The sequence below is a fragment of the Amycolatopsis sp. NPDC089917 genome, assembly GCF_040684635.1.
Classification (GTDB): Bacteria; Actinomycetota; Actinomycetes; order Mycobacteriales; family Pseudonocardiaceae; genus Amycolatopsis.
In genome coordinates this window covers 56,007-110,805 of sequence record NZ_JBFBGL010000011.1, presented here as the reverse complement: position 1 = coordinate 110,805, position 54,799 = coordinate 56,007, and the positions used below count along the sequence as shown (strand labels likewise).

58 protein-coding genes and 1 pseudogene (2 of these 59 only partly in view) are annotated in these 54,799 nt (G+C 69.4%); 34 read left to right on the top strand and 25 right to left on the bottom strand.

What is annotated here, in order from left to right:
• Positions 1-816, top strand: partial view of a DUF6542 domain-containing protein gene (locus AB0N89_RS11165; RefSeq protein ID WP_364203124.1) — the 3' portion only. It extends 63 nt beyond the left edge of the window; only the last 816 of its 879 coding nucleotides appear in the window; its start codon lies beyond the left edge, outside the window; its stop codon occupies positions 814-816.
• Positions 817-904: 88 nt separating this feature from the next.
• Here the strand turns inward: AB0N89_RS11165 and AB0N89_RS11160 are convergent, their stop codons facing one another.
• Positions 905-1,918, bottom strand: coding sequence for a 4-hydroxy-3-methylbut-2-enyl diphosphate reductase (locus tag AB0N89_RS11160; protein ID WP_364203122.1), 1,014 nt, complete (start codon positions 1,916-1,918; stop codon positions 905-907).
• Positions 1,919-2,069: 151 nt separating this feature from the next.
• On the opposite strand from AB0N89_RS11160, the gene AB0N89_RS11155 reads away from it, so the two are divergent.
• From AB0N89_RS11155 to AB0N89_RS11130, 6 genes are all read left to right on the top strand, one after another.
• Positions 2,070-2,735, top strand: coding sequence for a lipid droplet-associated protein (locus AB0N89_RS11155; protein ID WP_364203119.1), 666 nt, complete (start codon positions 2,070-2,072; stop codon positions 2,733-2,735).
• Positions 2,732-3,994: an exodeoxyribonuclease VII large subunit gene (xseA, locus tag AB0N89_RS11150; protein WP_364203117.1), complete on the top strand. Its 1,263-nt coding sequence runs from the start codon at positions 2,732-2,734 to the stop codon at positions 3,992-3,994. The genes AB0N89_RS11155 and xseA overlap by 4 nt, the downstream gene beginning before the upstream one ends.
• Complete coding sequence (locus AB0N89_RS11145) at positions 3,991-4,392, top strand: hypothetical protein (RefSeq protein WP_364203114.1); 402 nt, start codon at positions 3,991-3,993, stop codon at positions 4,390-4,392. The genes xseA and AB0N89_RS11145 overlap by 4 nt, the downstream gene beginning before the upstream one ends.
• Positions 4,389-4,622 carry an exodeoxyribonuclease VII small subunit gene (locus AB0N89_RS11140; protein WP_184895456.1) on the top strand — a complete coding sequence of 78 codons (234 nt, stop codon included), beginning with the start codon at positions 4,389-4,391 and terminating at the stop codon, positions 4,620-4,622. Before AB0N89_RS11145 ends, AB0N89_RS11140 begins: the two co-directional genes overlap by 4 nt.
• Before the next feature lie 85 nt (positions 4,623-4,707).
• Complete coding sequence (gene glpX, locus AB0N89_RS11135; RefSeq protein WP_364203110.1) at positions 4,708-5,778, top strand: class II fructose-bisphosphatase; 1,071 nt, start codon at positions 4,708-4,710, stop codon at positions 5,776-5,778.
• A gap of 9 nt (positions 5,779-5,787) precedes the next feature.
• Positions 5,788-6,552 (top strand): serine protease, encoded by a 765-nt coding sequence (locus tag AB0N89_RS11130; protein WP_364203107.1) that lies wholly within the window; start codon positions 5,788-5,790, stop codon positions 6,550-6,552.
• Positions 6,553-6,556: 4 nt separating this feature from the next.
• Here AB0N89_RS11130 and AB0N89_RS11125 read toward each other — a convergent pair whose 3' ends face one another.
• Positions 6,557-7,546, bottom strand: coding sequence for an NAD(P)/FAD-dependent oxidoreductase (locus tag AB0N89_RS11125; RefSeq protein WP_364203104.1), 990 nt, complete (start codon positions 7,544-7,546; stop codon positions 6,557-6,559).
• 113 nt (positions 7,547-7,659) lie between these two features.
• On the opposite strand from AB0N89_RS11125, the gene AB0N89_RS11120 reads away from it, so the two are divergent.
• The gene (locus AB0N89_RS11120; protein WP_364203102.1) at positions 7,660-9,057 is read left to right on the top strand and encodes a class II fumarate hydratase; all 1,398 of its coding nucleotides are present in this window, start codon (positions 7,660-7,662) and stop codon (positions 9,055-9,057) included.
• Here the strand turns inward: AB0N89_RS11120 and AB0N89_RS11115 are convergent.
• Positions 9,054-9,635, bottom strand: coding sequence for a TetR/AcrR family transcriptional regulator (locus AB0N89_RS11115; protein WP_364203100.1), 582 nt, complete (start codon positions 9,633-9,635; stop codon positions 9,054-9,056). The two genes, AB0N89_RS11120 and AB0N89_RS11115, sit on opposite strands and share 4 nt — an antisense overlap.
• Here AB0N89_RS11115 and AB0N89_RS11110 point away from each other — a divergent pair.
• The gene (locus AB0N89_RS11110) at positions 9,634-10,137 is read left to right on the top strand and encodes an SRPBCC family protein (RefSeq protein WP_364203098.1); all 504 of its coding nucleotides are present in this window, start codon (positions 9,634-9,636) and stop codon (positions 10,135-10,137) included. The two genes, AB0N89_RS11115 and AB0N89_RS11110, sit on opposite strands and share 2 nt — an antisense overlap.
• Here AB0N89_RS11110 and AB0N89_RS11105 read toward each other — a convergent pair.
• Positions 10,135-10,965 (bottom strand): annotated as a pseudogene (locus AB0N89_RS11105) (DMT family transporter); the annotation flags it as partial. The gene AB0N89_RS11110 and the pseudogene AB0N89_RS11105 overlap by 3 nt on opposite strands.
• Before the next feature lie 216 nt (positions 10,966-11,181).
• Between AB0N89_RS11105 and AB0N89_RS11100 the strand changes: the two are divergent.
• A complete protein-coding gene (locus tag AB0N89_RS11100; protein ID WP_364203095.1) occupies positions 11,182-12,024 on the top strand; it encodes a helix-turn-helix transcriptional regulator in 843 nt (280 codons plus the stop codon).
• A gap of 47 nt (positions 12,025-12,071) precedes the next feature.
• Positions 12,072-13,583 (top strand): ATP-dependent DNA ligase, encoded by a 1,512-nt coding sequence (locus tag AB0N89_RS11095; RefSeq protein ID WP_364203093.1) that lies wholly within the window; start codon positions 12,072-12,074, stop codon positions 13,581-13,583.
• A gap of 64 nt (positions 13,584-13,647) precedes the next feature.
• Here AB0N89_RS11095 and AB0N89_RS11090 read toward each other — a convergent pair whose 3' ends face one another.
• The 3 genes from AB0N89_RS11090 to AB0N89_RS11080 all read right to left on the bottom strand — a co-directional run bounded on the left by AB0N89_RS11090 (position 13,648) and on the right by AB0N89_RS11080 (position 15,359).
• Positions 13,648-14,025 (bottom strand): hypothetical protein, encoded by a 378-nt coding sequence (locus AB0N89_RS11090; protein WP_364203090.1) that lies wholly within the window; start codon positions 14,023-14,025, stop codon positions 13,648-13,650.
• Positions 14,022-14,456 (bottom strand): hypothetical protein, encoded by a 435-nt coding sequence (locus AB0N89_RS11085; protein WP_364203087.1) that lies wholly within the window; start codon positions 14,454-14,456, stop codon positions 14,022-14,024. Before AB0N89_RS11085 ends, AB0N89_RS11090 begins: the two co-directional genes overlap by 4 nt.
• An 87-nt stretch (positions 14,457-14,543) precedes the next feature.
• On the bottom strand, positions 14,544-15,359 hold the full coding sequence (locus AB0N89_RS11080; RefSeq protein ID WP_364203085.1) for an NBR1-Ig-like domain-containing protein: 816 nt from the start codon (positions 15,357-15,359) through the stop codon (positions 14,544-14,546).
• A 118-nt stretch (positions 15,360-15,477) separates the two neighbouring features.
• Between AB0N89_RS11080 and AB0N89_RS11075 the strand changes: the two genes are divergently transcribed.
• Positions 15,478-16,179, top strand: coding sequence for a Pr6Pr family membrane protein (locus AB0N89_RS11075; RefSeq protein ID WP_364203082.1), 702 nt, complete (start codon positions 15,478-15,480; stop codon positions 16,177-16,179).
• On the opposite strand, the gene AB0N89_RS11070 is transcribed toward AB0N89_RS11075, so the two are convergent.
• Positions 16,123-17,352 (bottom strand): NADH:flavin oxidoreductase/NADH oxidase family protein, encoded by a 1,230-nt coding sequence (locus tag AB0N89_RS11070; RefSeq protein ID WP_364203079.1) that lies wholly within the window; start codon positions 17,350-17,352, stop codon positions 16,123-16,125. The two genes, AB0N89_RS11075 and AB0N89_RS11070, sit on opposite strands and share 57 nt — an antisense overlap.
• A gap of 74 nt (positions 17,353-17,426) precedes the next feature.
• The gene (locus AB0N89_RS11065; protein ID WP_364203076.1) at positions 17,427-17,801 is read right to left on the bottom strand and encodes a DUF4440 domain-containing protein; all 375 of its coding nucleotides are present in this window, start codon (positions 17,799-17,801) and stop codon (positions 17,427-17,429) included.
• Here AB0N89_RS11065 and AB0N89_RS11060 point away from each other — a divergent pair.
• Positions 17,793-18,197, top strand: coding sequence for a helix-turn-helix domain-containing protein (locus AB0N89_RS11060; RefSeq protein ID WP_364203073.1), 405 nt, complete (start codon positions 17,793-17,795; stop codon positions 18,195-18,197). The two genes, AB0N89_RS11065 and AB0N89_RS11060, sit on opposite strands and share 9 nt — an antisense overlap.
• Here the strand turns inward: AB0N89_RS11060 and AB0N89_RS11055 are convergent.
• Positions 18,183-18,653 carry a DUF309 domain-containing protein gene (locus AB0N89_RS11055; RefSeq protein WP_364203071.1) on the bottom strand — a complete coding sequence of 157 codons (471 nt, stop codon included), beginning with the start codon at positions 18,651-18,653 and terminating at the stop codon, positions 18,183-18,185. The genes AB0N89_RS11060 and AB0N89_RS11055 overlap by 15 nt on opposite strands.
• A gap of 35 nt (positions 18,654-18,688) precedes the next feature.
• Here AB0N89_RS11055 and AB0N89_RS11050 point away from each other — a divergent pair, with 35 nt between their 5' ends.
• Both AB0N89_RS11050 and AB0N89_RS11045 read left to right on the top strand, forming a co-directional pair.
• Complete coding sequence (locus AB0N89_RS11050) at positions 18,689-20,128, top strand: GuaB1 family IMP dehydrogenase-related protein (RefSeq protein ID WP_364203068.1); 1,440 nt, start codon at positions 18,689-18,691, stop codon at positions 20,126-20,128.
• Between the two features lie 32 nt (positions 20,129-20,160).
• Positions 20,161-21,192 carry a glycosyltransferase family A protein gene (locus AB0N89_RS11045; RefSeq protein ID WP_364203065.1) on the top strand — a complete coding sequence of 344 codons (1,032 nt, stop codon included), beginning with the start codon at positions 20,161-20,163 and terminating at the stop codon, positions 21,190-21,192.
• A gap of 28 nt (positions 21,193-21,220) precedes the next feature.
• Here AB0N89_RS11045 and AB0N89_RS11040 read toward each other — a convergent pair whose 3' ends face one another.
• Complete coding sequence (locus AB0N89_RS11040) at positions 21,221-22,507, bottom strand: PhoH family protein (RefSeq protein ID WP_364203259.1); 1,287 nt, start codon at positions 22,505-22,507, stop codon at positions 21,221-21,223.
• Between the two features lie 727 nt (positions 22,508-23,234).
• On the opposite strand from AB0N89_RS11040, the gene AB0N89_RS11035 reads away from it, so the two are divergent.
• Positions 23,235-23,483 carry a hypothetical protein gene (locus AB0N89_RS11035; RefSeq protein ID WP_364203062.1) on the top strand — a complete coding sequence of 83 codons (249 nt, stop codon included), beginning with the start codon at positions 23,235-23,237 and terminating at the stop codon, positions 23,481-23,483.
• A 60-nt stretch (positions 23,484-23,543) separates the two neighbouring features.
• Here the strand turns inward: AB0N89_RS11035 and AB0N89_RS11030 are convergent, their stop codons facing one another.
• The gene (locus AB0N89_RS11030; RefSeq protein ID WP_037306485.1) at positions 23,544-24,320 is read right to left on the bottom strand and encodes an isoprenyl transferase; all 777 of its coding nucleotides are present in this window, start codon (positions 24,318-24,320) and stop codon (positions 23,544-23,546) included.
• A 131-nt stretch (positions 24,321-24,451) separates the two neighbouring features.
• Here AB0N89_RS11030 and AB0N89_RS11025 point away from each other — a divergent pair, with 131 nt between their 5' ends.
• On the top strand, positions 24,452-25,093 hold the full coding sequence (locus tag AB0N89_RS11025) for a hemolysin III family protein (RefSeq protein ID WP_364203256.1): 642 nt from the start codon (positions 24,452-24,454) through the stop codon (positions 25,091-25,093).
• Between the two features lie 298 nt (positions 25,094-25,391).
• On the opposite strand, the gene AB0N89_RS11020 is transcribed toward AB0N89_RS11025, so the two are convergent.
• Complete coding sequence (locus tag AB0N89_RS11020; protein WP_364203059.1) at positions 25,392-26,183, bottom strand: HNH endonuclease signature motif containing protein; 792 nt, start codon at positions 26,181-26,183, stop codon at positions 25,392-25,394.
• A gap of 12 nt (positions 26,184-26,195) precedes the next feature.
• Between AB0N89_RS11020 and AB0N89_RS11015 the strand changes: the two genes are divergently transcribed.
• On the top strand, positions 26,196-26,504 hold the full coding sequence (locus AB0N89_RS11015; protein ID WP_364203056.1) for a hypothetical protein: 309 nt from the start codon (positions 26,196-26,198) through the stop codon (positions 26,502-26,504).
• A 78-nt stretch (positions 26,505-26,582) separates the two neighbouring features.
• Here AB0N89_RS11015 and AB0N89_RS11010 read toward each other — a convergent pair whose 3' ends face one another.
• Positions 26,583-27,008, bottom strand: a complete 426-nt coding sequence (locus tag AB0N89_RS11010; RefSeq protein ID WP_364203053.1) for a cytotoxic translational repressor of toxin-antitoxin stability system — start codon at positions 27,006-27,008, stop codon at positions 26,583-26,585.
• On the bottom strand, positions 27,005-27,421 hold the full coding sequence (locus AB0N89_RS11005) for a prevent-host-death protein (RefSeq protein WP_364203050.1): 417 nt from the start codon (positions 27,419-27,421) through the stop codon (positions 27,005-27,007). The genes AB0N89_RS11010 and AB0N89_RS11005 overlap by 4 nt, the downstream gene beginning before the upstream one ends.
• Positions 27,422-27,511: 90 nt before the next feature.
• Here AB0N89_RS11005 and AB0N89_RS11000 point away from each other — a divergent pair, with 90 nt between their 5' ends.
• Both AB0N89_RS11000 and AB0N89_RS10995 read left to right on the top strand, forming a co-directional pair.
• Entirely contained in the window at positions 27,512-27,970 is a 459-nt protein-coding gene (locus AB0N89_RS11000; protein WP_364203048.1) for a TIGR03618 family F420-dependent PPOX class oxidoreductase, read from the top strand.
• Positions 27,971-28,008: 38 nt separating this feature from the next.
• Positions 28,009-28,755, top strand: coding sequence for a potassium channel family protein (locus AB0N89_RS10995; RefSeq protein ID WP_364203045.1), 747 nt, complete (start codon positions 28,009-28,011; stop codon positions 28,753-28,755).
• Here AB0N89_RS10995 and AB0N89_RS10990 read toward each other — a convergent pair.
• Both AB0N89_RS10990 and AB0N89_RS10985 read right to left on the bottom strand, forming a co-directional pair.
• Positions 28,712-30,598 (bottom strand): acyl-CoA dehydrogenase, encoded by a 1,887-nt coding sequence (locus AB0N89_RS10990; protein ID WP_364203043.1) that lies wholly within the window; start codon positions 30,596-30,598, stop codon positions 28,712-28,714. The genes AB0N89_RS10995 and AB0N89_RS10990 overlap by 44 nt on opposite strands.
• Before the next feature lie 88 nt (positions 30,599-30,686).
• Entirely contained in the window at positions 30,687-31,247 is a 561-nt protein-coding gene (locus AB0N89_RS10985; RefSeq protein ID WP_364203253.1) for a hypothetical protein, read from the bottom strand.
• A 182-nt stretch (positions 31,248-31,429) separates the two neighbouring features.
• On the opposite strand from AB0N89_RS10985, the gene AB0N89_RS10980 reads away from it, so the two are divergent.
• Positions 31,430-31,915, top strand: a complete 486-nt coding sequence (locus AB0N89_RS10980; RefSeq protein WP_364203040.1) for a hypothetical protein — start codon at positions 31,430-31,432, stop codon at positions 31,913-31,915.
• On the opposite strand, the gene AB0N89_RS10975 is transcribed toward AB0N89_RS10980, so the two are convergent.
• Complete coding sequence (locus tag AB0N89_RS10975; protein ID WP_364203037.1) at positions 31,896-33,914, bottom strand: thioredoxin domain-containing protein; 2,019 nt, start codon at positions 33,912-33,914, stop codon at positions 31,896-31,898. The two genes, AB0N89_RS10980 and AB0N89_RS10975, sit on opposite strands and share 20 nt — an antisense overlap.
• Positions 33,915-33,978: 64 nt before the next feature.
• On the opposite strand from AB0N89_RS10975, the gene AB0N89_RS10970 reads away from it, so the two are divergent.
• Positions 33,979-35,346, top strand: a complete 1,368-nt coding sequence (locus tag AB0N89_RS10970; protein WP_364203034.1) for a 3' terminal RNA ribose 2'-O-methyltransferase Hen1 — start codon at positions 33,979-33,981, stop codon at positions 35,344-35,346.
• The gene (locus AB0N89_RS10965; protein WP_364203031.1) at positions 35,343-37,835 is read left to right on the top strand and encodes a polynucleotide kinase-phosphatase; all 2,493 of its coding nucleotides are present in this window, start codon (positions 35,343-35,345) and stop codon (positions 37,833-37,835) included. Before AB0N89_RS10970 ends, AB0N89_RS10965 begins: the two co-directional genes overlap by 4 nt.
• 108 nt (positions 37,836-37,943) lie before the next feature.
• On the opposite strand, the gene AB0N89_RS10960 is transcribed toward AB0N89_RS10965, so the two are convergent.
• Together AB0N89_RS10960 and mca are read right to left on the bottom strand one after the other, a co-directional pair.
• On the bottom strand, positions 37,944-38,270 hold the full coding sequence (locus AB0N89_RS10960; RefSeq protein WP_364203028.1) for a hypothetical protein: 327 nt from the start codon (positions 38,268-38,270) through the stop codon (positions 37,944-37,946).
• Positions 38,271-39,170 (bottom strand): mycothiol conjugate amidase Mca, encoded by a 900-nt coding sequence (gene mca, locus AB0N89_RS10955; RefSeq protein WP_364203025.1) that lies wholly within the window; start codon positions 39,168-39,170, stop codon positions 38,271-38,273.
• A gap of 145 nt (positions 39,171-39,315) precedes the next feature.
• On the opposite strand from mca, the gene AB0N89_RS10950 reads away from it, so the two are divergent.
• The 3 genes from AB0N89_RS10950 to AB0N89_RS10940 all read left to right on the top strand — a co-directional run bounded on the left by AB0N89_RS10950 (position 39,316) and on the right by AB0N89_RS10940 (position 41,358).
• Positions 39,316-39,771, top strand: a complete 456-nt coding sequence (locus AB0N89_RS10950) for a DUF4307 domain-containing protein (protein WP_364203022.1) — start codon at positions 39,316-39,318, stop codon at positions 39,769-39,771.
• A 199-nt stretch (positions 39,772-39,970) separates the two neighbouring features.
• A complete protein-coding gene (greA, locus tag AB0N89_RS10945) occupies positions 39,971-40,471 on the top strand; it encodes a transcription elongation factor GreA (RefSeq protein WP_364203019.1) in 501 nt (166 codons plus the stop codon).
• Positions 40,472-40,551: 80 nt separating this feature from the next.
• Entirely contained in the window at positions 40,552-41,358 is an 807-nt protein-coding gene (locus AB0N89_RS10940) for an MBL fold metallo-hydrolase (RefSeq protein ID WP_364203016.1), read from the top strand.
• 287 nt (positions 41,359-41,645) lie between these two features.
• Here the strand turns inward: AB0N89_RS10940 and AB0N89_RS10935 are convergent, their stop codons facing one another.
• Positions 41,646-42,122 (bottom strand): Lrp/AsnC family transcriptional regulator, encoded by a 477-nt coding sequence (locus AB0N89_RS10935; RefSeq protein ID WP_364203013.1) that lies wholly within the window; start codon positions 42,120-42,122, stop codon positions 41,646-41,648.
• Positions 42,123-42,244: 122 nt separating this feature from the next.
• Here AB0N89_RS10935 and hppD point away from each other — a divergent pair, with 122 nt between their 5' ends.
• The 8 genes from hppD (at position 42,245) to AB0N89_RS10895 (ending at position 50,850) form a co-directional block, all read left to right on the top strand.
• The gene (hppD, locus tag AB0N89_RS10930) at positions 42,245-43,444 is read left to right on the top strand and encodes a 4-hydroxyphenylpyruvate dioxygenase (protein WP_364203010.1); all 1,200 of its coding nucleotides are present in this window, start codon (positions 42,245-42,247) and stop codon (positions 43,442-43,444) included.
• Between the two features lie 200 nt (positions 43,445-43,644).
• Entirely contained in the window at positions 43,645-44,193 is a 549-nt protein-coding gene (locus AB0N89_RS10925) for a YbaB/EbfC family nucleoid-associated protein (RefSeq protein WP_364203007.1), read from the top strand.
• A 33-nt stretch (positions 44,194-44,226) separates the two neighbouring features.
• Positions 44,227-44,541, top strand: a complete 315-nt coding sequence (locus tag AB0N89_RS10920; protein ID WP_364203004.1) for a type VII secretion target — start codon at positions 44,227-44,229, stop codon at positions 44,539-44,541.
• The gene (locus tag AB0N89_RS10915; RefSeq protein ID WP_364203001.1) at positions 44,541-48,677 is read left to right on the top strand and encodes a hypothetical protein; all 4,137 of its coding nucleotides are present in this window, start codon (positions 44,541-44,543) and stop codon (positions 48,675-48,677) included. Before AB0N89_RS10920 ends, AB0N89_RS10915 begins: the two co-directional genes overlap by 1 nt.
• Entirely contained in the window at positions 48,670-49,110 is a 441-nt protein-coding gene (locus AB0N89_RS10910; protein ID WP_364202998.1) for a hypothetical protein, read from the top strand. Before AB0N89_RS10915 ends, AB0N89_RS10910 begins: the two co-directional genes overlap by 8 nt.
• Positions 49,107-49,547, top strand: a complete 441-nt coding sequence (locus AB0N89_RS10905) for a hypothetical protein (protein ID WP_364202995.1) — start codon at positions 49,107-49,109, stop codon at positions 49,545-49,547. The genes AB0N89_RS10910 and AB0N89_RS10905 overlap by 4 nt, the downstream gene beginning before the upstream one ends.
• A 27-nt stretch (positions 49,548-49,574) precedes the next feature.
• Positions 49,575-50,441: a ferredoxin gene (locus AB0N89_RS10900; RefSeq protein ID WP_364202992.1), complete on the top strand. Its 867-nt coding sequence runs from the start codon at positions 49,575-49,577 to the stop codon at positions 50,439-50,441.
• Between the two features lie 130 nt (positions 50,442-50,571).
• Positions 50,572-50,850, top strand: a complete 279-nt coding sequence (locus AB0N89_RS10895; RefSeq protein WP_364202989.1) for a hypothetical protein — start codon at positions 50,572-50,574, stop codon at positions 50,848-50,850.
• A 131-nt stretch (positions 50,851-50,981) separates the two neighbouring features.
• Here the strand turns inward: AB0N89_RS10895 and AB0N89_RS10890 are convergent, their stop codons facing one another.
• The 4 genes from AB0N89_RS10890 to AB0N89_RS10875 form a co-directional block, all read right to left on the bottom strand.
• Entirely contained in the window at positions 50,982-52,139 is a 1,158-nt protein-coding gene (locus AB0N89_RS10890) for a cystathionine gamma-synthase (protein ID WP_093937894.1), read from the bottom strand.
• 51 nt (positions 52,140-52,190) lie between these two features.
• Entirely contained in the window at positions 52,191-52,799 is a 609-nt protein-coding gene (locus AB0N89_RS10885) for a hypothetical protein (protein WP_364202986.1), read from the bottom strand.
• A 40-nt stretch (positions 52,800-52,839) separates the two neighbouring features.
• Positions 52,840-53,388 carry a hypothetical protein gene (locus tag AB0N89_RS10880; RefSeq protein ID WP_364202983.1) on the bottom strand — a complete coding sequence of 183 codons (549 nt, stop codon included), beginning with the start codon at positions 53,386-53,388 and terminating at the stop codon, positions 52,840-52,842.
• Positions 53,389-53,540: 152 nt separating this feature from the next.
• On the bottom strand, positions 53,541-54,799 hold the 3' portion of the coding sequence (locus tag AB0N89_RS10875; RefSeq protein WP_364202980.1) for a hypothetical protein. Its footprint extends 151 nt past the window's final position; only the last 1,259 of its 1,410 coding nucleotides appear in the window; its start codon lies beyond the right edge, outside the window; its stop codon occupies positions 53,541-53,543.

Genomic DNA, 54,799 nt, shown 5'->3' with positions numbered 1-54,799 from the left:
GAGCGTCCGCTCGTTGGCGCCAGGCGCGGGCTGCCCTGGTGGGCCGCCGTCCTGGTGGGCTTCGGGCTCGCCATCCTTGGCGCCTTCATCGACATGATGACGCAGAAGGACCTGGGCCTGCTGTTCAAGATCTGTTACGCGCTCGGCGCGGTGGTCGCCGTGGCGGCCGTCCAGCGCCGCGGGCTGTTCGGCCCGATGGTGCAGCCGCCCTTGGTCCTCGCCGTGACCGTCCCGGGAGTCATCCTCCTGACGTCGGACAACAGCTCGGGCTCCGGCCTGTTCGAGAGAGCCTTCGACATCGCCACGCCGCTGATCCAGGGCTTCCCGACGATGGCCATCACCACCGGCGTCACCTTGGCGATCGGCATCTTCCGGATCTACCGCGAACGCGATCCCGACGCCCCGGTGAAGATCAAGGCGGGCGACAAACCGGAACGCCGTGACGACGCCAAGCCCGTGGCCCGTGCCGCGGCCGCCGCCGCACCGGGCCGTGGCCGTCCTCCGGCGTCCCGGACCGGCCAGACCCCGCCCCCGCCTTCGCGTCGCGGTGGTCCGCGAGAAGGCGCGCCGCCCCGTCGCCGCCCGCCTGTCGACGACGAGCGACGCCCCCGTCGCGACGCCGAGCCCGGCGCCCGCAAGCCTCCGCCTCCCGGACGTCAGCCGCGCCGCCCGCGGCCGGAAGACGGCGATCCCCGTCGCCGCGATCCGCGTGGCGAAAGCGCCCCCGGCGCCCCGCGCCGCCGTCCGCCGCGTGCGGACGACCCGCGCCGCGGAGGGCAGCCGCCGCGCCGCCGCCCGTGGGACGACGAGCGATAGCAAGGGACCTTTGCTCCCACGTAAGCCACTGACCAGCAGAAAGGGCCGCCCGAGGACTTCCCCGGGCAGCCCTTTCTCGTGAAGACAGTCAGGCCTTCGCGGCCTTCCTCAGCTCGTGCGGCAGCGCGAAAGCGATCTTCTCGTTCGCCGTGGTGACCTCGTCGACGTTGCCCCAGCCACGCTCAGCCAGCCACGCCAGCAGGTCCATGACCAGTACCTCCGGCACCGAAGCGCCGCTCGTGACGCCGACGGTCTCGACACCTTCGAGCCACGCTTCGTCGACCTCGTGCGCGAAGTCGACCAGGTGCGACGCGCGCGCCCCCGCCTTCAGCGCGACCTCGACCAGGCGCTTCGAGTTGGACGAGTTCGTCGAGCCGACCACCAGCACCAGGTCGCATTCGGCGGCCATGGCCTTGACCGCGACCTGGCGGTTCGTGGTGGCGTAGCAGATGTCGTCGCTGGGCGGGTCGGCCAAGCCGGGGAACCGGTCCCGCAGCTGATCGACGCGCTCCATGGTCTCGTCCACCGAAAGGGTGGTCTGGGAGAGCCAGATGACCTTCGACGGGTCGCGGATCTCGACCTTGTCGACGTCTTCGGCGGTGTCGACGAGCTGCACCTTGTCGGGAGCCTCGCCGGCGGTGCCTTCAACTTCCTCGTGGCCTTCGTGGCCGATCAGCAGGATGTCGTAATCGTCCTTCGCGAACCGGTTGACTTCCTTGTGCACCTTCGTCACGAGCGGGCAGGTCGCGTCGATGGTCCGCAGATTGCGCTCGGCCGCCTCGGCGTGCACCGCGGGCGAGACGCCGTGCGCGGAGAACACCACCAGCTCGCCTTCCGGCACCTCGGAGGTCTCGTCGACGAAGATCACCCCGCGTTCGCGCAGGGTCTCCACGACGTGCCGGTTGTGCACGATCTCCTTGCGCACGTACACGGGTGCGCCGTAGAGCTCGAGTGCCTTTTCGACGGCGATGACCGCGCGGTCGACACCCGCGCAATAGCCGCGAGGCTTGGCGAGCAGGACACGTTTGCCACCTGCCGGCACACCGGACTCGGTGATCGTCGGACTGCCGGCGGGCGTGATTCCGGGACTCGCAGAACTCATGCCCCCAGGGTACGGGCTGCCCCGGGGGCTCCTCGCACTCACGTTCAGGTGACCAGCGATCCCCTCGAAAGTATGTGCGTGGAGTCACGTCCTGTGAGCCGACACACCCGTTCGGTTGGGCAGGATGGACCAGATACGGCAGGCTAGACGTATGAAGCCTCTCCCGCTCCCCCTCCGGGTCGCCGCGGGCCTCGCCGTCACCACCGCCGAGCGGGTTCGCGAACTTCCCAAGCAGCTCACCGGGCTCCCCGTCACGGTGGTCAGCCAGGTGCTCCAGTTCTCCATGCGCGTCCAGCAGCACGTCACCGAGCTCGCGATCAAGGGCGACGACGCGCTGTCGGGCCTCCGCCCGGTCGAGGACGCCCCGAGCTGGGCCACCTTCGACGAAGATCTCCCGCCGGACCTCGGCGAACGCCGGTACGAACGCGACTCGTGCGTGATCCCGCTGCATGAGGACACCGAAAACCCTGAGGTCCCCGAACCGCGCGCCGAGGTGAACGGTCACCTTCACGACCTCGAAGCGCTCGCCGAAGACCCGTGGGCCGAGGAGGAGCGCGCGCTCGCCGAGGACCACGCCGACGGCGAGTTCGACAGTTCAGCGGCGCCCGTCGACGCGAATCCCGCCGGGCTGGAGGACTACGACACGCTCACCCTGCCGCAACTGCGTGCCCGGCTGCGCCGGTTCGACCTCGCGCAGCTGGAAGAACTGCTGACCTACGAGCGGGCGAACGCCGACAGGCCGTCCTTCGTCGGCATGCTCGCGCGGCGCATCGGGAACGTGAAGAAGGCCGACGGCGACGGCGCGGAAGGCCAGTGAGCGCCGAACCCACCTCCGCGGCGGGTCCGTCCACGTCTGCCGAGAATCCGTGGCCGGTCCGCACGGTCGCGCGCAAGGTCGGCGAGTGGATCAACCGGCTCGGCGTGGTCTGGGTCGAAGGTCAGGTCACGCAGATCTCGGCCCGCCCCGGCACCAATACCGCGTTCCTGACCCTGCGCGACCCGTCGGCGGACGTCTCGATGTCGGTGACCTGCCCGATGGGTCTCCTGCGCACGATCGAACCGCCGCTGCGCGAAGGCGCGAGCGTCGTGGTGCACGCCAAACCGACGTTCTTCATGAACCGCGGTTCGTTCAGCCTGCGTGCCAACGAGATCCGCGCGGTCGGCATCGGCGAGCTGCTCGCGCGGATCGAGCGGCTGCGGCGGCTGCTGGCCGCGGAGGGCCTGTTCGCGCCCGAGCGCAAACGCAAGATCCCGTTCCTGCCCAAGGGAATCGGGCTGATCACCGGCCGCGCGTCCGCCGCCGAACGCGACGTCCTGGTGAACGCGCAGGCCCGCTGGCCGCATGTCGCGTTCAAGGTGATCAACACCGCCGTGCAGGGTTCGCTCGCCGTCCCGCAGATCCTCCAGGCACTGTCCAAACTGGACCGTGACCCGGACGTCGACGTCATCGTGATCGCGCGCGGCGGCGGCAGTGTGGAAGACCTCCTGCCGTTCTCCGACGAGGCGCTGTGCCGCGCCGTCTCCGCGGCCGGGACCCCGGTGGTCAGCGCCATCGGGCACGAGCCCGACACCCCGCTGCTCGACCACGTCGCCGACCTCCGCTGCTCGACGCCGACCGACGCCAGCAAGCGGATCGTGCCCGACGTGCGCGAGGAGACCCAGCGCGTCCGCCAGATGCGCGACCGCGGCCGCCGCGCCCTGCACGGCTGGGTCGACACCCAGGTCCGGCTGCTGACCCAGACGCGCAGCCGCCCCGTGCTCGCGGACCCGCTCGGCCCGATCCAGCGGCGTTCCGACGACGTCGAGATCCACCGCGAACGTGGCCGCCGCGCGATGCTCACCCTGCTCGCCAAGGATCAGGCGGAGATCGCCAGCGCCCGCGCGCGGCTGACCGCGCTCGGTCCGGCGGCGACCCTCGAACGCGGCTACGCGGTGGTGCAGTACACCGACGACGAAGGCAACCTCCAGGTACTCCGGTCCGTCTCCGAGGTCGTGGACGGCGCGAAACTGCGCGTCCGCGTGGTCGACGGCGCGCTCGGCGCCGTCGTGTCGGGTACGCCGGAGGAGGAGCGTTGACGGCGAGTTTCCTGCCTTTGACCGTCGACGCCGCGAGACGGGCCGGCGCGCCCGAAGTGCTGCGCAACGCGCTGCTGACCGAACGCGCCGCCGCCGAATGCTGGACGGTGCTGCTGGCGGGCTGCGAACTCGTCGGCAGACGCGGCCTCGACTCCCAGCTGCGCAAACTCTCCGAAGCGACCGCCGAGCACGTCGGCACCCGATGGTGGTTCGCGGACGGCACCGTGCACCGGAGACGGGTGGCACGGGCCCAGGAGAACCTCGTCGCGGCGATCGCGGAGGGTGACGGCCAGGAGTTCGCTCTCGCCTTCGTGGGTTACGACAACGCCATGGCCGGCGCGGTAGTGTGCGCGGGTATCGGCAAGCACCGACGTCCGGTAGAAGGAAGCACAGCGTGAGCAAACCCGGTGGCGAGACCGCCGAACTCGGCTACGAGCAGGCCCGCGACAGGCTGGTGGAGGTCGTCCGCGAGCTCGAAGCGGGTGGGCTGTCCCTGGAACAGTCGCTGGCCCTGTGGGAGAAGGGCGAGCAGCTGGCGAAGGTCTGCGAACACCACCTCGAAGGCGCCCGTGAGCGCATCGAGGCCGCGCTGTCGTCGGTCGAGGACGAGCCCGGCAACGGTCAGTGACGTTCACCATGCTCCTGAGCCACCGAACCGCCGCGGGTATCTGAGAGACTGGGACCCCGCCGAGTTCCCTGACCCGGGAGGCCGCATGCCCACCCCCACCTCGTCCGCCAGCTCTTCCCGACGCCGTGAAGCGCCCGACCGCAACCTCGCGATGGAACTGGTCCGCGTGACCGAAGCCGCCGCGATGGCCGCGGGCCGCTGGGTGGGGCGCGGGGACAAGATCGGCGGTGACGGCGCCGCGGTGGACGCGATGCGCCAGCTGGTCTCGACCGTGTCGATGCGCGGCGTCGTCGTCATCGGCGAAGGCGAGAAGGACGAAGCCCCGATGCTGTTCAACGGGGAAGAGGTCGGCAACGGCGACGGACCGGACTGCGACGTCGCGGTCGACCCGGTCGACGGGACGACCCTGATGGCCAAGGGCATGCCTAACGCGCTGGCCGTGCTCGCGGTCGCCGAACGCGGCGCGATGTTCGACCCGTCCGCGGTGTTCTACATGGAGAAGCTCGCCGTCGGCCCGGACGCCGCGGGCAAGGTCGACCTGGCCGCCCCGGTCGCGGAGAACATCCGCCGGGTCGCGAAGGCCAAGAACTCCAGCGTCTCCGACGTCACCGTGTGCATCCTCGACAGGCCGCGGCACGAACAGCTGATCAAGGAGGTCCGCGAGGCGGGCGCCCGGATCCGGTTCATCTCCGACGGTGACGTCGCCGGCGCGATCGCCGCGGCCCGGCCGAGCACCGGCGTCGACATGCTGCTCGGCATCGGCGGCACCCCCGAGGGCATCATCGCGGCCTGCGCGATGAAGTGCCTCGGCGGCGAGCTGCAGGGCCGCCTGTGGCCGAAGGACGAGGAGGAGCGCGCGAAGGCGATCGCCGCGGGCCACGACCTCGACCGCGTGCTCGGCAACGACGACCTCGTCCGCGGCGACAACGTGTTCTTCTGCGCCACCGGCGTCACCGACGGCGACCTGCTGCGCGGCGTGCACTACCGCGCGGGCGGCGCGACCACCCAGTCGATCGTGATGCGGTCGAAGTCCGGCACGGTCCGGATGATCGACGGCTACCACCGGCTGACCAAGCTCCGCTCGTACTCGTCCGTCAACTTCGACGGGCACCTCGACGATTCACTGGAAATCGACGTAGTTCCCCCGCTCCCCTAAGGAGAATCCGTGCTCAAGCGCGTGCTCGTGGTCCTGCTCGCGGCGATGGTCTTCACGCCGGTCGGGCAGGCCACGGGCGCGGGCGACCTCGTCGGCGGCAGAGAGGCCGACGAGCCGTATCCGTTCATCGCGTCACTGCATTCGGCCTCCGGCAAGGCTTTCTGCGCCGGGGCGCTGATCGCCGCGAACTGGCTCGTGACGGCGGGGCACTGCGTCGAGGGCAAGAACCCGGCGAACCTGAGCGCGCGGATCGGCAGCAACGACAACACCCAGGGCGGCGAGATCGCGAAACCCGCCGAGGTCGTCGTGAACCCGTCCTACAACCCCGATCCCGAGCACGCGGGCGGCGATGTCGCCCTGGTGCGGCTGGCCGCGCCGGTGAAGACGGCGCCGGTCACGCTCGGCGCGGCCGTGGCGCCGGGTACGCCGACCCGGCTGCTCGGCTGGGGCCAGACGTGCCCGACCTCGGGCTGCGGCAAGGGCCCGGCGAAGCTCCAGCAACTCGACACGAAGATCGTCGAGGGCGTGCGCTGCACCGCGAAGTTCGACGGCGCCGTCGAACTGTGCACCGACAACCCCGGCGGGAAATCGGGCTCGTGCTATGGCGATTCCGGCGGGCCGGAGATCGCCAAAGTGGACGAGAAGTGGGTGCTGCTGGGCACGATCAGCCGCCCGGGCAACGCCGACCCGGTGTGCGCGACTTCGCCGTCGATCGCGACTTCGGTGGTGGCCTACGCGCAGTGGATCGAGGAGAAGATCGCGCCTCCGGCCTGACGCGCTATTCGGCGTTGCTCGAATGCCCGGGGAACAGATGCGCGTCCGGATCCAGCATGACCGCGATGTTGTTGACCGCCGTCGCCGCTTCCCCGAACCCGGTCGCGATCAGCTTCACCTTCCCCGGATACGCCGCGACGTCGCCCGCCGCGTAGACCCGGTCCCGCGGCGTCGCCATGGTCGAATCGACGGCGATCGCGCGGTGGTCGATCTGGAGGCCCCAGCTTTCGATCGGCCCGAGATCCGCGGTGAACCCGAGCGCGGCGACCACCGTGTCGGCCTTCAGCATTTCGGGCTCGGCGCCCTTGATCCGGATCTCGACCTCCGCCAGCGCGCCGTCGCTGTCGAGGAACCGGGTGACCTCGGCGTCGGTGACGATCCGCACGCCGAGTTCCCTCGCCTGCCGCACGATCGACTCGGCCGCGCGGAACTTCGCGCGCCGGTGCACGAGGGTGACGCTCGCGGCGACCGGATGCAGGGCGAGCACCCAGTCGAACGCCGAGTCCCCGCCGCCGACGACGACCACGTGCTGCCCGGCGTGCGCCCGCAACGCGGGCACGAAATGGACCATGCCGCGGCCGAGCCAGCCGTCGCCGGCGGGCAGCGGACGCGGGGTGAACTCGCCGATCCCGGCGGTGATCAGCACCGCGCCGGCGCGCAGGACCTGACCGCCGTCGAGCGTGATGGTGACACCGTCTTCGACACTTTCGAGTTTCTCGGCCTTGCGCCCGAGCAGATACGCGGGTTTCCACGGCGCGGCCTGGTCGAGCAGGCCCTGCACCAGATCGCGGCCGCGGACCTCGGCGAACCCGCCGACGTCGTAGATCATCTTTTCGGGGTACATCGCGGTGACCTGTCCGCCTGCCTCCGGCAGTGAATCCACGACGGCCATCGAAAGACCGCGGAATCCCGCGTAGTAGGCGGCGAAAAGACCCGTCGGACCGGCCCCGATGATGACGAGGTCGTACGACGTTTCCCCAGCGGACTCGCTCATTCGGCACTCTCCCGGACGGTGGTGGGGGGCGTGATCGAGAACACATTCGATCCTAGCCCTCGCGTGCCGAAAGACACGGAGCGCGCCGGGAGCCGCTGCGCGAGACTTGAGGTATGGCTGAACAGGAATTCCGGATCGAACACGACACCATGGGCGAGGTGCGCGTCCCCGTCGACGCCCTCTACCGCGCGCAGACGCAGCGCGCCGTCGAGAACTTCCCGATCTCCGGCCGGGGCCTGGAGCGCACCCAGATCCGCGCGCTCGGCCTGCTGAAGGCCGCCGCCGCGCGGGTCAACGCGAAGCTCGGCGTGCTGGACGCCGACGTCGCCGAGGCCATCGCGAAGGCCGCCGACGAGGTCGCCGAGGGCAAGCACGACGCGCATTTCCCGATCGACGTGTTCCAGACCGGTTCCGGGACCTCGTCGAACATGAACGCCAACGAGGTCATCGCGACGCTCGCGTCGAAAGCGCTGGGCCGCGACGTGCACCCGAACGACCACGTCAACGCTTCGCAGTCCTCGAACGACACCTTCCCGACGACGATCCACGTCGCCGCGACGGAAGCCGTGCTGTCCGACGTGATCCCGGCCCTGGAGTACCTGGCCGCCGCCATCGAGACGCGGGCGGGCGAATGGGCGGACATCGTGAAATCCGGCCGCACGCACCTGATGGACGCCGTGCCGATCACCTTCGGCCAGGAGGCGGGCGCGTGGGCGTCGCAGGTCCGGTTCGGGGTCGAGCGGCTGAAATCGGGCCTGCCGCGGCTCGGCGAACTGCCGATCGGCGGGACCGCGGTCGGCTCCGGGCTGAACGCGCCCGAAGGTTTCGGCGCGGCCGTTTCGCGGGAGCTGGCCTCGGTGACCGGGCTCCCGCTGACCGAGGCGCGTGACCACTTCGAGGCGCAGGCGACGCAGGACAGCGTCGTCGAGACGTCCGGGCATCTGCGCACGGTCGCGGTGTCGCTGAACAAGATCGCGAACGACCTGCGCTGGCTGGGCTCCGGTCCGCGCACCGGGCTCGCCGAACTGGCTCTGCCGGACCTGCAGCCGGGTTCGTCGATCATGCCGGGCAAGGTGAACCCGGTGATCCCGGAGGCGACGCTGCAGGTGGTCGCCCAGGTGATCGGGAACGACGCGGCGGTCGCCTTCGCGGGCGCGGCGGGCAATTTCCAGCTCAACGTGAACCTGCCGGTGATCGCGCGCAACGTGCTCGAATCCGCGCGGCTGCTCGCGGCGGTGTCGCGGCTGCTGGCGGACAAGGTGTTCGCGGGCGTGACGGTGAACGCCGACCGCGCGCGCGAGTACGCCGAGGGTTCGCCGTCGATCGTGACGCCGCTGAACAAGTACATCGGCTACGAAGAGGCCGCGGCCATCGCGAAGCTGGCCCTCAAGGAGCTGAAGACGATCCGGGAGGTCGTGATCGAACGCGGTCACGTCGCGAACGGCAAGCTCACCGAAGCCCAGCTGGACGAAGCCCTCGACGTGCTCCGCATGGCACGCGGAGGCCGCTAAGCGCCGAGAGCGACCACGGCCGTGTGGAGCGGTGAGGCGAGCGAAGCCGCGAGCCCACCCGAAGGCGGCTTCTCGGTGAACAGGTGCAGCCACGTCAGCACCGGGCCGAGCAGGATCGCGTGCACGAGAGCCGGATCGGGCCGTCGCGAGAGTTCCCCTCTCGCGACGGCCCTTTCCAGCATCAGGACCAGGTATTCGCGTTCACGCCCGAGGAAGACCTCGCCGAACCGCTTTTCCAGCACCGGATCCGCCCGGACGTCGGCGAGCAGCGACGGCAGCGCCTGCCGCAGCTCCACACTGTCCAAAGAGGACTGGATTACTTCGAGAACCGCGGCCACGTCACCCCGCAGCGTTCCGGTGTCCTCCGGCGGGTCGAGGTCGACAGGGTGGATCACCGCGGCGAACACGAGTTCCGCCTTCGACCGCCATCGCCGGTACACCGCGGCCTTGCCGACGCCCGCCCGCGCCGCGACCGCGTCGATCGTGCAGCGCTGGTAACCGGCTTCGGTCAGCGACGCCCGCACGGCCTCGCGGACCGCGTCGTCGATTCCTTCTTCTCTCGGCCTGCCTCTCGCCATGGAGTCAGTTTACGAGACTGACAGTTCCGTATATCGTCCGGGTATGACCTGGACCAGGATCTCCCGCGCGACCCTCCCCTGCCCGCCGTCCGCGCTCTGGCCGTCGCTGGCCGACGTCACCCGGTGGCCCGGCTGGGATCCCGACCTCACCGGCGCCGAACCGCACGGCCCCGCGGCGGTGGGGACGACCGGTTTCCTCGTGCCGTCCGGGGCCGTGCGCGGGCGCGTGCACTCACGGGTCGCCGAGCCGTTCACGATCACGTCCCTGGTCCAGGACCGCGAGATCGCCATCCGCCAGCCGATTCCGCTCGGCGCCATGGATCTCGCGCTGCGGCTGAGCGCGGTCGGCGGCGGGACGGAGTTCGTCCAGGAGATCACGGTCACCGGGCCGCTGCGCGCGGTCATGGTCGCGGTCATCGGCGGCGACGTCGTCAAGCACTTCGACGTCAAATGCGCCCGCCTCACCGAGCTCGCGACGGCGCAGGCCGAGCACGACGCCTGAGGACACCAGCGCGACCCCGATCAGCTGGGAGAACCGGAAATCCTGCATGCCCAGCAGGAGCGAGACGACCAGCCCGGAGACCGGCATCAGCCCGACCAGGACCCCGGCCCGATCCGCGCCCAGCACCGAAACCGCCGAATACCAAAGTAGAAACGCGATCGCGGTGACGACGACCGTCAGATAGCCGAGCGCGATCAGTTCACGCCCGTCCGGCCACCCCCAGGCGCCGGACGGGTCGGCGACCGTGCCGACCACCGCGCCACCGGCGCCCGCGGCACAACAACTCCAGGTCGCGGTCGCCAGCGGACCGAGCCTCTCGAGTACGCCGACGGCGAGCAAGGTGAACAGCGCTTCGCACACCATCGCCAGCGCCGCGAGCACCAGCCCCTGCCAGCGCGCGGCCCCGCCGCCGGACAGCACCGCGATCCCGAGCCCGGCGAGCACCGCCCCGGCCACCGGCGCCCACGACGGCCGCTTTCCCCTGGCCAGCGGACCGGCGAGGGCGAGCACCAGCGGCGTGCCGCCGAGGAAGGCGGCGACCACACCCGGTTCGGCGTAGCGCTGCGCGAACAGCAGGCATGCCTGGAACCCGATCATCCCGGTCGCCGCGATGGCGATCAACGCCGGCCAGTCGCGCCGGCCCGGTCGTGGCATCGGCTGTCCGCGCAGCCGCGCCCACGCGAGAAGGAGCGCTCCCGCCAGCGCGTAGCGAAGCGCCTGGCCAGTGATCACCGGGTAGTCGTCGAGCATTCCCGTCACCGGCACCGACGCCCCGACGATCAGCACCCCCAGCACGCCGAGCGTCACGCCTCTTCGTTCGCTGTCCATGCCTCCACGATGTCGGCGATTTGGCCCTGAGCACAGAGCCAGAACCACCCTCCCCGACTGGACCATAAGCCACCGGAAGTCCGTGAAGGACTCCTTGAGGGACTCTGGGTCCCTCAAGGAGTCCTTCACGGAACAGCGGCTCCACGGCCAGCCGGACCCGTGCCTGGTCTCAGCAGGACCAGGCACGGCCAAGCGGGCTCCGGGATACTCGTCGACATGACCGAGACGGCCGAACTGGGCGACTTCCTCAAGGCACGCAGGGCCGCGCTGGATCCGGCCGACCTCGGCCTCCCGACCGGCTTCAACCAGCGGCGGGTCGCCGGGTTGCGGCGCGAGGAGCTCGCGCAGCTGGCCGGGATCAGCGTCGACTACTACACGCGGCTGGAACAGGGCCGGGCGCGCAACGTGTCCGATTCCGTCCTCGAATCGCTGAGCCGGGCACTGCGGCTGCACCGTGACGAGGAGACGTACCTGCGCAATCTGGCCGCCCCGAAACGCAAACGCGTCGCGCGGCCGCGGGCGCAGCGGGTCCGGCCGGAACTCCAGCAGATGCTGAACGCGATCCAGTCGCCTGCGTTCGTCTTCGGCCGCTATCTGGACGTGCTGGCCTGGAACCCGCTCGGCGGCGCGCTGTCCTTCGACTTCGGGACCAGGCCTCCCGGCGAGCGCAACATCCCGAAGATGTTCTTCCTCGACGAGCACGCCCGCGAGTTGCACCCGGAATGGGAAACCGTGGCGAAGGAGGTCGTGGCGAACCTCCGCGCCGAGAGCGGGAAGTACCCGGACGACCCGTACCTCGCCCAGCTCGTCGGCGAGCTCTCCCTCGGCAGCGAGGAGTTCCGGAAGCTGTGGGCGAAGCACGCCGTGCGCGAAAAGGCGCACTCGTGGAAGGCGATGATCAACCCGATCGTGGGTGAGCTGCGGCTGCGCTACGAGACGCTGCGGCTGCCCGACGATCCGGACCAGGCCCTGGTGATCTACACCGCCGAACCCGGCTCCGACAGCGAGCGGGCGCTCGGCCTGCTCGCCAGCTGGGTCGCCGATCCCGCGCACGCCTGAACCCGTTCGGCGGGAAACTGTCGGTCCCCGGGTCCATGATGGACCCCATGTTGCTCACCGCGGTGGTGACCGCGTCGGCCGAACTGGCCGCCACGAGGTCCAGGAAGGCGAAGATCGCCACCCTGGCCGCGCTGCTGCGTGCCGCGGACGAGCCGGAGCTTCCCGCGGTCGTCGCGTTCCTCACCGGGCAGCCGACGCAGGGCCGCATCGGCACCGGCTGGCGGACGCTGGCCGAGCTGAACGCGGCCCCGGCCGCCGAGCCGTCGTTGACCGTCGCCGAGGTCGACACGGCGCTCGGCACGGTGGGGGCGGCGTCCGGTCCGGGGTCGGTGAAGCTGCGCGCGGACACGCTGCGGGCGTTGTTCACCAGGATGACGAAGGACGAGCAGGAGTTCCTGTTCCGGCTGCTCACCGGCGAGCTGCGGCAGGGCGCGCTCGAAGGGATCATGCTGGACGCCGTCGCGGCGGCGGCCGAGATCCCGGCCGAGGAGGTCCGGCGGGCGTTCATGCTGTCCGGGCAGCTGCCGGTGACGGGTCTCGCGGCGATGACCGGCGGCCGGGAGCGGCTGGCGGAGTTCAAGCTGGCCTTGGGCAGGCCGATCCGGCCGATGCTGGCGTCCCCGGCGGAGTCGCTGGAAGAGGCGGTCACCGAGCACGCCGAGGCGCTGGTCGAGTACAAAATGGACGGTGCGCGGATCCAGGTCCACCGCGACGGCGAAGAAGTGCACGTCTACACCCGGACGCTGCGGGAGATCACCGGCAGTGTCGGCGAACTGGTCGACCTCGTGCGCTCACTGCCGTGCACGTCCGTGGTGCTCGACGGGGAGACGCTCGCCCTGACCGACGACGGCAGGCCGAGGCCGTTCCAAGAGACGATGAGCCGGTTCGGCAGCACGCGTGAGGAGCAGGTCAAGGCGCTGCTGCTGCGGCCGTATTTCTTCGACTGCCTGCACCTCGACGGTACCGACCTGCTGGACGCGCCGCTGTCCGAACGGAACGCCGCGCTGCGGAAGGTCGCCGGAGAGCACGTCATCCCCGGTGAGATCACGCCGTCGTCCGCCGCCGAAGTGCTGGAAGCGGCGATGGCCGCCGGGCACGAGGGCGTGATGGTCAAGGACCTCGCGTCGACGTACGCGGCGGGCCGTCGCGGGCGCGCGTGGCTCAAGGTGAAACCGGTGCACACGATCGACCTGATCGTGCTCGCCGCGGAATGGGGGCACGGCAGGCGCACCGGCACGCTGTCGAACCTGCATCTCGGCGCGCGCGACCCCGACGGCGGACCGCCGATCATGGTCGGCAAGACGTTCAAGGGCATGACGGACGAGCTGTTGTCCTGGCAGACGAAGACGTTCCAGGAGATCGAGACCCATCGCACGGACTGGGCGGTGCACGTCCGTCCGGAGATCGTCGTCGAAATCGAACTCGACGGGGCCCAGGTGAGCACGCGATATCCGGGCGGGCTCGCGCTGCGCTTCGCGCGGGTCGTGCGCTACCGGCCGGACAAAGAGGCCGCGGACGCCGACACCATCGACACCGTCCGCGGTCTCTTGAAGCCCTAGCGCCTTTCGTCCTCTGAATGCGGTAGTTGCGCGCGCAAGGACCGCGTTCAGAGGACGAAGCGCATCAGTAGCAGCGGTCCGAAGAGATCTTGTAGGTGTAGTTGTTCGAGAGGTTGGAGGTCACCTCGAAGCGGATCTTGTGATACACCGGCGGCTCCCCGAGCACGCCGTGCTTCACCGTGTGCTCCTTGCCCGGTGCGATGCCCCCGCTCCAGAGGCCCTTGTCGAAGGTGTCGTCGATGATCTGGACGAGCATTCCCCGGTAGTCGTGGTTGTGCACGGTGATGTCGATGCTCTGCCCCGCGCTCACCTCGACGACCTTGGTCGACGCGCCCATCAGCGGCCCGCCCTCACAGACCTTCGACGCCGCCGAAGCGGACGGTGCCATCAGCAGGGTGCCGGCCAGCGCGACCGGGACGACGGCGAGCAGTTTCTTGTTCATCGGTTCCCCACAACGGTCTTGACGACAGTGGACTGGACGGCCAGATCGAGGCCGATCTTCATGTTTCCCCCGCAATAGGCCTTCTCGCCGTTCTTGAAATGCACCGTCAGATCCCCGGCGCATTCGAAGACCTTGACGTCCCAGGTGCGAGTGCCCGGCTTCAGGCAGATCGCGTCCTTTCCGGCCCGGCGCATCCAGCCGTGATAACCGGATTCGCAGGTAATGATCGGATCACTGCCCGAAGCGGGCGCCGGAGCCGCCTGTGCGGCGGTGACCGGCAGGAGTGCCACGGTGAGCGTGGCCCCGGCCAGTGCGGCGACCTTGACGTACGGACGCATGGATTCCCTTTCCGCGAATAATGTGAGAGTGTTTCGGAAAATCCCCATCCGGAATTCCCGGACGCCGATGACGTTAAAGGTGTCCGAGGGCACTCGGAAAGCGATTCACGACCGCGAAATGGCCATGGCCGCCGGGACAATGTCCACGCAGGTCAGCGCTTTGGCCATCGGCCCCGAAGGTCAAAGGACGCGGACCGAGAAGAACACGGCACGGGTGTTCGGCAACAGGATGTGGCCTTGTTCGTCGGCCATCTTCCAGTACACCTGGCAATGTCCGGGACGGTCGGGCGCGTGCACTTCGACCGAGACGCGCACATGCTCACCCGGCGCGGTCTGCGGCACGGGAACGCGTTCCGGCGTGCCGCATTCGCCCGGCTTCCCGAACGAGCCGGCGCGGACCAGATAGCGGCCGACCCATCCGACCGTTCCCGCGTTCCGGAACTCCCACGTCTTCACGAAGGTCGATCCGGCCGCGACCTCACTGCCGTCGGGCACGGTGACGTCGGAGACGAATTCCGACGCGTCGCCCGCCGGAGCGGCGGGCTCGGAACCGAACGGAGCGGTGAACACGAACACCAGTGCCGCGACGAGCACGAGCGCGACCGCCCCGGCGAGGACGAACGCCGTCCGCCGCGATCGCTCCGGAGCCGGTTCGGGCGCCACACCGGCGGTCAGCGCGTCCCGCGCGCGTTCCCATTCACCGCGCCATTCGTGACGGACCTCGTCCTCGTCCCCGCCGAGCACCCCGGCAGCCAGCACGCGGACGAACTCCCAGGACGTCTCCCAGCTGGGCAGACGCTCCCCGCGAGCGGCGGCCGAAAGCGCCGACTTGGAGGCGAGCGCGCCGTACTCGTCGCGCATCCGGTCGTAGGACGGGTCTCCGGCGGCGCGTTTCAGCTCCCACAGCCGTCGCGCGAACGCGGCGACGGGCCCGCTGTCCTCAGCCGGTCCCCGCGCGACCCGCCCGCGGCGTCCGGGCCTCCGCTCGACGTCCATCATTTCCCACGATATGACCCACTGGCCGGGAAGGCCCGGCGGCGTCCCGCCCCCGATCGAGTGGCGACGCCCGGTGGTGACGGGACGTCGCGGCATGATCACCCATAAAGTAGGCAGAATGCAGGCTTCCAAGATCGCGCGCGCCTGGTTCGGCGTGACCGCGCTGGTGGTGATCGCCGGCCTCGCCGCGCAGGTCCCGGTCTCGGCGGGCACCGAAGGCGGCACCTTCCAGACCCCGGCCGGGCGGGTGGCCAACCTGCTGGCCTTCTTCACCATCGACTCGAACGTCCTGGTCGGCGTCGGCAGCCTGCTGCTCGCGCTCGGCGTCGCCGGCCGGTCGACCCTGTTCGGGGTACTGCGGCTCACCGGCCTCGTCGGGATCATCGTGACCGGCGTCGTCTTCCAGGTGGCGCTCGCCGACCTCTACGAACTGCACGGCTGGGCCCAGTTCGCCGACACGATGCTGCACAAGGTGTCGCCGCTGATGTGCGTCGCGGGCTGGCTGCTGTTCGGCCCGCGCGGGCAGCTGTCGTGGCGGGTCATGTGGTGGTCGCTGGTGTACCCGCTGGCCTGGCTCGCGGTCACGCTGGTGCGCGGCGCGATCATCGGGTTCTACCCGTACCCGTTCGTCGATCCGGGCATCAACGGCTACGGCGGTGTCGCTTTCAACTGCGTGCTGATCGGCCTGCTGTTCATCGGCCTCGCGGCGGCCGCGGTCGGCTTCGACCGCACCTTCCGGCGCCGCGACGAACCGGACGACTACCTAGCCCCGGACCCGGCGGAAAGCGTTGAGCGGATCCGCGACGCCGGCACGTACTAGCGTCCGCACCGCGCCGAGCCGCGGGTCCACCGGTTTCCCGGCGGCCACGCGATGCATCTGCTGGGTGTGCCACTGGATTTCGAGCAGGCTGTCGGCCAGCCGGATCCCGGTCTTAGGGGCGGTGCGCCGCGCGCGGACGTCCTCCCCGCCCAGCAGGCGGCCGGGCAGCGCCGGGTCGACGACCAGCGGCCTGCCGAGACCGATGACGTCGAGCGCGCCGGATCGCAGCGCGTCCGCCATGCCCGCCGGGCTGGTGAAACCGCCCGTGACCATCAGCGCGACGTCGGTGACCTGCCGCGCCTTGGCCGCGTAGTCGAGGAAGTAGGCCTCGCGGCTGACCGTGCTCGCCTTGGCGGAGCCCATCATCGCGGCCTTCTCGTAGGTGCCGCCGGAGACTTCGAGCAGGTCGATGCCCGCTTCGCCCAGCTCGCGGACGACTTCGAGCGAGTCCTCCTCGCTGAAGCCGCCGCGCTGGAAGTCCGCGCTGTTGAGCTTGACCGCGATCGGCACGCTGTCGCCGACCTCGGCGCGCACCCGGGCGACGACTTCGAGCAGGAACCGGCGCCGCCGGAGAGCGTCGCCGCCCCAGCCGTCGGTGCGCTGGTTGGTCAGCGGCGAAAGGAACTGCGAGACGAGGTAGCCGTGCGCGCCGTGGATCTGGACTCCGGTGAAGCCCGCCTCGACGACGGTTCGCGCGGCGACGCCGAACCGATCGATGATCGCCTCGATCTCGTCGACGGTCAGCGCCCGGGGCGTCGCGAACACCGAACGGATGCCGCGGTCGCCGAAGGGCACCGCCGACGGCGCGACCGGCTGGCGGGAGAGGAACCGGGGACTCTGCCTGCCGGGATGGTTGAGCTGGACCCACAACCGGGTCTCGGTCCCGTCGGCCGACCGCGCCCATTGCTTGAACTCGGTCGCGTCCGGCTCCCGGGGAACCGCGACGTTGCGCGGTTCGCCGAGCGCCGTCGGATCGACCATGACGTTCCCGGTGATCAGCGTCCCGGCACCGCCCCGGGACCACGTCCGGTACAGCTCGGCCAGTTCGGTGGTCGGCCGGTTGCGGCGGTCGCCGAGCTGCTCGCTCAGCGCGGCCTTGGCCAGCCGGTTCGGCAGGACCGCGCCGCACCGCAGTTCCAGCGGTTCGGCCAGCAGTTCCTTGGGCTCGCTCATCCGCGTTTCCTCCCGCCACTACCTACTGGTCAGTATCCCTACTTGAAGTAACATACTCGCGGTATGTCGAGTACTCAAGGTGCGGCGACGCCGAAAGGATTGTCGATCACGTAGCGCCAGAGCCCGTCCTCACCGCGTCGCGCGACGTCGGTGGCCGTCGCCGCGAGATGCCCCTCGATGACCCAGTCGACGATCAGCAGCGCCAGGTCACCGGCCACGCGCACCTGGCGCGGCATGACCTTGATCGGCTGCCCGAGCGCGAGGATCCCGCCGTTCGCGGCCCGGCGTTCCGCACCTCTCACCTGCACGCCGTCCCGGCGGACGAACACGGCGTCCGCCTCGTAGACCGTGTCGAGGACTTCGGCCGATCCGGTGTTGAAGGCGGCTTCGAAGACGAAGGGATGCTCGGCGGGGTCCGCCGTCAAAGGCACACTGGAGAAATGCGTCATGCGGACAGCGAAACCGACCGCGAAGCAGGTCACCAAACGGAAACCTTCGACGGCGAACTCGTCCCGGACGCCCGCGGGCGTACTCGGCGACCGGAGCCGGGCTGCCCCGTCGAAGTCGCGCTCGCCGCGATCTCGGGCCGCTGGACGACGCTGGTGCTCCGCGAACTGATGGGCGGCGCCCGGTCCTTCGGCGACCTTCGCGCGGCCTTGCCCGAGCTGTCGGCGAAGGTGCTGACGGAACGCCTCGGCGACCTGACCGCGCGACGCCTCGCCGTCCGCGAGGAACTACCGGGTTTCCCGAGCCGCACGAGCTACCGGCTCACCCCGGCGGGCCGGGCCCTGCGGCCGCTGCTGATCGAGCTGTACCGGTCGGGCTCGGCCCTACTGGCCCAGTAACCGGGGCGCGGCCGGCTCCACCCGCACGCGCACCTTGACCTCGTCGGCCATCTCCCGCGCCCAGGCCTGCAGCCCCGGGACGTCGATCCCGTGCGGCCGCGCCTCGCGGAACGGCTCGATGGTGCCCGCGCCGCGCTCCAGCAGCGACGCCGCGCCGTTCCCGTTCCCCCTGGCCGCGTGGGTCAGGCCCACGGCGAGCTGCGCGAGGCCGCGCCACAGCTCCCGCTCCGGCCCGTCGGTCGCCTTCCACGCGTCCTCGAACACCTCGTGAGCGTGGAACGGACGCCCCGCGTCGAGCAGGCGCTGGGCCTCAGCGATGGTGTCCTCGGGGCTGCGTTCGATGCCCTCGGGCTGCCGTTCGACCCCGTCGGCGCCATACGGGAGCGGCCTGCCGAGACCGTCCCGAGGGCGTGCGTTGCGGGCTCGTCCGTCTTCGTCACGGTCCCGGTCGGTCATGCCGACAGTGTCCCACGCGGGTATCCTGGTGACTCGTGCGCTTTCTCGACGGGCACCGGCCCGCTCACGACCTGACCTACGACGACGTGTTCCTGTTGCCGAACCGTTCGGACGTGGAGTCCCGCTTCGACGTCGATCTGTCCACTGTGGACGGCACCGGCGCGACGATCCCGATCGTGGTGGCGAACATGACCGCCGTCGCCGGTCGGCGGATGGCCGAGACGGTCGCCCGGCGCGGCGGGCTCGTGGTCCTGCCGCAGGACGTCGACGCGACCGCGGTCACCGAAATCGTCAGCTGGGTCAAGAGCCGTCACACCGTGTGGGACACCCCGCTCGTGCTGACCGGCGGCGACGCGGTGGCCGACGCGCTGAACCTGGTCGGCAAACGCGCCCACGGCGCCGTCGTCGTGGTGGACGAGGACGGCAAGCCGGTCGGCGTCGTCGACGAAGCGGCCTGCGCCGGTGTCGACCGCTTCGCGCGGCTCGGCGACGTCGCGGAACCCGCGCTCGTCACGGTCCCGCTCGGCACGCCGCCGCGTGAGGTGTTCGAGCGCCTGCACGACCACGGCGGCCGTCTCGCGCTCGGCATCGACGAGAACGGCAGGCTCGCGGGCGTCCTCACCGAGATCGCGGCGCTGCGCGCGGAGATCTACGCCCCGGCCGTCGACGACGGCGGGAACCTGCGGGTCGCCGCCGCGATCGGCGTGAACGGCGACGTCGCGGCGAAGGCAGAGGCCGTCCTCGCGGCGGGCGTCGACGTGCTGGTCGTCGACACCGCGCACGGCCACCAGGAGAAGATGATCTCCGCGCTCAAGGCCGTCCGGTCGGTCAGCCCGCGCGTTCCGGTGGTCGCCGGGAACGTCGTCACCGCGGAGGGCACGCGCGACCTGATCCACGCGGGCGCGGACGTCGTCAAGGTCGGCGTCGGCCCCGGCGCCATGTGCACGACGCGGATGATGACCGGCGTCGGCCGCCCGCAGTTCTCCGCCGTCGCCGAATGCGCCGCCGCGGCCCGTGAACTGGGCAAGCACGTCTGGGCGGACGGCGGCGTGCGGCATCCGCGCGACGTCGCGCTCGCGCTGGCCGCGGGCGCGTCCGCGGCGATGGTCGGCTCGTGGTTCGCCGGCACCCACGAATCCCCCGGCGACCTGCGGTACGACGAGCAGGGCAGGCCATACAAGGAGTCGTTCGGCATGGCGTCGAAGCGCGCCGTCGGCGCCCGCACGCGCACGGACAACGTCTTCGAGCGAGCCAAGAAGGGCCTTTTCGAAGAGGGCATCTCGGCGTCGCGGATGGCGCTGGACCCGGCCCGCCCCGGCGTCGAGGACCTGCTCGACTCCATCGGCTCCGGCGTCCGGTCCGCCTGCACGTACGCGGGCGCGCGGACGCTGGAGGAGTTCCACGAGCGCGCGCTGCTCGGCATCCAGTCGGCCGCCGGCTTCGCGGAAGGGCGTCCGCTGCCATCGGGCTGGTGATCCGGCGCACCTGAAGCACTAAGGTGCACCGGGTGAGACGCCTCAGACGGATCGTGGCGGCGGCGATGGACCGCCGCCACGCGGAAAACGGGGAAATCGCCGGACTGCGGTCCACGCTCGCGGACCAGGCCGCGGAACTCGAGCGTTTGCGCGCGGTGCTGGAGCACCACACCGCCTGGATCGAAGATCACGGCGGAGCACTGCGGGACGGCGACGCGCGCACCACCACCGTCGAGGCCAGGCAGGAAGCCCTCGACTCACGACAGGGAGCGCTCGACGGCTGGCTCGAAAGCCATGACGCCGCCTTCGAAGGTCTTCACCTCCGGACAGGGCAACTCGAGGCCGCCCGCGCCGTCCAGGTCTTCACCCAGTGGCTCGACCCGCTGGAACTCGCCGCCACTCCGAAGATCTCCGTCGTGCTGCCGACCCACGATCGCGCCGCGCTGCTGCCCCGCGCGATCGCGTCGGTCAGGGCGCAGCGGTACGGGAACTGGGAACTGATCGTCGTCGACGACGCCAGTTCGGACTCCACGCCCAAGGTCCTCGCCGCCCTCGACGATCCGCGGATCCGCACGATCCGCGTGGCGCACCACAGGGTCAGCGCCGCGCGCAACGCGGCCCTGGCCGAAGCGACCGGCGACGTCGTCGCCTACCTCGACGACGACAACACCATGCATCCCTTGTGGCTCAAGGCTTTGGCGTGGGCTTTCGGCGAGCACCCGGAGGTCGCCGTCGCGTACGGCGGGTACGTCATCGACGACGTCGAAGGGCTGCCGCGCCTGTTGTTCAAACCGTACAGCCGCGATGCCCTGCTCAAGGAGAACCTCGCCGACACCGGCGCGGTCGCCCATCGCGCCGGACTCGAAGAAGCCCGCTTCGACGAGTCACTGGTCGAAATGGACGACTGGGATCTCCTGCTGAGCCTCACCGCCGAACGCGACCCGCTCGTCGTCCCGGCGATCTCCTGTTTCTATTCCACCGCGGCGCCGAACCGCCTTTCCCACGGTCCCACTCATGACGCCGATTTCACCGCGGTGTGCAGGAAGCACGGGGAGTCCTCTTAGGACTGTCCCAAGAGGACTCCCCGATCGGCTATCCGTGGTCCTCCAGCATCTCGGTGACGAGCGCCGCGATCGGCGAACGCTCGGACCGGGTCAGCGTCACGTGCGCGAACAGCGGGTGACCCTTGAGCTTCTCGATCACCGCGGAGACGCCGTCGTGCCTGCCGACCCGCAGGTTGTCGCGCTGCGCGACGTCATGCGTGAGCACGACCCGCGAGGCCGTGCCGAGTCGCGAAAGCACGGTCAGGAGCACGTTGCGCTCCAAGGACTGCGCCTCGTCGACGATGACGAACGTGTCGTGCAGCGACCGGCCGCGGATGTGGGTCAGCGGGAGCACCTCAAGCATGCCGCGGTCGAACACCTCGTCGAGGACGTCCTGGCTGACCAGCCCGCCGAGGGTGTCGAACACCGCCTGCGCCCAAGGCTGCATCTTCTCGCTCTCGGAACCGGGCAGATAGCCCAGTTCCTGGCCGCCGACCGCGTACACCGGCCGGAAGACCACGACCTTGCGGTGCTGGCGGCGTTCCATCACCGACTCCAGCCCCGCGCAGAGCGCGAGCGCCGACTTCCCGGTTCCGGCGCGGCCGCCCAGCGAGACGATGCCGACGTCGGAGTCCAGCAGGAGATCCAGCGCCACCCGCTGCTCGGCCGACCGGCCGTGCAGGCCGAACGCCTCCTTGTCACCCCGCACGAGCCGGATCCGCTTGTCCGCGGTGACCCTGCCCAGCGCGCTCGAACTGCCCGCGAGCAGCCTGAGGCCGGTGTGACAGGGCATCTCGCCGACCTCGGGCATCCCGAACTCGGCCGGATCCACGGAGGACCCGCTGAACAGCGCGTCGATCAGGGTCTGCGGGACGTCCAGATCCGCCATCCCCGTCCAGCCCGAAGGCGTCACCTCCTGCGCGCGGTACTCGTCGGCCTCCAGGCCGACCGCACCCGCCTTGACCCGCAGGGGGATGTCCTTCGTCACCAGCGTGACCGACGCGTGTTCCGCCGCCAGGTTGAGCGCGCAGGCGAGGATGCGGTGGTCGTTGGAGTCCGTGCGGAAGCCGACCGGGAGCACCGTGGGATCGGAGTGGTTCAACTCCACCTGCAGGGTGCCGCCGTGCTCACCGATCGGGATCGGCGCGTCGAGCCTGCCGTGCTGACGACGCAGGTCGTCGAGCATGCGAAGCGCTTCGCGCGCGAACCACCCCAGTTCGGGGTGGTGTCGTTTCGCCTCCAGTTCACTGATGACGACCAGCGGGAGCACGACCGCGTGTTCGGCGAAACGGGTCACCGACCAGGGGTCAGAGAGCAGGACCGACGTGTCGAGCACGTAAGTGGACCGCTGGGATTCGGGCGAGATCGAGGCTTTCTCCGGGCCAGAGGCACCGGTCGAAGAACGGCCAGAGGCCTTGCGGGGTGAACGCTGCGCAGTCACGACGGCATCTCCCTCGTGGGCGTGGCACCACGCCCGCACTCGCTGGGCCGGGCACTTCCCTGGCTGACCGCTCCTTCTGACGCCTATCGCGTCAGTCGGCACGGCCGCGAGGGCCGGGTGCCGGCCCCCTCGTGCATCCACTGGGCGGCTGTGCCGCCCTGTCGACAACCGCCACGACCAGGGCCTCCCGTGAGAGTCCGCATGGGACGCGAACCCTCACTTTCGGAAGGTACCTGCGTCCGGCCGATCGCGCAGGCAGCCACCACGGTGATTCGCCAAACCGTCATCTCACTGTCGGTCGCGTGACATCAACACCTGGTCACCATCACCCTGCGTAGTGATGATCACCATTCAGGGACGCTCGTCGACGTGACCCGGATGGATTAGCGCGACAGAGGGCGTTCACCTGATGGGAGCGAGGGTTCTACCACGCTTGGTAGCGGGTCGCATTTTGTGCCCGAGACAGAGAACCGGACCGAGTGAAATGAACCTTTTTCGGCTCACACAATGGGCTTACGGGACGGTCACAGAGCCTGAATAGCGAGTAATTTTCTCACTGCGGGACACCCCCACCGGATTCGGTGCCCCCGACCCCCTGAATATCTCTACTTAGGAGTGCGAAGTGCTGAAGAAGGCTGGTTTCGTTTCCGCCGTCGCCGCGGGCATCATGATGGTCGGCGGGACCGCGTTCGCCGCCACCGGCGACACCACCGGCACCCCGGACCCGACGTTCGGCGACGCCTACGCGACGTTCATCGAGGGCGGTGGCGCGCTCGGCTACGGTGCCGCCTCGCTGGTCGCCGGCGCCTACACGGGTGTCGTCCTGACCCCGTCGCTGGTGGCCCACTCGCTGGAGCACCACCACCGCTGATCCAAGCCTGGACGTCGAAGGCCCCGGAAGTGCACTCCGGGGCCTTCGTCATGCACGGGGTCAGGAACCGAAGCGCCGGTGCCGCCACGCGTAATCGCGCATGGCGCGGAGAAAATCGACCCGGCGGAATGCGGGCCAATAAGCTTCGGTGAACCAGAATTCCGAATGCGCCGATTGCCAGAGCAGAAATCCGGAAAGCCGCTGCTCACCCGAGGTGCGGATAATCAGATCCGGATCCGGCTGACCCGAGGTGTACATGTGTTCGGAAATATGGTCGACGTCCAGGATCTTCGCGAGCTCGCGGATCGAGGTGCCCTCGTCGGCGTGCTGGAGCAGGAGTTTGCGGACCGCGTCGGCGATCTCCTGACGCCCTCCGTAACCGACCGCGACGTTGACCTCCATCCCGGAACGCCCTTCGGTGCGTTCCGCTGCCGCGCTGAGGGCCTTCGCGACCTCCGGCGGCAGCAGGTCGAGGGCTCCCACGATGCGGAGCCGCCAGGGGGTGTGCGGCGCGGCGAGTTCGTCGGTGACGTCGGTGATGATCTTCAGCAACGGGCTCAGTTCCTCGGCCGCGCGGCCGAGGTTGTCGGTCGAGAGCAGCCACATGGTGACGACCTCGACGTCGGCCTCGTTGCACCAGCTCAGGAAGTCCGCGATCTTCTTGGCGCCGGCGCGGTGGCCGTCGGCGACGTCGGTGAAGCCCGCTTCGCGCGCCCAGCGGCGGTTCCCGTCCAGCATGATGGCGATGTGGCGTGGATGGCGCCCCTTGGCCTGCTGGATCAGGCGCCTGCCGTAGGCGCTGTACACGACGTCTGACAAGAAGGACCGAAGACTCACGCCAGTGGAGAGTAGTCACCCCGCGAGCCCCAGTGGGACGCGCCACGGACACTGGCGAAAAACCTACGGTGCCGTAACCTGGGTGAGTGAGCGTAGCGACCGAACCCCAGCCGTCCGGCCCCACGCCCTTGGTGGACACGCGTCCTCGCTTGCGGGGGCACATCCACTTCTGGTCCTTCTTCGGCGCTGTCGCCGGAGCTGCGGCCCTCATCAGCCTCGCGGCGTCCACCGTGTCGGGTATCGCCGCTTTGTCCACTTCGGTCTACGGCCTGACCGTGCTCGGCGTCTTCGGCGTCAGCGCGCTCTATCACCGTCGCTTGTGGAGCCCACGAGCATACGAATGGATGAAGCGCGCCGACCATTCGATGATCTTCCTGTTCATCGCGGGCACTTACACGCCGTTCACCCTTCTGGCGATGTCCCAGCCGACCGGGTACATCGTGCTGGCCATCGTCTGGGGCGGCGCGATCGGCGGCGTCACCCTGAAGATGCTGTGGCCGAACGCGCCGCGCTGGCTGGGCGTGCCGATCTACATCGCACTGGGCTGGGTCGCCGTCTTCGTCCTGCCCGAACTGGGCGCGCACGCCGGCATCGCGGCGCTCGTGCTGCTCTGCGTGGGCGGGCTGTTCTACACACTGGGCGCGGTGTTCTACGCCGTCAAGTGGCCGAACCACTTCCCGGACACCTTCGGGTACCACGAGTACTTCCACGCTTGCACGGTGCTGGCCGCCGTGTCGCACTACATCGCGATCTGGCTGGCGATGTACGCCTAGCTGGAGGCTCAAGCCTTCTGGATCTCTCCCAGGCCGTCGCCAGGCCGTCACGCTGCCTGGTCACGGCCTGGTCCTTTCTCAGGCTCCCGAAGAAGCCGTCGACCGCATTGGCCAGATTCACACCCACCGGAGCGGCAGCCCGTCAGGACAACCATGAACGAGTCATCCGCGACCAGGCCGCCGCCCGGGCACACTCACATCAGTGAGACGGCGATGGCGGCGCCGCCTCCTTGTAGTCGTCGAGCCAACAAGGTGGGACGGGCCGGATAAGCACTTCCCTCGCTTCGTCGACGTGAAGTCAACCGGCAGTCGACGATCCGGACCCATCGCTCGGCTCGGACGGAATTGTATCGAACAACAGAACCTTCTTCCGTCGCCTCAAGCGCGATTCCTTGTTTCGATCAATCCTGTACAAGGCCACGTTGTAGGCCCAAGCATGCGTTGAGACTTTCTTATCGACACCGAAGTGCCTTCCGGTCGCGGCATCCAACACTCGATGGTACTCCTCGTGCAAATCCCACGAAAAATTCGAGAAGTCGACGGCCTCCCACCCATAGAGGTGCCTCAGTTCAAATTTGATGGCACTGACAAAGTCAAGCTCGGATCTATCGATCTTCCCTATCCTTGAACCGAGCGCCAAGGCGTGTTCCTTGACCTTGTCGGAAGCACCTTCCCACTTGCTTCCGGAGTCTCGCATCTCCGCGTAGTCAACCCAGGCCCAGAACCCTTCGGCGTCTGCGATATCGGGAGCCTCTCGATGATGACCACCGCACAGAAGGGCGAAGTTTCGAACATTCATGGAGCCACCCAGTGACACCGGAACGACATGTGCACGTTCGACCGGCCTGCCCCAGCAGATAAGACAGCATGGATCATCCCTGATACCCAGGTAGTCGGCGATCATCTCCTTCGAGGGGGCCGACTTTCGTTCATCGCCGACAACCTCTCTCGGCTTGACCGGCAAAAGGTCGACGTCGTACCAAAAGCTGTCATCGTTTTCCGGGTACACGATGTCGAGTTGATCCGGAATATCATTGCACTGCTTTTTGCCGTTTTTTATTTCGGCGATAGGTGTGGTGATACCGGTCAAGTAGGATCCGAGATGACCGAGGGCAAAATTGTTGATTATCTCCCATGCGTCATGGTCAAACGCACCCTTGCTGTTCTTATGTCCCTACACCCTGAGATAGAGGTATCTCGGCGCATCCGGATTGATGCGCTGCGCCGACTTCACAATACTGAAGAGCCGAAGGGCGCATCGTTCGAAGTTTTCATAAACGGCCATGTCATGATAGAGAAGGACACTCTTTTGCCTCTTTCCCTTGCCGCTGGACTTGTCACGATTCCGCCGCTTCTTCGCCATAGCGTTCCATGCTTTCAACCAAGTAGACCACTTGCGCCGACTGCATGATCGGGCGATGACTTCGGTTTGTTACCGGAATTCTCTATTCCCGGCACACCCGGGCAGCCTCGTACGCCTAGCCGCGGATCAGCCGTTCTCGGTCCAGAACCGCTGGAGCCTTGCGATGGCTTCGGCTTTGGTCATGGCCGCGACCTCCGATTCAGCGAGGCCGACCCGCGAGAGCAGCATGTGCACCAGGTCAGCCGCCAGAGCTTCGGCCTGCGGAACAGGTACTCCGCGATCGGGTTTGACACCGTCCTGCACGCACGACCAGAAGCACGGCTCTTCGACGTCGAGCTGGTCGCGAAGGATGTGCTTCCAGATGCTCTTCCCGTACCCCGTCCGATCCACCGGATGCGAGATCCGGGTCCGCAGAATACGGCCGTCCACGAGACCGAGTTCGTAGGTGACGTGGTGCGTGCCCGTCCGGCCGCGGGCATCACGAACCCTGCGCCACTCCTCGATCTGACAGAACGATTCGTGGTCTTTCCGGGTGGGCTGTGGCCAATTCACCGCCCGGTACCCGCCAGCCAATCACGCAATTGATCGTCATCGCTCAGGCTGATCAGCTGAACGAGGCCCCAGTTGTCACGGTGATTCGGCGCGTCCAGCAACCGCAGCTGCCAGTCTTCCGCGTACTCCCGCAGCGCGTCGACCATCTCGGTCAGCGCCTCGTCGAAAGTGGCTCCATCCGCCGCCACCGGCAAACCCGGGATGAACACGGACCAGCCACCGTCCTCGGCGACGACCTGGGCAGATGCCGGCAGGAGCGACGCGAGGAAGTACCGCAGCCGCTCGACGTCCACGACGGCGGCCTGAACCGAATCGCGCCGAACCGTGGCGACGCGGCCCTTTTCCGCCGCATCCAGCAGATCCTTGAGGTGCGCGCGAGCTTCGGTGTAGCTGTCGTAGTGGAGAGCGGACACAGAGGCCTCCCGATCAAGTCACGACCAGTCTGCCCAAGTACGTCGCGTACGTCAAGTACGTCCCGTACGCATCCGGCTCACGACACCACCGTGACCTGGACGGACACAAGCGTGTTCCCTCTGGCACAAGAAAGTGCCTTCTTCCGCGCCCCCACAGCGAGAGCCATGATCACCGCCATGGCCAAGAACGTTCCGCCCCGCCGCCTCGACGACGCGGCCCTCAGCGCCTTCGTCGCCGAGCACACCTTCGGCGCCCTCGCGACCCTCAAGCGCGACGGCCGCCCGCACCTCTCCACGGTCGTCTACGCCTGGGACCCCGGCACCCGCGAGATCCGGATCAGCACGACCGAAGACCGCCTCAAGGTGAAGCAGCTTCGCGCCAACCCCACCGCTTCGCTCTACGTCTCCAGCGCCGACCACTGGAAATTCGCGGTCGTGGAAGGAAAAGCGGAACTCTCCGAAGTCACGCGAACACCCGATGACGGCGACAGGCTCTACATCACCCTCAAAGCCGAGAAACTCTATGGAACGGCCCTCGACATCGCTTAACGTACCCACCTGGAAAAGGCCAGGTGAGGAGACGTCCGATGTGGGAAAAGCGGATGGAGTGGCCGCTCAACGCCGCCGCCGTACTGTTCCTGGTCGCCTATGCCTGGCCGATCCTGCAGCCCTCGCTCGGGCACACCGGCCGGGTCTGGTGTGAGGTCGCCACCTGGCTCGCGTGGGCGGTCTTCGCCCTGGACTACGGCGTCCGCCTCAGGCAAGCAGCGGACAAACGGGCGTTCCTGAAGAGCAACATCTTCGATCTGGTGATCATCGTGCTCCCGCTGATCCGGCAGTTGCGGCTGCTCAGGCTGGTCACGGTGCTCAACGTGCTCAACCGCAACGCCGGCCTGTCGCTGCGCGGCCGCGTCGTGGTCTACACGGTGGGCGCGACGGCGCTGATCGTGTTCTGTTCGGCGCTCGCCGTGCTCGACGCCGAACGCGCTCAGCCGGACGCGCCGATCACCGACTTCCCGGACGCGGTGTGGTGGTCGATCACGACCATCACCACGGTCGGCTACGGCGACCGCTATCCCGTCAGCGGCGCCGGCCGCGTCGTCGCGGTCGGGCTGATGGTGGCCGGGATCGCCCTGCTCGGTGTGGTCACCGCGACGCTGGCGTCGTGGCTGATCCGCCGGGTGACCGAGGCCGACGAGAGCGCGCAGGCAGTCACCCGCGAGCATCTCGACGAGCTGACCCGCGAGGTCAAGGCGTTGCGGGCCGAGCTCGCCGAGCAGCGCGCCGGGATCAGTCCTGGAGCATCGGAGCCGCTAGGTACTGCTCGGGGATAGCGAAGGCGTCGACCAGGGTCCGCGCGTGCGGACGCAGGTCGGCGCACAACGCGTTCACCGCGGCGGTGACGGCCTTCGAACGCCCGGAGGTCAGGCGGCCGTGTTCGAGGAACCAGCCCCGGTCCGCCTCGATGTTCGCGAGCGCGTAGAGGTCGCAGACCCGCTCCAGCAGCTCTCGGGCCTCCGCGTCGGCACAGCGCTCGATGGCGGCGATGAACGCTTCGAGCACCACGCGGTCGACGTGCGCTCGCCCGGCGCGCAACACGTGGTCCTGCGCGTCGTTGAAGACGCCGAAGGGATCCGAAGCGGCCTTACGCAGGCGCTGCGCGACGCCGCCGAGTACGTGCTCTTCGCGGTCTTCGAACAGCTTCAGGTGCCATTCGCGCGAGAACAGCACGTCGCTGTCGTCGGCGTCGGTGAGCCGCTCGACGACCTTGCGCGCGGACGTCCGTTCGATCACGGCCTCGACGAGCTGCTCCGCCACGAACCGCGCGGTCGCGAGCGGGCTCAGGTCCTCGAAGTGGTCCTTGTAGCTGGTCAGCAAGCCCTTCGCGACGAGCTGCAGCAGCACGGTGTTGTCACCCTCGAAGGTGGTGAAGACGTCCGTGTCGGCTTTCAGCCCGGCGAGCAGGTTCTCCGAGAGATACCCGGAACCGCCGCACGCCTCACGGGTGGCCTGGATGGTCGCCGTCGCGTGCCAGGTCGACACGGCCTTGATCCCGGCCGCGCGCGATTCCAGCTCCCGCTGCTCTTCCTCGGGCGCGTCCTCGGCGATGTCGTTCAACGTCGCGACAAGCGCTTCCTGCGCGAAGTGCAGCGCGTACGACGTGGCCAGCGCGGGCAGCAGTTTCCGCTGGTGCGCGCGGTAATCGAGGATCACGACCTCGTCGCCGTCGGGCCGCGCGAACTGCCTCCGCTGCTCGCCGTACCGGACGGCCAGTGCCAGCGCGCGTTTCGTCGCGCTGCCGGCGGAGCCCGCGACGCTGACCCGGCCGCGGATGAGCGTGCCGAGCATCGTGAAGAACCGGCGGCCGTCGCTCTCGATCGGGCTCGTGTACGTCCCGTCCTCGGCCACGTCACCGAACCGGTTGAGCAGCGCCTCGCGCGGAACCCTCACCTGGGTGAACGTGAGACGCCCGTTGTCGACGCCGTTGAGCCCCGCCTTGCGGCCGCAGTCCTCGATCTCGACGCCGTTCGCGTTCTCGCCGCGGATCGGCACCACGAACGCGTGCACGCCGCGCGATTCGCCGCCGGTGATCAGCTGCGCGAACACGACCGCGAGTTCACCGTCGCGGGCGGCGTTGCCGATGTACTCCTTCGTCGCGCCCCGGTCCGGCGTGTGCACGACGAACTCGCGCGTGGCCGGGTCGTAGGTCGCGGTGGTGCGCAGGTGCTGGACGTCCGAGCCGTGACCGTGCTCGGTCATCGCGAAACAGCCCAGCAGTTCCAGGTCCTTGATCTCGCGCAGATAGCGCTCGTGATGGCGTCCGGTGCCGAGCAGCTGCACCGCGCCGCCGAACAGACCCCATTGGACACCGGCCTTGACCATCAGCGAGAGGTCGCCGAAGCCCAGCATCTCGAACGACATGACCGAGCCGCCGACGTCGCCGCCACCGCCGTACGCCGGGTCGAAACCGAGGCCCGGACGGTCGGTTTCGGCGAGCTTGCGCAGCCATTCGAGGACTTGGGCCCGATGCGCTTCGATGTCGAGGTCGACAGGGTCCTTGAAGTCCTCCGCCGCCATCTGCGCACGCACCGCGCGGCGGAGTTCGGCCCACCGTCCATCGAGGACGGTGGTCAGCGCGTCCGGGTCGATCTTCGCGGGAAGTCCTGGTGTGTCCACGATTCCTCCGATGCGGTGCGGTCTGGATTCAGACTGCCGCACCGCATCGGGAGCCGCAGGACGAACCCGGGCCCTTGTGAGGCCGGCCTCAGGAAAGGTCCGGTCCCTGCGAGCGGAGATCGTCGACCTTGGTCATCGCCTCCCGGAGTTCGGCGAGCCAGCTGTCCGCGTGCTCCCCGACCATCCGGACGGCCCAGGCCAGCGCCTCCGATCGCGACCGCGCGACACCTGCGTCGACGAGGGTGTCGAGGACCAGGCGTTCGGGCTGCCGCAGCCTGGTCATGACCGGCGCCGAATGCGTGGTGAACAGCTGCCGCGTGCCGCCGAGGCTCGCGCCCCACGCGACCTTGCGTTGATACCGGTGCTCGGCCTGGCGAGCGATCTCGATCCGCTCGTCACGGGTCTCCTCGCGGAACCGGCTGATCCGGCCGTCCTCGGCCGCCGCACGAGCGGCGTCGTCGGCGTATTCGCCGCTGAGCGGCTGGAGCTCGCCGACGATGACGATCTCTTCGCGATCCACCGTGACCTCGGGGTCTCCGGTGAACCACCCCTCCGGCAACCGCCCGCCGAACCACGCCGCCGCGTCGTCCGCCGACGGGATCTCCGCCTGCTGCCAGCCGCCCCTGCCCTTCCAGCCACCGCGTCCCATCTGCCTCGCCGTCCTGAAGTAGGTGTGCATGATCGCCTCCGCGATTACATGATTACAACGCTACCGACGCTACGCGCGCAACAGCCGACATTCATCCGTGTTCTCCCCCGGCGAAAACCAGGGCAACCCGATGACCTGCGCGAACGTGTTCTCACCGACAGCCGACGAGGAAGGGGAACCTCATGCTGAAGAAAGTCATGATCGGCGCACTCGTGTGCGGGGCGGCTCAACTGGCGGTGATCGCGCCCGCCGCGGCGACCACGGATCCCTCGTGGGGCCTCACTCCGACCGAGGTCGAACCCGGGGCGCAGATCTACGCCGAGACCAGGGCCGCGGCGGGCGGCTGCACGCCGAAGGGCCCGGTGACCTCGCCGGGTCTCGCCGAGCCGGTCACGTGGACCATCGGCGGGAACTTCGGGAAGTACGGCGGTTACGGGCGCGTCGTGAAGACGCCCGGAAAGTACGTCGCGACGCTGACCTGCACCGATGGTCGCGAGTCGACCCGGACGTTCACGGTCGTGGGCGTTCCGCCGTCCAGCACCACGAAACCGCCGAAGACCACCAAGCCCACCTCGGTCAAACCGAAGCCCAAGCCCCAGGTCGCGGTCAAGCCGGTCGGGGCACCGCAGACCGGCGGCGGCTTCGGCGCTAGGTCGTGGGATTGGTGAGCTGAGCGCGCAGTTCCTCCGCGGTGGTGACGGGCCGCTCGCACACGTACCCACGGCACACGTACGCGGCAGCGGCCCCGTCGACCAGCGGCCGGTCGGCGAGCAGCGGCACACTTTCGGCGTCGGGGATCCCGCTCACGACGACGGCGCCGTCCGGCAGCGACGCGATGGCCGCGGCCAGCAGAGCGGACCGTGAAGCGGCGTCCGGCCCGACGACGGCCACCTGGACCGGACCGGCCGCCACGGCTTCGGCCACCGTCAGCCAGTGCCCGGCGAACCGCGGCGCGTGGGCGGCGAGCCGTCCCGCGCGGGCCAGCGCCTGCTCGGCCGCCTCGCGGTAGCGGCCGACCCGGTCGTGCCCGGCCAGCACGGACGCGGTCAGCACCGCGTTCGCCAGCGCCGAGGCGCCCGACGGGCTCGCGTTGTCGGCCGGGTCGGACGGCCGCTGCACCAGGACTTCCGCGTCGTCGGCCGTGTCGTAATAGGCGCCCGGCGAATCCGGGATGTCGAAATGCGTCAAGGCCAGGTCCAGGAGGGTGACCGCGTCGGCGAGCCAGCGCGGGTCGCCGGTCGCCTGGTGGAGTTCGAGCAGCCCTTCGGCGAGGCACGAGTAGTCCTCCAGCACCCCGGCCGTCGTGCCGACGACGCCGTCGCGCGAGGTCCGGCGCAGCCGTCCGTCCACGAAATGGGTGTCCATCAGGAAAGCGGCGGCACGCGCGGCCGCTTCGATCCACTGTGGCCGATCGAGGCGCGAGCCCGCCTTGGCGAGCGCGCCGATCGCGAGCCCGTTCCACGCGGCGATCACCTTGTCGTCACGGGCGGGCTGCGGCCGCTCGTTCCGCGCGGCCAGCAACGCGCCCCGGACCCGCTCATAACGCATTTCGTCCTCTGGATGCGGCTCACGCAGGCGCAGGGTCGACGCGCCGTGCTCGAAGTTGCCCCGCTCGGTCACCTGGAACAGCTCCGCCGCCCAAGCACCGTCGTCGTCACCCAGCACTTCGGCGAGTTGCGCGGGAGTCCAGACGTACGTGAGCCCCTCGACGCCGTCGGTGTCCGCGTCGAGCGAAGCGGCGAAACCACCTTCGGCAGTCCCGAGGTCGCGAAGCAGGAATTCCGCGGTCTCCTCGACCGCCCGCCGCGCGTACCCATGTCCGGTCACGCCGTGGAACTTGGCATAGAAACGCAAGAGCAAACCGTTGTCGTACAACATCTTCTCGAAATGCGGCACTTCCCAGCGCGCGTCGACCGAGTAGCGCGCGAAGCCTCCGGCGAGCTGGTCGTTGAGCCCGCCGAGCGCCATCGCCTCGGCCGTGTGCTCGACCGGCGCGAGATCGGAGCCGGTGCGTTCGTGATGACGGAGCAGGAAGTTCAACGCCATCGTCGGCGGGAACTTCGGCGCTCCCCCGAATCCGCCGTTCGCGTCGTCGTACTCCTCGCGCAACGACGCGACCGCGGATTCCAGCGCCACACCGTCCACAACGGACTCGGGCAGCGGTCCGCTCTTCTCCGTGAGGTGCGCGATGATCTGCTGGGCTCCGGAACGCAGCTCGTCCGGGCGCTCTCCCCAGGCTTCGGCGACCGCGACGAGCAGCTGCGAGAACGACGGCATCCCCGGCCGCGGCGACGGCGGGTAGTAGGTGCCGCAATGGAACGGCTCGCCCTCCGGCGTCAGGAAACACGTCATCGGCCAGCCGCCCTGACCGGTCATCGCCTGCGTGGCCGCCATGTACACCGAGTCGATGTCCGGGCGCTCCTCGCGGTCCACCTTGATGTTGACGAAGTTCGCGTTCATCAGCGTCGCGGTGGCTTCGTCCTCGAAGGACTCGTGCGCCATGACATGGCACCAGTGGCAGGCCGCGTAACCGACCGAAAGCAGGATCGGCACGTTCCGCCGTTTCGCCTCGGCCAGCGCTTCCTCGCCCCAAGGCCACCAGTCCACCGGGTTCTCGGCGTGCTGCAGCAGGTACGGACTGGTCGCGACCTTCAGGCGGTTCGACATGTCACCAGGGTCGCACGCGGAAAAGCGGGCGCGCGAAACGCACCGTCTGCGCGACACTGACGCGGTGTTGCTGACCATGACGACCACCCGGACACCCGCCACCGACCTGGGCTTTCTCCTGCACAAACATCCGGAGAAGGCGCAGCCGATCACGCTCTCGGCCGGAACGGCGCACGTCTTCTACCCCGAGGCGTCCGCCGAGCGCTGCACCGTCGCGCTGCTGGTCGAGATCGACCCGGTCGAGCTCGTGCGCGGCGGCGGGACGTCGTTGACCCAGTACGTCAACGACCGGCCGTACGCGGGTGGCTCGTATCTGGCGGTGGCGCTGCGGGCGGCCTTCACCACGGCGCTGGCGGGCCGGTGCTCGAACCGGCCGGAGCTGGTCGACGAACGCTTCCCGCTGGAGATCCGGGTCCCGTCGCTGACCGCGCGCGGCGGCGCGGAGGTCGTCCACAAGCTGTTCGAGCCCCTGGGCTGGCAGGTCGAAACCAAGACGATCCCGCTCGACCCGGAATTCCCTCAGTGGGGCGATTCCCGCTACGTCGATCTCCGGCTGACCGGGACCCAGCGCGTCGTCGACGCGTTGCGGCACCTGTACGTCCTGCTGCCCGCTCTCGACGGCGACAAGCACTACTGGATCGGCCAGGACGAGGCCGACAAGCTGCTGCGCGTCGGCGAGGGCTGGCTGGCCGATCACCCGGAACGGGACCTGATCACCAACCGGTATCTCGAACGGCGTCGCGCGATCGTCTCGTACGCGCTTTCGCGGCTGGCCGAAGCGGACGACGTCCCGGCCGAGGCCGAAGCACACGTCACCGAACTGCCGGATCGACCCGAACCGCTGGCCGTGCAACGCCACGGGAGCGTGCTCGCGGCGCTCCGGGCGGCGGGCGCGCGGCGCGTGCTCGACCTCGGCTGCGGCGGTGGCGCCTTGCTGCGCGTGCTCCAGAAGGAGCCGTCGTTCACCGAGATCGTCGGTGTCGACGTGTCCGCGAGCGCGCTCGACATCGCCGACAAGCGGCTGAAGGACAAGTCGCGGATCACGCTGCGGCAGTCCGCGCTGACCTACGCGGATCCGTCGCTGGCCGGCTACGACGCGGCCGTGCTGATGGAGGTGATCGAGCACGTCGACGAGGAGCGCCTGCCCGCGCTGGAGCACGCCGTGTTCGGCGTCGCCGCACCGCGCACAGTGCTCGTCACGACGCCGAACGCCGAGTACAACCGGCACTTCGAATTCCTCGAAGAGGGCAGGTTCCGGCACGCCGACCACCGTTTCGAGTGGACACGCGAGCAGTTCCGCTCGTGGGCCGGGGGCGTCGCGTCCCGGCGCGGCTACGACGTCCGCCACCTGCCGGTGGGACAGGAGTCCCAGGAATCAGGACCGCCGACCCAGATGGCGGTCTTCACGTCTCGAAAGGAGGCCGTGGCATGAAACTGACCATTCCCGACATGTCCCTCGTCGTGCTCGTCGGCGCCTCCGGCTCCGGCAAATCGACCTTCGCGCGGACGCATTTCGCGCCGACGCAGGTGCTGTCCAGCGACTACTTCCGGGGCCTGGTCGCCGACGACGAGAACGACCAGAGCGCGTCGGCCGCCGCTTTCGACGTGCTCCACTACGTCGCGGCGAAGCGGCTCGAAGCGGGCCGGATCACGGTGATCGACGCGACGAACGTCCAGCGTTCTTCCCGCGCGAGCCTGCTGAAGCTGGCGAGGGAGCACGATGTCATGCCGACGGCGATCGTGCTGGACCTGCCGGTGAAGGTCTGTCACGCGCGCAACGAGTCCCGGCCGGATCGCGACTTCGGCGAGCACGTCGTCCGCCGCCAGCGCGGCGAACTGCACCGTTCGCTGAAGTCGTTGGAGCGTGAGGGTTTCCGCCGTGTCCACGTGCTGCGAAGCGAAGCCGAGGTCGCCGAAGCGGAGATCGTCGTCGAGCCGCTGCGCAACGACCGCCGTGACCTGACCGGACCGTTCGACGTCATCGGCGACGTCCACGGCTGCCGCGAGGAACTGGACGAACTGCTCACCGAACTGGGTTACGCCGACGGCGTGCACCCGGAGGGACGGACCGCGGTGTTCGTCGGCGACCTCGTCGACCGCGGCCCCGACACCCCGGGGGTGCTGCGCCGCGTGATGGCGATGGCCGAGGCGGGCAGCGCGCTGGTCGTCTGCGGGAACCACGAACAGAAACTGGTCCGCGCGCTGAACGGGCGCAATGTCAAGGTGACGCACGGCCTCGCGGAGTCGCTGGAGCAGCTTTCCGCGCAGGACGAGGACTTTCGCGCCAAGGCGCACGCGTTCTGCGAGGGACTCATCGCACACTTCGTCCTCGACGGCGGCAAGCTCGTCGTCGCGCACGCCGGCCTGCCCGAGAAGTTCCACGGACGCGCGTCCGGACGCGTGCGGAGCACCGCGCTCTACGGCGACACCACCGGCGAGACCGACGAGTACGGCCTGCCGGTGCGGCTGCCGTGGGCACGCGACTACCGCGGGACCGCGATGGTCCTCTATGGACACACGCCGACGCTGGAACCGGAATGGATCAACGGGACCATGTGTCTCGACACGGGCTGCGTCTTCGGCGGCAAGCTGACCGCTTTGCGTTACCCGGAACGGGAAGTCGTCTCGGTGAAGGCGAAGAAGGTCTGGTACGAACCGGCGCGCCCGCTCGAACCCGAGCGGCCGCTGGGCGGACGCGAACCCGCGGTGCTGGAGCTCGGCGACGTCACCGGCAAGCGCATCGTCGAGACCCGCCATCACGGCCGGGTCGGGGTGTCCGCCGAGCAGTCGGCGGCGGCGCTCGAAGTGATGAGCCGTTTCGCCGTCGACCCGCGCTGGCTGCCGTACCTGCCGCCGACCATGGCGCCGTGTTCGACGTCCACCCTGGACGATTACCTCGAACACCCGGAGGAGGCTTTCGCCGAGTTCCGCGCGGCGGGTGTCGATCACGTGGTGTGCGAAGAGAAGCACATGGGATCGCGGGCCGTCGTGCTCGTGTGTCGTGACGACGACGTCGCTCCCGCGCGGTTCGGGATCCAGGGACCCGGCGCGGTCTACACCCGCACCGGGCGGCCGTTCTTCACGCCGGAGCAGAACGCGCGGTTGCTCGCCGGTGTGCGGGAAGCCGCGTCCGGGCTGTTCGAGGAACTGGACACCGGCTGGCTGTTGCTCGACGCGGAGTTGCTGCCGTGGAGCGCGAAGGCGGGATCGCTGATCTCGGGCCAGTACGCGGCCGTGGGCGCGGCGGCCCAGGCGGTGCTGCCCGCCGCCGTCGCCTCGCTGGACGCGGCCGCAGCTCGCGGGATCGACGTGTCGGACCTGCTGGCGCGGACGCGGACCCGCGAGTCCACTGTGGACGCGTACCGGGAGGCGTACCGCCGCTACTGCTGGCCGACCGACGGACTCGACGGCGTCCGGCTCGCGCCGTTCCAGATCCTGGCGTCGGAAGGGCACGCGTACCACGACCGGCCGCATGACTGGCATCTCTCACGGCTGGACCGGCTCACCGGTGACCTGTTCACCCGCACGCGGACGCTGGCCGTCGACACCACAGACCCGGCGTCGGTGGCGCGGGGCGTCGACTGGTGGCTGGAGCTGACCGGCGCGGGCGGCGAGGGCATGGTCGTCAAACCGGCGGCGAACCTGACTCGCGGCACGCGTGGCCTGGTTCAGCCGGGAGTGAAGGTGCGCGGGCGCGAGTACCTGCGGATCATCTACGGGCCGGACTACACGCTGCCGGAGAACCTCGAACGGCTGCGCAAGCGCGGGCTGAACCGGAAGCGGGCGCTGGCGCTGCGTGAGTACGCGCTGGGGCTGGAGGCGCTGGAGCGGCTGGCGCGCGGGGAAGCGCTGTGGCGGGTGCACGAGTGCGTGTTCGCGGTGCTGGCGCTGGAGTCGGATCCGGTCGACCCGCGCCTCTGACGCGCTTCACGCTGCCGCTTGGCTCTCTCCGGGTGTCATGAGGGGTCCCCTTAGGACGAAAAATGTCCTAAGGGGACCCCTCATGACACTTGCCCGGGCCGAGACACTTCAGTCGGACTTGGCGGCCGGTTTCTCCGCCTTCGCGACGGGCTCCTCGGCAGCGGCCTTCTCGGCCGAAGCCTCGGGAGCCTCCTCCGAAGAAGAAGCGGCGGGTTCGTCGAAACTCTCCGGCAGCCGCTTCAGGTGCTTGGTCATCGACCGCACCAGCAGCGCGACGGCGATCAAGAACAGGATCAGGATCAGGAAACCCACCGGCGACGACTTGCCGAAGTCCTCACCTTGGCCGCCGTTGTCGCCGTTGCCCGGCTGCTGCGCCAGGAACTGCGACGACACCGTCACTCCGACGACGGCGAACGCCGGCACACCGAAACTCATCTAGCCCACCTTCTCCTTCAAGCCGGCGAACAGATCGTCCTCCGGCAGGGTGCTGTCCACCAGTGAGCGGACCAGCTCGTACTCCTCGGTCGGCCAGACCTCGCGCTGCAGGTCGCGCGGGACGGCGAACCAGCGGCTGTTCGGGTCGATCTGGGTGGCGTGCGCCTTGAGGGCCTCGTCACGCTGCTCGAAGTAGTCGCCGCATTCGACGCGCGTGGTCACCCGGTCCATGACGTCGGCCTTCTCCGGGTCCCACGACTTGAGCCACTCCTCGTACGGCGACTCCAGGCCGCGCGCGATCAGGGCGTCGTGGAAGATCATCATCCTCGCGCGCGAGAACCCGTGCACGTAGTACAGCTTCATCGGCTGCCACGGCTCGCCGGCCTCCGGATAGCGCCCGGCCTCACCGGCGGCGTCGAAGGCCGCGACCGAGATCTCGTGCGTGCGGATGTGATCGGGGTGCGGGTATCCGCCGTTCTCGTCGTAGGTGACGATCACGTGCGGGCGGAACTCGCGGATGGCCTTCACCAGCGCGCCGGTGGACTCTTCGAGCGGGATGACCGCGAACGAGCCCTCCGGGACCGGGGGCAGCGGGTCGCCCTCGGGCAGGCCCGAGTCGATGAACCCGAGCCAGACGTGGCTCACGCCGAGGATCTTGGCCGCGCGGGCCATCTCCTCCCGGCGGATCTCGGTCATGTTGGCCAGTACTTCGGGACGATCCATGGCCGGGTTCAGCACACTGCCGGCTTCGCCACCGGTGCAGGTCACGACCATGACCTCGTGCCCTTCGGCGGCGTACCTGGCCATCGTGGCCGCGCCCTTGCTCGACTCGTCGTCGGGGTGCGCGTGCACCGCCATCAGGCGGAGGCGTGACTTCGGCGGTTCCTTGGCTAGCACCATGCTCCGAACGTCCCCTTCTCGTTCCCTATTCCCCTGCCACCCTGCCTGACGGCCCGCCCGGCCGGGCGCGGATACTCGAGGGGAACCACTCGCATACGACCCCATTGTCCCTGCGAGCACGACGACACCAACCGGGAGGCCCGGGTTGAGCACGGGACAGGACGCTCCCACCGCGGAAAGCACCCGGACGGACGTGCCCGAGGACCGGTACGGGAAGACCCGCGCCGCGAAGCCCGCCCGCTGGCGACGCGTGGTGTTCGGGGCGATCGCCCTGCTGGTCAGCGGCGGAATCGCCTACGCCATGTACCTGAACTTCGGCAGCGCGCCCATCGACGGCGAGCGCGTCTCGTTCGCCGAGAAGCCCGGCGACGCGATGGAGATCACCATCAACGTGACCAGGGACGACGTGAACCGTCCCGGCGTGTGCGTCGTCCGGGTCCGGGACAAGGCGGGGGCGGAGAGCGGTCGCAAAGAGGTCCTTGTTCAGCCTGGTTCGAAGAACAGCAGGGTGACGACCACCATCAAGAGCATCGGAAAGCCGGTCACGGCTGATATCTTCGGATGCTCTTACGACGTACCACGGTACCTGTCAAGGCCATAGCGGCCAACGGGGTGAAACAGGCGCCCAACGCCGAGGCGCGACCGAATTCCTCCGGCGGCGATAGCGCGCGCCGTGTTACTCTGATCTACCGGCACGGCCCAAGACGGGCCGTGTTTTTCCTTTATCTCAGCCAGGCCGGCACGCCATGCCGGTCCGGTGGCCGGCTTGTACATCCAAGCCTGGCAGGCCCTACTAGGAGATGGTGACCGTGAGCGACACAAAGGTGACCTGGCTGACCCAGGATGCCTACGACAGGCTCAAGCAGGAACTCGACCACTACATCGAGCTCCGCCCGGTCATCGCTGCGAAGATCAACGACAGCCGGGAAGAGGGCGACCTCAAGGAGAACGGCGGCTACCACGCCGCCCGTGAGGAACAGGGGCAGCACGAGGCCCGGATCCGCCACCTCCAGGAACTCCTCCGTTCGGCCAAGGTGGGCGAGCCGCCCGCCAACGACGGCAGCGCGGGACCGGGCAAGGTCCTCACCGTGCGTTACGACGGTGACGACGTGGACGAGAACTTCCTCTTGGCGACTCGCGAAGAGGGCACCGAGGGTGACCTGGACGTCTACTCGCCGGAGTCCCCCCTCGGCAAGGCGCTGCTCGGCGCCAAGGAAGGCGAGACCCGGGAGTACGAGCTGCCCAACGGCAGCATCCAGAAGGTGACTCTCGTCAAGGCCGTGCCCTACACCGGCAAGTGAGCCTCGCGCGTCCGGCCCGATATGGCCGGGCGCGCATATGAGCCGTTAGCGTGACCTCCGGAGAATTCTGGAGGGAAACGATGAGCGAGCTACCGATCTGCGTGGCCTGCGGCATGCAGTACGCGGAACCCCGGTCCGACTGCCCGATCTGCGAGGACGAACGTCAGTACGTCCCGCAGGCCGGGCAGCGATGGACCGATCTGGACACCGTCCGTGCGAGCGGAACGTACACGGCTCGCGTCGAGGAGCAGGGACCCGGTCTCATCGGGGTCGGGTCCACCCCGAACTTCGCCATCGGCGAGCGGGCGCTGCTGGTCAAGGCCGAATCCGGCAACTTCCTGTGGGACTGCGCGGGCTTCATCGACGACGACCTGGTCGCGAAGGTCCGCGATCTCGGCGGCATCACCGGCATCGCGATCAGCCACCCGCACTACTACACCACCATGGTCGAGTGGGCCCACGCCTTCGACGTGCCCGTGTACCTGCACGAGGGCGACCGGCAGTGGATCGGCAGGCCGGATCCGGCGATCAAGCTGTGGAGCGGCGCGACCCTCGACGTCGCCCCCGACCTGCGGCTGATCAACCTCGGCGTGCATTTCGCCGGCGGGACCGTGCTGCACTGGCCGGGCGGGGAGAACGGCCGCGGCGCGGTGCTCGCGGGCGACATCCTGCAGGTCATCCCGGACCGTCGCTTCGTCGGCATGATGTACAGCTACCCGAACCTGATCCCGGAACGCCCGGAGGTCGTCCGCCGCGCGGCCGAGATGCTCGAACCGTACGAGTTCGAGGCGATCTACGGCGCCTGGTGGGACGCGATCATCCGCACCGACGGGCACGAAGCCGTCCAGCGCTCGGCGAAGCGGTATCTGGCCCAGGTGAGCCATTAAGGGGCAAGGCCAAGGTGTCCTGATCGGGAAGTCTTCACGGCGTATAGGTCTGGACTGACAGACCGGAGCCAGCCGGGCTTTGACTCCCCGCAAGGGACAATCGTTCCGGTCGAAATGCCCGGTTTGGGTGCTTTGCATGACTTTGCGCAGGGATAAAGCGGACACTAGATCGCCACCAAGTGTCCCACGTGGACAGTCAGGGAGCGCCCGGCCCCGCCGGGAAGTCCGGAACCATGCCTTGACGTCAGCGAAGAATGCCTGCTCGACAGGGGTTCGTTCACGTCCCCTCAACGACTCCTCGCCAGCCGTTCCAGCAGCGGCCGTACGCGCGGCGGAACCGGCGTCGACAACGCGATCGACGTCGACGTCCGCCGCACGTACGGCGCGCCGACCACCTCGTCCACCACCCGCTGCAGGTCGTCGTTGTTGCGCGCCACCATACGCACGAAGAGGTCGCCCTGACCGGTCGTCGCGTGGACCTCGCACACCTCGTCGATCGCGGACAGCGCCTCCGCGACCTCGGCCCGGCGGCCTTGCGCGATCTCCAGGACGGCGAACGCGGTGAGGCCGTATCCCATCGCCGCGAGGTCGAGTTCGGGCGGGAACCCGCCGAGGATCCCGCGTTCGGTCAGCCGGTCCAGCCGGGCCTGCACGGTGCCCCGCGCGACCCCGAGACGGCGGGCGCATTCGAGCACGCCGAGCCGGGGCGAGTCGGTGAGCAACAGCAGCAGCCGCGCGTCCAGTTCGTCGAGCGAGTCCGACATCGTGCCTACCTCCTACGCAGGTTGTCCACTATGACTGCGTCACCCGCCGTCTCACTGGACATAGTGCCCAGCGAAATCTTTGACCATTGCACATTTTGTCACGCCCTCGGATGCTTCAGGACATGACGCACACAGCGGAACCCCAGGGTGCTCTTGACGACGTGAGCTACGACCAGCTGCGTCAGCTCGTCGGCCTCGTCGACCACGACTCTTCGACCGACCCCTTCCCGGTGAAGTCGATGGACGCGGTGGTGTTCATCGCGGGCAACGCCACGCAGACCGCGTGGTTCTACCAGGTCGCGTTCGGCATGCAGCTCGTCGCTTACTCCGGCCCCGAGACCGGCGACTTCGAGCGCAAGTCGTTCGTGCTGAAGTCCGGCTCGGCCCGCTTCGTGATCACCGGCGGCGTCAAGCCCGACTCGCCGCTGCTCGACCACCACCGCCGCCACGGCGACGGCGTCATCGACCTCGCCCTCGAGGTCGCCGACGTCGACCGCTGCATCGACCACGCCCGCGCGCAGGGCGCCACCGTCCTCGAAGAGCCGCACGACGTCTCCGACGAGCACGGCACCGTCCGGATCGCCGCGATCGCGACCTACGGCGAGACCCGCCACACGCTGATCGACCGGTCGAAGTACACCGGCGTCTACCTGCCCGGCTACGAGCCGCGCGAGAGCAAGATCGTCCGCCCCGAGGGCGCGCCGAAGCGGCTGTTCCAGGCCGTCGACCACTGCGTCGGCAACGTCGAACTCGGCAAGATGGACTACTGGGTCGACTGGTACCACCGCGTCATGGGCTTCGTGAACATGGCGGAGTTCGTCGGCGACGACATCGCGACCGAGTACTCGGCGCTGATGAGCAAAGTGGTCTCCAACGGCAACCACCGCGTCAAGTTCCCGCTCAACGAGCCGGCGATCGCGAAGAAGAAGTCGCAGATCGACGAGTACCTCGAGTTCTACGGCGGCGCGGGCTGCCAGCACATCGCGCTGGCCACCAACGACATCGTCGCGACGGTGAAGGCGATGCGCGCCGCGGGCGTCGAGTTCCTCGACACCCCGGACTCCTACTACGACGACCCGGAGCTGCGCGCCCGGATCGGCGAGGTCCGGGTGCCGATCGAGAAGCTCAAGGAGCACCGCATCCTGGTCGACCGCGACGAGGACGGCTACCTGCTGCAGATCTTCACCAAGCCGATCGGCGACCGCCCGACGGTGTTCTACGAGCTCATCGAGCGGCACGGTTCGCTCGGTTTCGGCAAGGGCAACTTCAAGGCCCTGTTCGAGGCCATCGAGCGTGAGCAGGAGCGTCGCGGCAACCTCTGACCCCGGCAGTTCGCAGGGCGTGAAAGGGCTCTTCATCGCACTTCGTGCGGTGAGGGGCCCTTTCGCTGTGTGAGAGGCCCGACTTTGTCGGCCGGGGGTGGTACACCGGACGGGAACTAAACTTCGAGCGCACCGGAACCGGAGGCATCTCCGGACCGTCAGTGTGAAGACGTCAGCATGCAGCTTGTGGAAGGGTCCCGATGCCGGACAACGTCGACGCCAGCGAACGCATGGTGGACAACTGGACGAAGCAGATCCAGGAGACCGCCGCGCGCTATCAGGCGATGGCCGCCCGCATGCAGGGGCAGACCGTGACGGAGCGGTCGAAGGACAACACCATCGAAGTGACGGTCGACTCCAAGGGCCTGCTGAAGAACCTGGTCATCTCCGAGGCCGTGAGCGGCAAGCGGATGGCGGAGGTCTCGGCGCAGGTCATGCGGCTCGTGCAGCTCGCGCAGTCCCGGATCCCGGAGCTTCTGCAGCAGGCGATGGCCGAAACCGTCGGCACCACCGACGAGACGGCGAACCGGGTGATCACGGAAGCGCAGAGCACCTTCCCGGAGGCTCCGCCCGAGGAGGATCCCGCCCCGCCGGAGCCCGAGCGGCACCACCGCTTCGGTCCGGAGGAGGAAGAGCCGCCCGCGCAGGCGGCTCCGCCCCAGAGTCCGCCTCAGCCGAAGCCGATCCCGCGCCGCCGCCGCACGCGGGACGACGATGACGACGACTTCGGCGGCAGCATCCTTTCCTAGAACGTCCATCCGGCCTGGTAGAGGGGAGAAACCATGGCAGGCAAGGGTTACGAGCTCGGCGCCGACCTCGACGCGCACTCCAAGCAGATCGACGGCATCGCCGACGGGCTGCGCGGCGCGGTCGACGCCGCCCAGCAGGTGAGCATGCCGACCGACGCGTACGGCATCATCTGCCAGCCGTTCCGGATGATGCTCGACCCGGTCGAGGAGTTCGGCATCAACGCGCTGAACAAGGCCGTCGAGGCCGCGACGGCGGTGGCGAACAACGTGCGTTCGGCGTCCAACGCCTACCGGGCGCAGGACGAGAACTTCGCCGCCGAGTTCAAGAACACGCAGGTGCCTGACTGATGCCCGAGGGAAACCCGCTCGTCGCGAAGGCCCCGACAGACGGCGACGGCCCGGGTCCGCTGACGGCGGGCAACAGCGACTACGGCTACGGGGCGGGCATCGGCGTCGCCGAGTCGGCCATGGACGCCTTCAACGGCATCTCGAACGGCGACTGGATCGGCGGCGGGCTCGGTGTGCTGAGCCTCGCGGGCGAGATCGCCAGCGCCGCGATCGACCCGTTCGGTTACCTGATGTCGTCGGTGGCGTCGTTCCTGATGGAGCACATGCAGCCGCTGAAGGACATGCTGGACGCCGTCGCGGGTGACCCGCCGGTCATCCAGTCGTACTCCGAGACCTGGGGAAACGTCTCCAAGAAGCTGGAAGACACCCAGGTCGAGTTCTCGAACGCGGTCAAGAACGGCACCTCCGGCTGGACCGGTGACGCGGCCGACCAGTACCGCAAGCAGGCCGCGGAGCAGGCGGAGGCGATCAGCGGGGCGGCGACCGTCGCCGGCGCGATCAGCACCGTGGTGATGATCTTCGGCGAGATCGTCTCGTTCGTCCGCGAGTTCATCCGCCAGCTGATCGCGGACGCGGTCGGCAAGCTCATCTCCTGGGTCATGGAGACGGTGTTCTCGCTCGGCTTCGGCACGCCCGTGGTGGTCGCGCAGGCCGTCACCGCGATCGCCGAGTGGGCCGCGAGGATCGCCGACAAGCTCAAGGAACTCTGCGACGCGATGCGGCGGGTCTCGCCGCTGCTGGGCAAGCTGGCCGACGTCTTCGAGAAGATCATCAAGATCTTCGGCAAGATCGCGGGCAAGGTCACCGGCCTGGACGTGATCAACACCAGGAACATCAAGCCGGGCGGCTTCGTCCAGCGCGGCGGCCGCGGTGGGTCCGGCGGGCCCGACGGTGGCGGCAGCGGTTCGGGTTCCGGGTCCGGGGACGGTCCGGACGGCGATGGTTCCGGCAGCGGCTCCGGCGACGGTTCCGGTGGTTCGAACGGCTCGGACGGTGACGGATCCGGCAGCGGTCCGGGTGACGGTTCGAACCGTTCGGGCGATGGCTCGAACGGCTCCGACGGCGACTCGGGTCGCTCCGGTGACTCCGGCTCGAACGGCGATTCCGGCGGCGACTCCCCGTCGAGCACCACGCGCGGCGGCGACGGCGGCGGCTCGTCGTCCACAAGGGACGGTGGCGGCTCACCGGCCCGTTCGGACGGCGGATCATCCGGTCGCACCGGTGACGGGGATGGACCGTCCACTTCGGACAGCGGACACGCCACACCGGACGGAGGTGGTGGCTCCCCCAGTGCCGCGCGCTCCGACACACCGGCCGCGCACACCCGTTCCGACAGCGGTTCTCCCGGCGACTCCGGCACCCCGCACCGCACGCCCGACGGCGGCTCGCCGTCCCCGAACCGCGCGGACACCGGCGGTTCGACCGGCCACACACCGGACGCCGGCTCCCCGGCACCGCACACCCGCGCCGACAGCGGCGGCTCCCCGAGCCACACACCCGACAGCGGCTCTCCCGCTCCGCACACCCGCGCCGACACAGGCGGTTCGCCGAACCACGCACCCGATGCCGGTTCCCCGGCACCGCACACGCGCGCCGACAGCGGCGGCTCGCCGAGCCACAGCGGCGACGGCGGCGGCTCGCCCCGGACGCACGGCGGTGACGGCGGTGGTTCGCCCACCCCGCGGTCCGACCCGTCGCCCGGTCACCACACCGGCAACGACGGCGGCGCTCCCACCAGGCCGACCGACAGCGGCACGACGACCAGCGGCACCGCTCCCACGGCGCCGCGGGTCGGCGACGCCGGTCCGTCGCACGTTCCGTCGCAGCGCGGCGGAACCGGCGGCGACGGTTCGCCCGGGGTCCCGCCGCAGGGTCAGCCGATGGCGGGCGGCATGCCGCCGCAAGGCGCTCCGGGCGGTACCCCCGGCGGCTCCCCGGGTTCGCCCGGCGGCAGGCCGCAGGGCGGCGGCTGGACGGGCACGCCCGGTTCGCCGCGCACCCCGACCCCGGACACGCACGGTCCGCGCACTCCCGACACCCACACCGGCCCCAGCCGCGGTCCGGGTCAGACCGGCCCCGGCGGACGGCCGAACCAGCCGCATCAGCCGCAGCCGGTGGCCCGCGGCAACGACTTCGGCCCCGGCGCCCAGCCGCACACCGGCACCCCCGGTTCCCCGGGCACGCACGGCCCCGGCAACCGGCCCGGCGGCAGCGGTCCCGGCAACACCGGGCCGGGCGGCCGCGGCCCCGGCGGCCACTCCGGGCCGCCGCATTCGCCGGACGGTCAAGGCCCCGGCGGGCACGGTCCGCGGCAGGATCCGAACGGCCACCCCGACGGTGCCCCGCACGACCGCGGCCCCGACGGCGAGCCGGATCGTCCGCTGACGCCGGACGAGGTCAACCAGCGGCATTCCGAGGGCACCCCCGCGGGGAGCTCGTACCACCGCGGCGACTCGGACATGGGCGACCTGCCGCACCGGGTCCAGCCGGATCCGGACGGCCGCTACACCGTCGACGTGCACGTCACCCCCGACGGGCACGCCCGCATCGGCAACCGCACCTACACGCCGGAAGAGTTCGCGGACATCCTGCGCCGCAACGGGGATTACGACGGCCGGCCGATCCGCCTGATCGGCTGCGACGCGGGCTCGAACGACTTCGCGCGCCGTCTGTCACGGGAACTCGACACCGAGGTCATGGCACCGAGCAGGCCGGCGTGGACCGACTCGAACGGGCGCGTCTTCTCGTCCGACTACGAGATCGGCCCCGACGGCCGTCCCCGGCCCAAGATCCCGCCGAACGGCGAATGGGACGTCCACAGCCCCGACGGCACCGCCCGCCGGGCGAGCGACGACGGCTTCACGCCGGACACCTCGCACGCGGACAAGCACGACGTGGACGCCGACAGCGCCCGCGACCGCGGCCGGGACTTCCCTTCACAGCACGAGATCGACGGTGGCTGGCAGGAACCCTCCTACACACCGCCTCGCCGCGATGTCACCCTGGCCGACGGCGAGCGGTTCTACGATCCGGCCAACCCCAGGCCGCTGGACCCGAACACGAAGTACGAGGTCACCGACAGCTCCGGCCGCCGGTCGACCATCTACACCGACGATTCGGTCCCGCCCAGGATCACCCACGTCGACGCCGACGTCCCGAACACCAGGATCGGCAGCGACCCTCACAATTCGCTGGCGAACCCGGACACCGACCACCTGCTGCCGGACGTGGACTACCGGGTCCACACGGGCGAAGGACGGTTCGAGTTCACCACCGACGCCAACGGCCACCCGATCGTGGATCTCGACAACTTCGATCCCCCGGCCAACGCGACGCACCGGCCGACGGACTGGGATCTCGACAGGCAGGGCCCCTTCAGCAGCAGGCCCAGGAGCGATCTCCAGCCCAACAGCAGGTACGAGGTGTTCACCACCGACGCCAACAACAACAAGGTCTGGCACGGGACCTTTTACACCAACGGCGACCAGCCGCCGCGCTTCACCCATATCGAGACGCTTCCGGACGATCCGCGAAACCGCTGGATCAACCCCGAAACGGGCGACTCGAACACGATGCGCGACCCGCGGGCGGGCCGTCCGGACGGTCTCCCGCTCCCCGGCGTGAAGTACCAGATCGGGGACTTCAACTACCACTCGGATCCCTGGGGCAACAGCCCGGTTTCCTTCGAGCCCGACTACTCGACCAGGGCCGGGCCTCGCGGCGACACCAGCGTGATGACCCGCATCGGCAACATCGGTGTCGCCGACATCGGGCAGCCCTCACGCGGTGGCCACACCGGTGACCACGCCTCCGGAGCGGGCGGCGGCCGGATCGCGGGTGCGCCCCAGTCCCACGTCCAGAACAACCACACCGCCGGCAGCACGGAGGACAACTGGGCCTACTCGGAGACCGACCGCCGGACCGCCGAACGCCGCGGCGGCGACCACGGCCGGGTGAGGACCTGGCTCGACGAGCCCTCGGTCGGGGAGACCCCGGACCGCTGGCACACCATGTCCGAGAGAATCGCTCCGAACGGCACCCGTACCTACAACTTCAGGAGCTTCGTGAATGTCCCCAACCCCGCCCCCGTCGCCCCAGCGACCCCCCTCCGACCGGAGCCCCCGGCCAATGTCTGATCCGGAGCGGGCAGATCAGCTGGTCCAGCAGATCGGCGGGGCGGTGCTGCGGGAGGCCCCGGAGGGGTGGCGGCGGATCGACGTCAAGGCGACGATGGCCACGATGGTCGAGGATCTGGCGATCACCGTGATCATGGCGGACGGGAGCAGCGCGCAGGTGCAGCCGCCCGACGTCGCGGCGGCTCTGCGGGAGTCCCGGCAGGCGCTCTACGAACCGGGGAAGGGGACGTGGCTGGCCATGCGGCTCATCCTCGACCCCCCGGGCTCCTTCGTCGTCCATTACAACTTCGACTTCGATCCGCTGTGGGATCCGCCGGTCCCGGCGGTCGTCTACCAGCGTGACCTGGAGGCGTTCCCGCGCGACGAGGAGAAGATCCCGGCCTGGTACCGGGCACGGATGGAAGAGCAGCAGGAAGAGGCTGATCAGACGTGACGACTCCGGCGAAGATCGGCGATGTCGACCAGGAGCGGATCCTGACCGAGATCTCCGACCAGTTGAAGTTCCAGCTGCCCCCGGGCTGGGACTACGTTCAGATCAAGTACCAGGCCATCGGAGATCACCAGGAGACCGCCGCCATCGTGCGATCGATCTCGGAGACGCTCACCCCGTGGACTCCGCCGCGGGTCATCTCGGAGCTGCTCACCGAACTGCGGTCGGCGGCCGCGGATCCCGGCCGGGGCACCTGGCTGAGCGCCGTTTTCGAAATGCGCCACCCCGGCTCGTTCAGGGCCAACTTCAACGCCACGGCGGAACCGGAGTTCCGGAACCCGCCGCCGGACGAAGCGTTCGCGGAAGAACTCCGGCGCTTCCCGCGTCCGGCCGAGAGCACCCCCGCTTGGCTGAGCCAACGCGCCGACGATGGCTCCTGACCGGGCCGAAAGCCTGAAAGAGGGGACATGACCCAGCCACCGGCGTCCTTGAACCAGCAGCAGCGACAGCAGCTCGTCTGGCAGATCGGTCATGCCCTCGCGACGCCGCTGCCGCCCGGCTGGCAGCAGATGCGTGTCGAGTACCGGGCGGCGGGCAGGCATGTCGAGGTCGACCTGCTCGTCACCGGTCAGGACGGGCTGCCACGCCCGGTCCAGCCGAGCCCCGAAGCGATGCAGCTGCTCGGGAACCTGCGGGCGGGCATGTACCAGCCCGGCCGGGGCACCTGGCTGAGCGCGATCCTGGTCTACGGCCCGGCGGAGGTGCTCGGCACTGATTTCCTCGCCGACGTCGAGCCGCCCTGGCGGCAGGCGCCGCCGCCGATCGGCTTCCAGGACGAACTCCGGTTCTTCCCGAGGGCCGAGCAGAGCATCCCGCCGTGGTTGCGGCAGCGAGCCGGGCTCGACGCCGCTCCGCCTGCCGAGCCGTCGGTGGCGACCCCGCTCGCCGAGACGCCGGAGGCGCTGAAGTCACCGCGCGTCTACGACGGCCTCGACGAGTCGGGCCGCCCGGTGGTGAACCGCGAGCCGCTGTCCCCCGCCGAACGGGACCGCGTGCTGGAGTATCTCGACGGCGCCCCGGTCGTGCTGGCGTCGCGGAGCTACGACGCCGACGCGTTCGAACCCGACCGGGAACCTTTGGTGCCGTTGAACTTCCGCACGGACGGCCGCTGGTACTGGCCGGGCGCGGTCGCCTACTACCTGCGCGAGCACGACGTGGCGCCCGATCCCGAACTGCTCGGCCACATCCGCGCGTTGCGGTTCACCCTGCCCGAGGTCGGCGAGCCGGAACGCGAACTCGCGGTCGCCGCCATCACCGGTCAATCGTCCACTTAGGACTCGCGATCGGACGGGCGTTCCAGGACCGCTCGACGTCCGGATCATGCCACCGGACGGATACGTCATGTGACCGGTTCGCCATCCGGGTACTCTTGACGGCGGCGGCTAAGGCGACCAGGGAGCTCACATGGCACGGGGGAACATCGGCAGGGTCCGGACGACCCGCTCCGCCGGGTTGCTCCCGGTCGTGCTGGCCCTCACCTCGGCCGCCCTGCTGACCGGCGCCGCCGTCTACACGGTCGACCGCGCCGGCTGCGTGGACCCGGGCCAGTACATCCGGCACGACAACCACATCGAACTCGTCGGCGGCTGCGTCGACGGCTCCGAACTGCCCGCCGCGCCGCCGGGGACCGCGCACGAGGCGGACTCGAAGAGCGGCGCGACTCCCAGCAACTTCCGCCCGTAACCGGGCGATTCCTCCCACCACACCGCGCTGACCAGCGCGAACGAAGCAAGGGACCTTTGCTGTCATTTAGTTAGCGTGGGTACGCTAACGACAGCGAAGGTCCCTTGCTCCCGTCTTGGACCGGGCGGCGGTCAGCCCAGGGCCTTGGCCAGATCGTCGACCAGGTCACTGCCGTCCTCGATGCCGACGGACAGGCGCAGCAGGTTGTCCGGCACCTCCAGGGTCGACCCGGCGGTGCTCGCGTGGGTCATCCGGCCCGGGTGCTCGATGAGCGATTCGATCCCGCCGAGCGACTCGGCGAGGATGAACAGCTTCGTCTTCGACGCGACCTCGAGCGCGGCCTGCTCGCCGTCGACATGGGTGAACGAGATCATCCCGCCGAACCGCCGCATCTGCTTCGAAGCGACCTCGTGGCCGGGGTGTTCCGGCAGGCCCGGGTAGTAGACGCGCTCGACCTTCGGGTGCTTCAGCAGCATCCGGGCGATCAGTTCGGCGTTGTCGCTGTGCCGCTCCATCCGCAGCGCGAGCGTCTTGATCCCGCGCAGCGTCAGCCACGCGTCGAACGGGCCGGGCACCGCGCCGGCCGCGTTGCGCAGGTAGAACAGCTGCTCACGGAGCTCGTCCTCGTTCGTCAGGATCGCGCCGCCGACGACGTCGGAATGCCCGCCGAGGTACTTGGTCGTCGAGTGCAGGACGACGTCGGCACCCAGCGAAAGCGGGTTCTGCAGGTACGGGGTGGCGAAGGTGTTGTCGACGACCAGGCGGGCGCCGGCGCCGTGCGCGACCTCGGCCAGCGCGGCGATGTCGGCAATCCCCAGCATCGGGTTCGTCGGCGACTCGCACCAGATCAGCTTCGTCTCCGGCCGGATCGCGGCGCGGACCTCGGCGATGTTCCCCAGGTCGGCGACCGTGTGTTCGACGCCCCACAGGCTGAGCACCTTGTCGATCAGCCGGAAGGTGCCGCCGTACGCGTCGTTGCCGAGCACGAGGTGGTCACCGGGCCGCAGGGTCGCCCGCAGCAGGACGTCGCTGGCCGCCATCCCGGACGCGTAGGCCAGACCGTGCCGGGCGCCTTCGAGCGCCGCGAGCGCGACCTCCAGCGCGGTGCGCGTGGGGTTGGCGGTGCGGGAGTACTCGTAGTCGCCTTCGCGCGTTCCGCCGACGCCGTCCTGCGCGTAAGTCGAGGTCTGGTAGATCGGCACGATGACCGCGCCGGTCCGGGGATCAGGGGTCTGCCCGGCGTGGATCGCGCGTGTCTCGAAGCCCAGCAGAGAGTAGTCGTCGGCCATACGGTCCAGGGTACGACCACACCCTCGAGATCCCATCGTCTGGGATCGAACTCACCACTGGCCGGGCGGCGGGGCCTGCTGCGGCGGCCCGGAGGCGGGTGGGTGTCCGGCTGGTGGATACCCGGGCGGATATCCGAAGTTCGGCGGCACGGCGCTCACGGACTGCTTCTTGGCCGCGATCCAGCGTCCCGTCGGCGGGATCAGCGCGAGCACGAGGGTCGGGATCGCCGGGATCAGGACCAGGATCAGAAGCCAGCCGAAACCGAAGTGCAGGAGCACCCCGCTGTACGAGAAGAAGAAAAACGCGCCGGTCGCCCGCAGCACGAAGGCCAGGGCCACACAGACGATCGCGACCCCGGTTCCGATCGCGGTGAGTACTCGCCCGGCACCCTTGCGCAGGAGCAGCAGGATCCCGCCGCTCAGCAGCGAGGCCGCGGTGACGAAGTCGAGCACCGCGCCGATGATGAGGAAATCGACGGTGAAATCGACGAGCTCGATGACGTGGAAGGCGGCTCCGGCGAGGAACCAGAGCCCGCCGAGGATCGCGAAGATCCCGGCGATGATGCCCGTGGCGCCGCTCGGTCGCCGCGCCGTCCCCGGCGGCGGGTAGGCACCGGGCGGCGGATATCCGCCCTGCGGCGGGTACTGCTGAAACGTCATGGCTCCCCCTGTCGAAATTCTCGCTTGTCTGTCCGCTCCGCTACCGGCCGGGAACCTGGTTCCGCGGCCGGAAAGGCTGGGCGGACGAAGGCCGCCGGCGCAGGTATTTCAGTGTCGGCGGGATGATCGCGAAGATCAGCGTGAACGGGACGACCGCGAACATGACCACCCGCACGATGGCGACGAACGTCTCGAACTCGAATTGCACGCGGAAGTACAGACCGTAGGAACCGTTGAACGCCAACGGTTCCAGCAGCACGGCGGTGATCACCAGCAGGGAGCCGAGCACCAGCAGCACCGCGCCGGCGACCGAGCGGAAGAACGCCGACAGCGACCCGACCAACAGGACCAGCGCGGCCAGCAGGTACAGCCCCAGCGCGGTGAGCGCGAGACCGGGCAGATCGCCGATGCTGAACCCGGACGGCAGTTCGAGGAAGAAGTAGATCGGGAGGTACCCGGCGGCGCCCGCGGCGACGAGCCCGAGCAACGCCGCGATGATCGCCGTCGCCCCGGTCGGCCGGGCCCGCGGTGCGGGATAACCGAATCCTGGCTGTCCGGGCTGTGCGGGATATCCGTCCGGACCGCTCACGTCGCCCCCATCGGCAGGTGTGGGTTAACGGCGCTCACCCTAGCCCGGCGAACCTGGCCACGGCAGGTGATTCGGCAGACCCCGGCGAAAACAGAACGCCCCCGGCCGACGGGCCGGGGGCGTTCTGCGCGAAACCGTTCAGTGGCGGCGAATCACCACTGCTGCGGGGGCTGACCGGGCTGCTGCCCCGGCTGGCCGAACCCACCGCTGGGCGGGCCGGGCTGCCCGGGCTGCTGCCCGAACCCACCGGGCTGCTGCGGCGGCTGGCCGAAGCCACCCTGCGGGGGCTGGCCCGGCTGGGCGAACCCGCCACTGGGCGGGCCCTGCTGGCCGGGCTGCTGCCCGAAACCGCCGGGCTGACCCGGCTGCGGGAAACCACCCGAGGCCGGACCCGGCTGACCGTAGGGACCCGGCTGCGGCTGGCCGTACGGACCGGGCTGGCCCGGCTGTCCAGGCTGCCCCGGCTGGCCGAAGCCACCCTGCGGCGGGCCACCGAAACCACCGGGCTGGCCGCCCTGCGGCGCGCCGAGGACCGAGCCGCCGCCACCGAGACCGACGAACTGCGCGGTCGCCGGGATCAGGCCCAGCACACCGACGATCAGGATCACGATGCCGAGAAGCAGGTGCAGCAGGCCGCCGCCGATACCGGCGCCTTCCTTCGCGTAAGACGGCAGCTTCGCCACGAAGTCCGCCGACGGGGTCGAGCCGATGAGCAGAAGCAGGCCGAACAGCGCGAGGAGCGCGCCACCGGCCGCGACGACGATCGGGGCGATCTTCTTGACCGCGCCCTGGAGCTTGCCCGCGAGGGCGAGCCCGACACCACCGGCGAGCGCGACGAGCGATCCGACCAGAAGCATGATCACGTAGAACCAGGTCGCGCCCGGACCGGCCACACCGGCCTCGTCCAGGAACTTGTCGATCTGCTCCTGGTTCGGGGCGCCGTCGAAGACCTTCGAGTAGTCGCTGGCGTCACCGAAGTAGACGAACGAGACGATCAAGGCGATCAGGCCGAGCAGCGCCACGACGCCACCGGCGATGAAGCCGAACATCGGGTTCCCGCCGCCGCCACCGGCGGGAGCGGGGCTGTACCCCTGCGGTCCGCCGAAACCGGGCTGCTGGCCGAAACCGCCCTGGGGCGGTCCGCCGAAGCCCTGCTGCGGCTGGCCGAAACCGGGCTGCTGCCCCTGCGACGGGTCGAACCCGCCCTGCGGGGGACCGCCGAAGCCCTGCTGCTGACCGAAGCCGCCACCCTGCGCGCCGTAGGCACCGGCGGCGGGGTTGTCGGCCGCGCTCGGCGGCGGAGCGTACGGGATGGCGGGCGGCTGCGAGCCCGGCGGCACGAGCTGGGTGGACTCGGCGGTGGGCGACTCCACGCCCGAGCTCACCGGCTGCACGACCTGGGTCGCGTTCG

Excerpts from the sequence above, each read along its gene's own strand:
- AB0N89_RS10920 (WP_364203004.1), top strand. The coding sequence starts at position 44,227 with ATGGCAGGCAAGGGTTACGAGCTCGGCGCCGACCTCGACGCGCACTCC.
- AB0N89_RS11060 (WP_364203073.1), top strand. The coding sequence starts at position 17,793 with ATGCGTCATGCGGACAGCGAAACCGACCGCGAAGCAGGTCACCAAACG.
- AB0N89_RS11100 (WP_364203095.1), top strand. The coding sequence starts at position 11,182 with ATGACCGAGACGGCCGAACTGGGCGACTTCCTCAAGGCACGCAGGGCC.
- AB0N89_RS10910 (WP_364202998.1), top strand. The coding sequence starts at position 48,670 with ATGTCTGATCCGGAGCGGGCAGATCAGCTGGTCCAGCAGATCGGCGGG.
- AB0N89_RS11120 (WP_364203102.1), top strand. The coding sequence starts at position 7,660 with ATGGCTGAACAGGAATTCCGGATCGAACACGACACCATGGGCGAGGTG.
- AB0N89_RS10940 (WP_364203016.1), top strand. The coding sequence starts at position 40,552 with ATGAGCGAGCTACCGATCTGCGTGGCCTGCGGCATGCAGTACGCGGAA.
- AB0N89_RS11080 (WP_364203085.1), bottom strand. The coding sequence starts at position 15,359 with ATGGACGTCGAGCGGAGGCCCGGACGCCGCGGGCGGGTCGCGCGGGGA.
- hppD (WP_364203010.1), top strand. The coding sequence starts at position 42,245 with ATGACGCACACAGCGGAACCCCAGGGTGCTCTTGACGACGTGAGCTAC.
- AB0N89_RS11070 (WP_364203079.1), bottom strand. The coding sequence starts at position 17,352 with ATGAGCGAGCCCAAGGAACTGCTGGCCGAACCGCTGGAACTGCGGTGC.
- AB0N89_RS10895 (WP_364202989.1), top strand. The coding sequence starts at position 50,572 with ATGGCACGGGGGAACATCGGCAGGGTCCGGACGACCCGCTCCGCCGGG.
- AB0N89_RS10935 (WP_364203013.1), bottom strand. The coding sequence starts at position 42,122 with ATGTCGGACTCGCTCGACGAACTGGACGCGCGGCTGCTGCTGTTGCTC.
- AB0N89_RS11160 (WP_364203122.1), bottom strand. The coding sequence starts at position 1,918 with ATGAGTTCTGCGAGTCCCGGAATCACGCCCGCCGGCAGTCCGACGATC.
- AB0N89_RS10925 (WP_364203007.1), top strand. The coding sequence starts at position 43,645 with ATGCCGGACAACGTCGACGCCAGCGAACGCATGGTGGACAACTGGACG.
- greA (WP_364203019.1), top strand. The coding sequence starts at position 39,971 with ATGGTGACCGTGAGCGACACAAAGGTGACCTGGCTGACCCAGGATGCC.
- AB0N89_RS11110 (WP_364203098.1), top strand. The coding sequence starts at position 9,634 with ATGGAGTCAGTTTACGAGACTGACAGTTCCGTATATCGTCCGGGTATG.
- AB0N89_RS11075 (WP_364203082.1), top strand. The coding sequence starts at position 15,478 with ATGCAGGCTTCCAAGATCGCGCGCGCCTGGTTCGGCGTGACCGCGCTG.
- AB0N89_RS11055 (WP_364203071.1), bottom strand. The coding sequence starts at position 18,653 with ATGACCGACCGGGACCGTGACGAAGACGGACGAGCCCGCAACGCACGC.
- mca (WP_364203025.1), bottom strand. The coding sequence starts at position 39,170 with ATGGTGCTAGCCAAGGAACCGCCGAAGTCACGCCTCCGCCTGATGGCG.
- AB0N89_RS11090 (WP_364203090.1), bottom strand. The coding sequence starts at position 14,025 with ATGAACAAGAAACTGCTCGCCGTCGTCCCGGTCGCGCTGGCCGGCACC.
- AB0N89_RS11155 (WP_364203119.1), top strand. The coding sequence starts at position 2,070 with ATGAAGCCTCTCCCGCTCCCCCTCCGGGTCGCCGCGGGCCTCGCCGTC.
- AB0N89_RS10960 (WP_364203028.1), bottom strand. The coding sequence starts at position 38,270 with ATGAGTTTCGGTGTGCCGGCGTTCGCCGTCGTCGGAGTGACGGTGTCG.
- AB0N89_RS10915 (WP_364203001.1), top strand. The coding sequence starts at position 44,541 with ATGCCCGAGGGAAACCCGCTCGTCGCGAAGGCCCCGACAGACGGCGAC.
- glpX (WP_364203110.1), top strand. The coding sequence starts at position 4,708 with ATGCCCACCCCCACCTCGTCCGCCAGCTCTTCCCGACGCCGTGAAGCG.
- AB0N89_RS10890 (WP_093937894.1), bottom strand. The coding sequence starts at position 52,139 with ATGGCCGACGACTACTCTCTGCTGGGCTTCGAGACACGCGCGATCCAC.
- AB0N89_RS10965 (WP_364203031.1), top strand. The coding sequence starts at position 35,343 with ATGAAACTGACCATTCCCGACATGTCCCTCGTCGTGCTCGTCGGCGCC.
- AB0N89_RS10995 (WP_364203045.1), top strand. The coding sequence starts at position 28,009 with ATGTGGGAAAAGCGGATGGAGTGGCCGCTCAACGCCGCCGCCGTACTG.
- AB0N89_RS10885 (WP_364202986.1), bottom strand. The coding sequence starts at position 52,799 with ATGACGTTTCAGCAGTACCCGCCGCAGGGCGGATATCCGCCGCCCGGT.
- AB0N89_RS11095 (WP_364203093.1), top strand. The coding sequence starts at position 12,072 with ATGTTGCTCACCGCGGTGGTGACCGCGTCGGCCGAACTGGCCGCCACG.
- AB0N89_RS11125 (WP_364203104.1), bottom strand. The coding sequence starts at position 7,546 with ATGAGCGAGTCCGCTGGGGAAACGTCGTACGACCTCGTCATCATCGGG.
- AB0N89_RS10975 (WP_364203037.1), bottom strand. The coding sequence starts at position 33,914 with ATGTCGAACCGCCTGAAGGTCGCGACCAGTCCGTACCTGCTGCAGCAC.
- AB0N89_RS10985 (WP_364203253.1), bottom strand. The coding sequence starts at position 31,247 with ATGGGACGCGGTGGCTGGAAGGGCAGGGGCGGCTGGCAGCAGGCGGAG.
- AB0N89_RS10900 (WP_364202992.1), top strand. The coding sequence starts at position 49,575 with ATGACCCAGCCACCGGCGTCCTTGAACCAGCAGCAGCGACAGCAGCTC.
- AB0N89_RS11015 (WP_364203056.1), top strand. The coding sequence starts at position 26,196 with ATGACCGAGGGCAAAATTGTTGATTATCTCCCATGCGTCATGGTCAAA.
- AB0N89_RS10980 (WP_364203040.1), top strand. The coding sequence starts at position 31,430 with ATGCTGAAGAAAGTCATGATCGGCGCACTCGTGTGCGGGGCGGCTCAA.
- AB0N89_RS11115 (WP_364203100.1), bottom strand. The coding sequence starts at position 9,635 with ATGGCGAGAGGCAGGCCGAGAGAAGAAGGAATCGACGACGCGGTCCGC.
- AB0N89_RS11065 (WP_364203076.1), bottom strand. The coding sequence starts at position 17,801 with ATGACGCATTTCTCCAGTGTGCCTTTGACGGCGGACCCCGCCGAGCAT.